The organism is Streptomyces nogalater (assembly GCF_039532885.1).
Lineage (GTDB): Bacteria > Actinomycetota > Actinomycetes > Streptomycetales > Streptomycetaceae > Streptomyces > Streptomyces nogalater.
Map to the genome: position 1 here is coordinate 171,089 of NZ_BAAASM010000032.1, position 55,258 is coordinate 226,346.

At 72.1% G+C, this 55,258-nt stretch carries 58 protein-coding genes, 2 pseudogenes and 1 riboswitch (2 of these 61 cut by a window edge); of the genes and pseudogenes, 34 read left to right on the forward strand and 26 right to left on the reverse strand.

The genetic code is table 11. From position 1 onward, the window contains the following. A protein-coding gene (locus tag ABD350_RS22205) for a malate dehydrogenase (protein WP_344349982.1) crosses the window boundary here: on the forward strand, positions 1-729 show its 3' portion. 261 nt of this gene lie to the left of the window's left edge; 729 of the gene's 990 nt are visible here — the last part of the coding sequence; its start codon lies beyond the left edge, outside the window; it ends in the stop codon at positions 727-729. Between the two features lie 236 nt (positions 730-965). Here the strand turns inward: ABD350_RS22205 and ABD350_RS22210 are convergent, their stop codons facing one another. Next, positions 966-1,787, reverse strand: a complete 822-nt coding sequence (locus ABD350_RS22210) for a serine hydrolase domain-containing protein (RefSeq protein WP_344349983.1) — start codon at positions 1,785-1,787, stop codon at positions 966-968. 162 nt (positions 1,788-1,949) lie between these two features. Continuing rightward, positions 1,950-2,150: pseudogene (locus ABD350_RS22215) on the reverse strand (MFS transporter); the annotation flags it as partial. Positions 2,151-2,167: 17 nt separating this feature from the next. Between ABD350_RS22215 and ABD350_RS22220 the strand changes: the two are divergent. The 6 genes and pseudogenes from ABD350_RS22220 to ABD350_RS22245 all read left to right on the forward strand — a co-directional run. Beyond that, positions 2,168-2,566: pseudogene (locus ABD350_RS22220) on the forward strand (LysR substrate-binding domain-containing protein); the annotation flags it as partial. A gap of 175 nt (positions 2,567-2,741) precedes the next feature. Further along, positions 2,742-4,262, forward strand: a complete 1,521-nt coding sequence (locus tag ABD350_RS22225) for an aldehyde dehydrogenase family protein (RefSeq protein WP_344349984.1) — start codon at positions 2,742-2,744, stop codon at positions 4,260-4,262. Between the two features lie 155 nt (positions 4,263-4,417). After that, positions 4,418-5,953, forward strand: coding sequence for a GMC family oxidoreductase (locus ABD350_RS22230; RefSeq protein WP_344349985.1), 1,536 nt, complete (start codon positions 4,418-4,420; stop codon positions 5,951-5,953). Next, complete coding sequence (locus ABD350_RS22235; RefSeq protein ID WP_344349986.1) at positions 5,950-7,302, forward strand: quaternary amine ABC transporter ATP-binding protein; 1,353 nt, start codon at positions 5,950-5,952, stop codon at positions 7,300-7,302. The genes ABD350_RS22230 and ABD350_RS22235 overlap by 4 nt, the downstream gene beginning before the upstream one ends. Continuing rightward, positions 7,302-9,272 (forward strand): ABC transporter permease, encoded by a 1,971-nt coding sequence (locus ABD350_RS22240; protein WP_344349988.1) that lies wholly within the window; start codon positions 7,302-7,304, stop codon positions 9,270-9,272. The genes ABD350_RS22235 and ABD350_RS22240 overlap by 1 nt, the downstream gene beginning before the upstream one ends. A gap of 1 nt (position 9,273) precedes the next feature. Continuing rightward, entirely contained in the window at positions 9,274-10,224 is a 951-nt protein-coding gene (locus ABD350_RS22245) for an ABC transporter substrate-binding protein (RefSeq protein ID WP_344349990.1), read from the forward strand. Between the two features lie 105 nt (positions 10,225-10,329). Here the strand turns inward: ABD350_RS22245 and ABD350_RS22250 are convergent, their stop codons facing one another. From ABD350_RS22250 to ABD350_RS22260, 3 genes are read right to left on the reverse strand one after another with little or no spacing between them, the layout of a single operon-like run. Next, positions 10,330-11,052, reverse strand: a complete 723-nt coding sequence (locus ABD350_RS22250) for an isocitrate lyase/PEP mutase family protein (RefSeq protein ID WP_344349991.1) — start codon at positions 11,050-11,052, stop codon at positions 10,330-10,332. After that, positions 11,049-11,492 carry a carboxymuconolactone decarboxylase family protein gene (locus ABD350_RS22255; RefSeq protein WP_344349992.1) on the reverse strand — a complete coding sequence of 148 codons (444 nt, stop codon included), beginning with the start codon at positions 11,490-11,492 and terminating at the stop codon, positions 11,049-11,051. The genes ABD350_RS22250 and ABD350_RS22255 overlap by 4 nt, the downstream gene beginning before the upstream one ends. Further along, positions 11,489-11,989 carry a carboxymuconolactone decarboxylase family protein gene (locus ABD350_RS22260; RefSeq protein ID WP_344349993.1) on the reverse strand — a complete coding sequence of 167 codons (501 nt, stop codon included), beginning with the start codon at positions 11,987-11,989 and terminating at the stop codon, positions 11,489-11,491. Before ABD350_RS22260 ends, ABD350_RS22255 begins: the two co-directional genes overlap by 4 nt. 47 nt (positions 11,990-12,036) lie before the next feature. Between ABD350_RS22260 and pdxR the strand changes: the two genes are divergently transcribed. The 3 genes from pdxR (at position 12,037) to ABD350_RS22275 (ending at position 15,145) form a co-directional block, all read left to right on the forward strand. Continuing rightward, the gene (gene pdxR, locus ABD350_RS22265) at positions 12,037-13,428 is read left to right on the forward strand and encodes a MocR-like pyridoxine biosynthesis transcription factor PdxR (protein WP_344349994.1); all 1,392 of its coding nucleotides are present in this window, start codon (positions 12,037-12,039) and stop codon (positions 13,426-13,428) included. A gap of 96 nt (positions 13,429-13,524) precedes the next feature. Then, positions 13,525-13,947, forward strand: coding sequence for a hypothetical protein (locus ABD350_RS22270; RefSeq protein ID WP_344349995.1), 423 nt, complete (start codon positions 13,525-13,527; stop codon positions 13,945-13,947). Between the two features lie 13 nt (positions 13,948-13,960). After that, positions 13,961-15,145: a glutathionylspermidine synthase family protein gene (locus ABD350_RS22275; protein WP_344349996.1), complete on the forward strand. Its 1,185-nt coding sequence runs from the start codon at positions 13,961-13,963 to the stop codon at positions 15,143-15,145. Here ABD350_RS22275 and ABD350_RS22280 read toward each other — a convergent pair. Then, complete coding sequence (locus ABD350_RS22280) at positions 15,142-15,714, reverse strand: TetR/AcrR family transcriptional regulator (protein ID WP_344349997.1); 573 nt, start codon at positions 15,712-15,714, stop codon at positions 15,142-15,144. The genes ABD350_RS22275 and ABD350_RS22280 overlap by 4 nt on opposite strands. A 96-nt stretch (positions 15,715-15,810) precedes the next feature. Between ABD350_RS22280 and ABD350_RS22285 the strand changes: the two genes are divergently transcribed. Further along, complete coding sequence (locus tag ABD350_RS22285; protein WP_344349998.1) at positions 15,811-16,272, forward strand: nuclear transport factor 2 family protein; 462 nt, start codon at positions 15,811-15,813, stop codon at positions 16,270-16,272. Here the strand turns inward: ABD350_RS22285 and rocD are convergent, their stop codons facing one another. Continuing rightward, entirely contained in the window at positions 16,273-17,484 is a 1,212-nt protein-coding gene (rocD, locus tag ABD350_RS22290) for an ornithine--oxo-acid transaminase (RefSeq protein WP_344349999.1), read from the reverse strand. It lies immediately after the preceding gene. 102 nt (positions 17,485-17,586) lie between these two features. Further along, a riboswitch (ZMP/ZTP riboswitch) is annotated at positions 17,587-17,675 on the forward strand. A 33-nt stretch (positions 17,676-17,708) separates the two neighbouring features. Here rocD and ABD350_RS22295 point away from each other — a divergent pair. The 3 genes from ABD350_RS22295 to ABD350_RS22305 all read left to right on the forward strand — a co-directional run bounded on the left by ABD350_RS22295 (position 17,709) and on the right by ABD350_RS22305 (position 21,030). Then, positions 17,709-19,163, forward strand: a complete 1,455-nt coding sequence (locus tag ABD350_RS22295; protein ID WP_344350000.1) for a glycine hydroxymethyltransferase — start codon at positions 17,709-17,711, stop codon at positions 19,161-19,163. 117 nt (positions 19,164-19,280) lie between these two features. Further along, a complete protein-coding gene (gene trpS / locus ABD350_RS22300; RefSeq protein ID WP_382466899.1) occupies positions 19,281-20,300 on the forward strand; it encodes a tryptophan--tRNA ligase in 1,020 nt (339 codons plus the stop codon). Positions 20,301-20,448: 148 nt separating this feature from the next. Continuing rightward, the gene (locus tag ABD350_RS22305) at positions 20,449-21,030 is read left to right on the forward strand and encodes a 2'-5' RNA ligase family protein (protein ID WP_344350003.1); all 582 of its coding nucleotides are present in this window, start codon (positions 20,449-20,451) and stop codon (positions 21,028-21,030) included. A 13-nt stretch (positions 21,031-21,043) separates the two neighbouring features. On the opposite strand, the gene dprE2 is transcribed toward ABD350_RS22305, so the two are convergent. Then, positions 21,044-21,799, reverse strand: coding sequence for a decaprenylphospho-beta-D-erythro-pentofuranosid-2-ulose 2-reductase (dprE2, locus tag ABD350_RS22310; RefSeq protein WP_344350004.1), 756 nt, complete (start codon positions 21,797-21,799; stop codon positions 21,044-21,046). 85 nt (positions 21,800-21,884) lie between these two features. Here dprE2 and ABD350_RS22315 point away from each other — a divergent pair, with 85 nt between their 5' ends. Then, positions 21,885-22,811: a YihY/virulence factor BrkB family protein gene (locus ABD350_RS22315; RefSeq protein ID WP_344350005.1), complete on the forward strand. Its 927-nt coding sequence runs from the start codon at positions 21,885-21,887 to the stop codon at positions 22,809-22,811. Here the strand turns inward: ABD350_RS22315 and ABD350_RS22320 are convergent. Continuing rightward, positions 22,759-24,015, reverse strand: coding sequence for a D-alanyl-D-alanine carboxypeptidase family protein (locus tag ABD350_RS22320; protein WP_344350006.1), 1,257 nt, complete (start codon positions 24,013-24,015; stop codon positions 22,759-22,761). The genes ABD350_RS22315 and ABD350_RS22320 overlap by 53 nt on opposite strands. On the opposite strand from ABD350_RS22320, the gene ABD350_RS22325 reads away from it, so the two are divergent. Then, complete coding sequence (locus ABD350_RS22325; protein ID WP_344350007.1) at positions 24,014-24,253, forward strand: SCO4848 family membrane protein; 240 nt, start codon at positions 24,014-24,016, stop codon at positions 24,251-24,253. The genes ABD350_RS22320 and ABD350_RS22325 overlap by 2 nt on opposite strands. Positions 24,254-24,319: 66 nt before the next feature. On the opposite strand, the gene ABD350_RS22330 is transcribed toward ABD350_RS22325, so the two are convergent. The 10 genes from ABD350_RS22330 to ABD350_RS22375 form a co-directional block, all read right to left on the reverse strand. Then, positions 24,320-24,937 (reverse strand): Uma2 family endonuclease, encoded by a 618-nt coding sequence (locus tag ABD350_RS22330; protein WP_344350008.1) that lies wholly within the window; start codon positions 24,935-24,937, stop codon positions 24,320-24,322. Between the two features lie 90 nt (positions 24,938-25,027). Further along, positions 25,028-25,774, reverse strand: coding sequence for a TetR/AcrR family transcriptional regulator (locus ABD350_RS22335; RefSeq protein WP_344350009.1), 747 nt, complete (start codon positions 25,772-25,774; stop codon positions 25,028-25,030). Between the two features lie 9 nt (positions 25,775-25,783). Beyond that, positions 25,784-26,287 carry a thiol-disulfide oxidoreductase DCC family protein gene (locus ABD350_RS22340; RefSeq protein ID WP_382466898.1) on the reverse strand — a complete coding sequence of 168 codons (504 nt, stop codon included), beginning with the start codon at positions 26,285-26,287 and terminating at the stop codon, positions 25,784-25,786. Further along, positions 26,284-26,691, reverse strand: coding sequence for a hypothetical protein (locus ABD350_RS22345; protein WP_344350011.1), 408 nt, complete (start codon positions 26,689-26,691; stop codon positions 26,284-26,286). The genes ABD350_RS22340 and ABD350_RS22345 overlap by 4 nt, the downstream gene beginning before the upstream one ends. A gap of 86 nt (positions 26,692-26,777) precedes the next feature. Beyond that, positions 26,778-27,188, reverse strand: a complete 411-nt coding sequence (locus ABD350_RS22350) for a VOC family protein (RefSeq protein ID WP_344350012.1) — start codon at positions 27,186-27,188, stop codon at positions 26,778-26,780. A 148-nt stretch (positions 27,189-27,336) separates the two neighbouring features. Continuing rightward, complete coding sequence (locus ABD350_RS22355; RefSeq protein ID WP_344350013.1) at positions 27,337-28,116, reverse strand: succinate dehydrogenase iron-sulfur subunit; 780 nt, start codon at positions 28,114-28,116, stop codon at positions 27,337-27,339. Further along, positions 28,116-29,870 (reverse strand): succinate dehydrogenase flavoprotein subunit, encoded by a 1,755-nt coding sequence (sdhA, locus tag ABD350_RS22360; RefSeq protein WP_344350015.1) that lies wholly within the window; start codon positions 29,868-29,870, stop codon positions 28,116-28,118. The genes ABD350_RS22355 and sdhA overlap by 1 nt, the downstream gene beginning before the upstream one ends. Before the next feature lie 19 nt (positions 29,871-29,889). After that, positions 29,890-30,372: a succinate dehydrogenase hydrophobic membrane anchor subunit gene (locus ABD350_RS22365; RefSeq protein ID WP_344350016.1), complete on the reverse strand. Its 483-nt coding sequence runs from the start codon at positions 30,370-30,372 to the stop codon at positions 29,890-29,892. Between the two features lie 5 nt (positions 30,373-30,377). Further along, the gene (gene sdhC / locus ABD350_RS22370) at positions 30,378-30,758 is read right to left on the reverse strand and encodes a succinate dehydrogenase, cytochrome b556 subunit (protein WP_344350017.1); all 381 of its coding nucleotides are present in this window, start codon (positions 30,756-30,758) and stop codon (positions 30,378-30,380) included. Between the two features lie 180 nt (positions 30,759-30,938). After that, entirely contained in the window at positions 30,939-31,487 is a 549-nt protein-coding gene (locus tag ABD350_RS22375; protein WP_344350019.1) for a 2-oxo-4-hydroxy-4-carboxy-5-ureidoimidazoline decarboxylase, read from the reverse strand. Positions 31,488-31,708: 221 nt separating this feature from the next. Between ABD350_RS22375 and ABD350_RS22380 the strand changes: the two genes are divergently transcribed. The 3 genes from ABD350_RS22380 (at position 31,709) to ABD350_RS22390 (ending at position 34,713) form a co-directional block, all read left to right on the forward strand. Continuing rightward, a complete protein-coding gene (locus ABD350_RS22380) occupies positions 31,709-33,319 on the forward strand; it encodes a beta-N-acetylhexosaminidase (protein WP_344350020.1) in 1,611 nt (536 codons plus the stop codon). A gap of 177 nt (positions 33,320-33,496) precedes the next feature. After that, positions 33,497-33,940 (forward strand): hypothetical protein, encoded by a 444-nt coding sequence (locus tag ABD350_RS22385; RefSeq protein WP_344350022.1) that lies wholly within the window; start codon positions 33,497-33,499, stop codon positions 33,938-33,940. 149 nt (positions 33,941-34,089) lie between these two features. Further along, positions 34,090-34,713, forward strand: coding sequence for an RNA polymerase sigma factor (locus ABD350_RS22390; RefSeq protein ID WP_344350023.1), 624 nt, complete (start codon positions 34,090-34,092; stop codon positions 34,711-34,713). Positions 34,714-34,759: 46 nt separating this feature from the next. Here the strand turns inward: ABD350_RS22390 and ABD350_RS22395 are convergent, their stop codons facing one another. Genes ABD350_RS22395 through ABD350_RS22405 form a run of 3 tightly spaced genes read right to left on the reverse strand, consistent with a single transcriptional unit; the run spans position 34,760 to position 36,036 of the window. Continuing rightward, positions 34,760-34,960, reverse strand: a complete 201-nt coding sequence (locus ABD350_RS22395) for a DUF397 domain-containing protein (RefSeq protein WP_344350024.1) — start codon at positions 34,958-34,960, stop codon at positions 34,760-34,762. 42 nt (positions 34,961-35,002) lie between these two features. After that, complete coding sequence (locus ABD350_RS22400) at positions 35,003-35,203, reverse strand: DUF397 domain-containing protein (RefSeq protein WP_344350025.1); 201 nt, start codon at positions 35,201-35,203, stop codon at positions 35,003-35,005. Positions 35,204-35,214: 11 nt separating this feature from the next. Then, positions 35,215-36,036, reverse strand: a complete 822-nt coding sequence (locus tag ABD350_RS22405) for a helix-turn-helix domain-containing protein (protein WP_344350071.1) — start codon at positions 36,034-36,036, stop codon at positions 35,215-35,217. A gap of 107 nt (positions 36,037-36,143) precedes the next feature. Here ABD350_RS22405 and ABD350_RS22410 point away from each other — a divergent pair, with 107 nt between their 5' ends. From ABD350_RS22410 to ABD350_RS22430, 5 genes are all read left to right on the forward strand, one after another. Then, positions 36,144-36,476 (forward strand): hypothetical protein, encoded by a 333-nt coding sequence (locus ABD350_RS22410; protein ID WP_344350026.1) that lies wholly within the window; start codon positions 36,144-36,146, stop codon positions 36,474-36,476. Further along, complete coding sequence (locus ABD350_RS22415) at positions 36,451-36,645, forward strand: hypothetical protein (protein ID WP_344350027.1); 195 nt, start codon at positions 36,451-36,453, stop codon at positions 36,643-36,645. Before ABD350_RS22410 ends, ABD350_RS22415 begins: the two co-directional genes overlap by 26 nt. Then, entirely contained in the window at positions 36,642-37,058 is a 417-nt protein-coding gene (locus ABD350_RS22420) for a hypothetical protein (protein ID WP_344350028.1), read from the forward strand. The genes ABD350_RS22415 and ABD350_RS22420 overlap by 4 nt, the downstream gene beginning before the upstream one ends. A 273-nt stretch (positions 37,059-37,331) precedes the next feature. Further along, complete coding sequence (locus tag ABD350_RS22425; RefSeq protein WP_030789549.1) at positions 37,332-37,994, forward strand: RNA polymerase sigma factor; 663 nt, start codon at positions 37,332-37,334, stop codon at positions 37,992-37,994. Continuing rightward, complete coding sequence (locus tag ABD350_RS22430; protein WP_344350029.1) at positions 37,994-39,169, forward strand: hypothetical protein; 1,176 nt, start codon at positions 37,994-37,996, stop codon at positions 39,167-39,169. The genes ABD350_RS22425 and ABD350_RS22430 overlap by 1 nt, the downstream gene beginning before the upstream one ends. Positions 39,170-39,359: 190 nt before the next feature. Here the strand turns inward: ABD350_RS22430 and ABD350_RS22435 are convergent, their stop codons facing one another. Further along, positions 39,360-40,286 carry a L,D-transpeptidase family protein gene (locus tag ABD350_RS22435; RefSeq protein WP_344350030.1) on the reverse strand — a complete coding sequence of 309 codons (927 nt, stop codon included), beginning with the start codon at positions 40,284-40,286 and terminating at the stop codon, positions 39,360-39,362. Positions 40,287-40,446: 160 nt separating this feature from the next. On the opposite strand from ABD350_RS22435, the gene ABD350_RS22440 reads away from it, so the two are divergent. After that, complete coding sequence (locus ABD350_RS22440) at positions 40,447-42,027, forward strand: acyl-CoA mutase large subunit family protein (protein ID WP_344350031.1); 1,581 nt, start codon at positions 40,447-40,449, stop codon at positions 42,025-42,027. Between the two features lie 71 nt (positions 42,028-42,098). Next, positions 42,099-42,749 (forward strand): leucine efflux protein LeuE, encoded by a 651-nt coding sequence (leuE, locus tag ABD350_RS22445; RefSeq protein WP_344350032.1) that lies wholly within the window; start codon positions 42,099-42,101, stop codon positions 42,747-42,749. Positions 42,750-42,769: 20 nt separating this feature from the next. Here leuE and ABD350_RS22450 read toward each other — a convergent pair whose 3' ends face one another. The 3 genes from ABD350_RS22450 to ABD350_RS22460 all read right to left on the reverse strand — a co-directional run bounded on the left by ABD350_RS22450 (position 42,770) and on the right by ABD350_RS22460 (position 46,440). After that, complete coding sequence (locus tag ABD350_RS22450) at positions 42,770-43,942, reverse strand: acyltransferase family protein (RefSeq protein ID WP_344350033.1); 1,173 nt, start codon at positions 43,940-43,942, stop codon at positions 42,770-42,772. A gap of 189 nt (positions 43,943-44,131) precedes the next feature. After that, the gene (locus tag ABD350_RS22455; protein WP_344350034.1) at positions 44,132-45,466 is read right to left on the reverse strand and encodes a polysialyltransferase family glycosyltransferase; all 1,335 of its coding nucleotides are present in this window, start codon (positions 45,464-45,466) and stop codon (positions 44,132-44,134) included. Next, on the reverse strand, positions 45,463-46,440 hold the full coding sequence (locus tag ABD350_RS22460) for a glycosyltransferase family 2 protein (protein WP_344350035.1): 978 nt from the start codon (positions 46,438-46,440) through the stop codon (positions 45,463-45,465). The genes ABD350_RS22455 and ABD350_RS22460 overlap by 4 nt, the downstream gene beginning before the upstream one ends. 198 nt (positions 46,441-46,638) lie before the next feature. Here ABD350_RS22460 and ABD350_RS22465 point away from each other — a divergent pair, with 198 nt between their 5' ends. The 8 genes from ABD350_RS22465 to ABD350_RS22500 all read left to right on the forward strand — a co-directional run. After that, positions 46,639-47,967, forward strand: a complete 1,329-nt coding sequence (locus tag ABD350_RS22465) for a DUF6716 putative glycosyltransferase (RefSeq protein WP_344350037.1) — start codon at positions 46,639-46,641, stop codon at positions 47,965-47,967. A gap of 23 nt (positions 47,968-47,990) precedes the next feature. Next, entirely contained in the window at positions 47,991-49,220 is a 1,230-nt protein-coding gene (locus tag ABD350_RS22470) for a cytidylyltransferase domain-containing protein (protein ID WP_344350038.1), read from the forward strand. A gap of 12 nt (positions 49,221-49,232) precedes the next feature. After that, complete coding sequence (locus ABD350_RS22475; RefSeq protein WP_344350039.1) at positions 49,233-50,171, forward strand: N-acetylneuraminate synthase family protein; 939 nt, start codon at positions 49,233-49,235, stop codon at positions 50,169-50,171. A 350-nt stretch (positions 50,172-50,521) separates the two neighbouring features. Then, positions 50,522-51,625 (forward strand): hypothetical protein, encoded by a 1,104-nt coding sequence (locus ABD350_RS22480; protein WP_344350072.1) that lies wholly within the window; start codon positions 50,522-50,524, stop codon positions 51,623-51,625. A 180-nt stretch (positions 51,626-51,805) separates the two neighbouring features. Continuing rightward, complete coding sequence (locus tag ABD350_RS22485) at positions 51,806-52,189, forward strand: hypothetical protein (protein WP_344350040.1); 384 nt, start codon at positions 51,806-51,808, stop codon at positions 52,187-52,189. A 7-nt stretch (positions 52,190-52,196) separates the two neighbouring features. Beyond that, positions 52,197-54,032 (forward strand): alpha/beta hydrolase, encoded by a 1,836-nt coding sequence (locus tag ABD350_RS22490; RefSeq protein WP_344350041.1) that lies wholly within the window; start codon positions 52,197-52,199, stop codon positions 54,030-54,032. A 21-nt stretch (positions 54,033-54,053) separates the two neighbouring features. After that, the gene (locus ABD350_RS22495; RefSeq protein ID WP_344350042.1) at positions 54,054-54,587 is read left to right on the forward strand and encodes a hypothetical protein; all 534 of its coding nucleotides are present in this window, start codon (positions 54,054-54,056) and stop codon (positions 54,585-54,587) included. A gap of 370 nt (positions 54,588-54,957) precedes the next feature. Then, a protein-coding gene (locus tag ABD350_RS22500; RefSeq protein WP_344350043.1) for an amidohydrolase crosses the window boundary here: on the forward strand, positions 54,958-55,258 show its 5' end (the start). Its footprint extends 935 nt past the window's final position; only the first 301 of its 1,236 coding nucleotides appear in the window; it begins with the start codon at positions 54,958-54,960; its stop codon lies off the right edge, out of view.

Genomic DNA, 55,258 nt, shown 5'->3' on the forward strand with positions numbered 1-55,258 from the left:
GTGGGCGCCCGCCCGCGCACCAAGGGCATGGAGCGCGGTGACCTGCTGGAGGCCAACGGCGGCATCTTCAAGCCGCAGGGCAAGGCCATCAACGACCACGCCGCGGACGACATCAAGGTGCTCGTCGTCGGCAACCCGGCCAACACCAACGCGCTCATCGCGCAGGCTGCCGCGCCGGACGTCCCGGCCGAGCGCTTCACCGCGATGACCCGCCTGGACCACAACCGCGCGCTGACCCAGCTCGCGAAGAAGACGGGCAGCTCGGTCGCCGACATCAAGCGCCTGACCATCTGGGGCAACCACTCCGCCACCCAGTACCCGGACATCTTCCACGCCACCGTCGCCGGCAAGAACGCCGCCGAGGTCGTGAACGACGAGAAGTGGCTGGCCGAGGACTTCATCCCGACCGTCGCCAAGCGCGGTGCCGCGATCATCGAGGCCCGTGGCGCCTCGTCGGCCGCCTCCGCCGCCAACGCCGCCATCGACCACGTCCACACCTGGGTCAACGGCACCGCCGAGGGTGACTGGACCTCCATGGGCATCCCGTCGGACGGCTCCTACGGCGTCCCGGAGGGCCTGATCTCCTCCTTCCCGGTCACCTGCAAGGACGGCAAGTACGAGATCGTCCAGGGCCTGGACATCAACGAGTTCTCCCGCGCCCGCATCGACGCCTCCGTCAAGGAGCTGGCGGAGGAGCGCGAGGCGGTCCGCGGCCTCGGCCTCATCTGAGCGTCCGGAGGTGACTGCGGCGGCCGGCGTGGGCTATAGTTGATCACACACCGGCCGCCGGAACTCCCGGAAGCCGACTGTGCGTTGGTGGTCCAAGGAAAGACGCCCCGCTTCCTGCGGGGAGATGCAGGTGCAAGGCCTGCCCGGCGCTCCACACACGAGGTCCCCTCCCGCGACGGCGGAAGGGGACCTCGTCGTTTGCGGCGTTGACGTTCGCGGCGTTGACGTTTCCGGCGCTACGGCCGCCGCAGCAGCGCGACGCCGGCCCGGTCGGTGTCCTCCGCCCGTCCGTTCAGCCGGTGCACCACGGCCCACCGCCCGTCCGCCATCGCCCCGGCGAACACGGACGCGTCCCGGGTGGCGCCGTTGTGCCAGGTGAGCGGCCCCGCCGACTGCCACCCCACGGCCGGCTCGCCCAGCCGCCGTTCCACCAGCAGCGCCACGACGAGCGCGGCGACCGCGCGCGGTGTCGCCCACAGGCCGCCCGCCGGGAGGATCGCCCCGTCCATCGTCCAGGGCCTGCGCCGCGTCCCCGGCAGCAGACCGGGTGCCGTGAGCCGCCGTGCGGGAGCCGGGCGGACGGTCACCTCGGTGACGCCCGCCGGCCGCAGGACGTACGCCTGCAGCAGTTCCTCGTAGCCGGCCCCGCCCGCGGCGGCCAGGGCGGCGCCGAGGACGGCGTACCCGAGGTTGGAGTACTCCTCGTCCCCCGGCGGGCGCACGGCGACGGTGTCCAGGCCGCGGACCAGCCGCTCCAACTCCGCGTGGCCGAAAGTCGCGTACGGGTCCCGGGGGCCGAGGCCGGGCGGCAGCCGGGGGAGTCCCGAGGTGTGCCGGGCCAGGTGCAGCAGGGTGATCCCGGTGCCGGGCGGTGCCGGCAGCCACCGCTCGACCGGGTCGTCGGGCGCGGCCACGCCCGCCTCCGCCAGCCGGGCGAGCAACGTGCCGGTCAGCGCCTTGGTGAGGGAGCCGATCTGCACATAGCGGTCCACCGCGTGTCCGTTGCCCACCCGCGGCGGGGCCGCGTCGGTCAGCACACAGGTCGGGATACGGCGCACGGCGGTTCCTCTCGCTCGGGGCCCGCATTGTGCGCCGCCCCCCGAAACCAACCGAACGTTTCACGCCACCCGATCCTGTGTCGTGGGGGTTGTCGGAGTCGGCCGGGGTGGGTGGACGGAGGGGCGGTGGCCGAGGGGGACCAGGGGGGCCGCCAGGACCGTCAGGCCCACCAGCCCGATGGCCAGCGTCCAGGACGTCATCGCCTGGGCGCGGCGCTCGGGCCCGGCCGGGTGCACCAGGATCGACATCGTCGCCGGGGTGATCAGCGCGGCCCCGGCCCCGGACAGGCCCCGGCCCGCGATCAGCAGCGCCGGGCCGGGGGCCAGCGCACTGGCCGCGGCGCCCGCGGCGAACAGGGCTGCCGCTGCCCTCGCCGCCGGCGGCGGCCAGGGCCCGGTTGCGGCGGAAGGCCGAGGTGACGTCCGAGCGGTTCGCGGGGGCGGCGGGGCACCTCGTCGTCTCCCGGCGCGGCAGACAACGCGGGCCCGTCGACGACGCTCTCGCCGGGCTCGGTCTGGAGTGCCGGGTGGTGGGCGGCGTCGGCAGCTGTCCGGCCTCCCTGTTCGTGCTGCGCGACACCGACCTCATCGGGTTGATCACCGAGGGGGGCCGCCCGCCGGCCGACGCCCTCGGGCTGGTCCCCTTCGAGATCCCGCTGCCGCTGCCCACGATGGCGGTGGGGTTCGCCTGGCACCCGCGCCACGACGCCGATCCGGCCCACGCCTGGCTGCGCGACCGCGCACGGGAGCTGCTCACACCGGGACGGGCGACCGGCTAGTCAGGGCTCGCCTTCCGTTTTCGTCCGTTATCACCCCCGTTTTTCGTGACGCCGAGCACGTTCGGCCATCGATTCCGCATGCGGAGCCGGAGCCCTGGGCAGGCGGCGACGGTCCCCGAGCGTGACATGCGTGTGACACAGGGGCACGGAACAGGAACGGAAGGCAACACCGATCATGGCGGACAGAACGGAACGACAGCCCCAGGCGACCATCCACGCGGACGGCGCGTGGCTGGCAGCGGTCTCCGGCGCGACCCGGGAGATCCTCGACCCCGCGGACGCCCGGCCGTTCGCCGTGGTCGCCGAGGGGGACGAGAGGGACGCCGACCGCGCGGTGGCCGCCGCCCGGCACGCCTTCGACCGCGGCCCCTGGCCCCGCACCCCGGTCGCCGAACGCGCCGCGCTGCTGCGCCGCGTCGCCGCTCTCCTCGTGCGCGACCGCGAGGAACTCGGCCTGCTGGAGAGCCGGGACGCGGGCAAGACCGTCGAGGAGGGCCGGGTCGACATCGACTGTGTCGCCGACGCCTTCCGGTACTTCGCCGATCTGGTCGCCGCCGAGGCCCCCGGCCGGGTGGTCGACGCGGGCTCGCCCGACATCCACAGCGTGGTCGTCCACGAACCGGTCGGCGTCTGCGCGCTGATCACCCCCTGGAACTATCCGCTGCTCCAGGCCAGTTGGAAGATCGCCCCGGCGCTCGCGGCCGGCAACACCTTCGTGATCAAGCCCAGTGAGATCACCCCGATGACCACCATCGCGCTGATCGGGCTGCTCACCGAGGCCGGCCTGCCCGCCGGCGTGGCCAACCTCGTCACCGGCCCCGGCCACACCGTCGGCGCCCGGCTCGCCGAGCACCCCGGCGTCGACCTGGTCTCCTTCACCGGCGGTCTGGCCAGCGGGACCAAGGTCGCCCAGGCCGCCGCGCCCACCGTCAAGAAGGTCGCCCTCGAACTCGGCGGCAAGAACCCCAACGTGGTCTTCGCCGACGCCTGCGCCACCGAGGAGGGTTTCGACACCGCCGTGGACCAGGCCCTCAACGCGGCCTTCATCCACAGCGGCCAGGTCTGCTCGGCCGGCGCCCGGCTCATCGTCGAGGAGTCCGTCCGCGAGCGCTTCGTCGCCGAACTCGCCCGCCGCGCCCAGAAGATCAGGCTCGGCCGCGGCACGGCGGACGGCGTCGAGTGCGGCCCGCTCGTCTCCGAGCAGCAGCGCGCCAAGGTCGAGGCGTACGTCGCCTCCGCCCTCGAAGAGGGTGCCGTCCTGCGCTGCGGCGGCAAGCGGCCAGACCCCTCACCCGAGCGCCCCGCGACCGGCTGGTTCTACGAGCCCACCGTCCTCGACGCCTGCCACCGCGAGATGCGCGTCGTCCGCGAGGAGGTCTTCGGCCCGGTCCTCACCGTCGAGACCTTCCGCACCGAGGAGGAGGCCGTCCGCCTCGCCAACGACACCGAGTACGGCCTGGCCGGCGCGGTCTGGAGCGCGGACACCGCCAAGGCCCGCAGGGTGGCGTCCCGGCTGCGGCACGGCACCGTCTGGATCAACGACTTCCACCCCTATCTGCCGCAGGCGGAGTGGGGCGGCTTCGGCAGGAGCGGCACCGGCCGCGAACTGGGTCCCGCCGGGCTCGCCGAGTACCGCGAGACCAAGCACGTCTACGAGAACCTCGCGCCGAAGCCGGTGCGCTGGTTCGCCGGCTGACCCCTCCCGGCTCGCCGGCCGGCCTCCCGCGGCCCGCCGGCCGGCCCCTCGGTTCACGGGCCGCCCCCTCGGTTCGCGGGCCGCCCCCCTCGGCCCACCGGCCGGCGGTCCTCCCTCAGCTCCCCCCGTCCCGAGTCCCTGGAGTAGTACCCCCCATGTCCGACAGCACCCCCCACGTCTACGACTACGTCGTCATCGGCGGCGGCACGGCCGGCTCCGTCATCGCCTCCCGCCTCACCGAGAACCCGGATGTCACCGTCGCCGTCATCGAGGGCGGCCCGAGCGACGTCGGCCGCGACGACGTCCTCACCCTGCGCCGCTGGATGGGCCTGCTCGGCGGCGAACTCGACTACGACTACCCGACGGTGGAGCAGCCCCGCGGCAACTCCCACATCCGGCACAGCCGCGCCCGCGTCCTCGGCGGCTGCTCCTCGCACAACACCCTCATCTCGTTCAAGCCCCTGCCCTCCGACTGGGACGAGTGGGAGGCGGCCGGCGCCAAGGGCTGGGGCGCCGTCCCCATGGAGGCCTATTTCGCCCGCCTGAAGAACAACATCGTCTCCGTCGACGAGAAGGACCGGAACGCCATCGCCCGCGACTTCGTCGACGCCGCCCGGTCCGCGCTCGGGGTACCCCGCGTCGAGGGCTTCAACCGCGCGCCGTTCACCGAGGGCGTCGGCTTCTTCGACCTCGCCTACCACCCGGAGAACAACAAGCGCTCCTCCGCCTCCGTCGCCTACCTCCACCCGGTGATGGACGAGCGTCCCAACCTGACGATCCTGCTGGAGACCTGGGCGTACAAGCTGGAGCTGGACGGCACTCGCGCCGAGGGCGTGCACGTGCGCACCAAGGACGGTGAAGAGCTGCTCGTCCGGGCCCGCGAGGAAGTCGTACTGTGCGCGGGCGCCGTCGACTCCCCGCGCCTGCTGCTCCACTCCGGCATCGGTCCCCGGGCCGACCTCGAAGCGCTCGGCATCCCCGTCGTACACGACCTGCCGGGCGTCGGCGAGAACCTGCTCGACCATCCCGAGTCGGTCATCGTCTGGGAGACCCACGGCCCGATCCCGGAGAACTCGGCGATGGACTCCGACGCGGGCCTGTTCGTGCGCCGCGACCCGGAGCACGCCGGACCGGACCTGATGTTCCACTTCTACCAGATCCCGTTCACCGACAACCCGGAGCGCCTCGGCTACCAGCGGCCGGAGTTCGGCGTCTCGATGACCCCGAACATCCCCAAGCCGAAGAGCCGCGGCCGTCTGTACCTGACCAGCGCGGACCCCGCCGTCAAGCCGGCCCTCGACTTCCGCTACTTCACCGACGAGGACGACTACGACGCCCGGACCCTGGTCGACGGCATCCGCATCGCCCGCGAGATCGCCAAGACCGAGCCGCTGGCCGGCTGGCTCAAGCGCGAGGTGTGCCCCGGCCCGGAGATCACCGGCGACGCCGAGCTGAGCGAGTACGCCCGCAAGGCGGCCCACACCGTCTACCACCCGGCCGGCACTTGCAAGATGGGCGCCGCCGACGACGAACTCGCCGTAGTGGACCCCGAGTTGCGCATTCGTGGCCTCGACGGCATCCGTATCGCCGACGCGTCCGTCTTCCCGACCATGACCGCCGTCAACCCGATGATCGGGGTGCTCATGGTCGGGGAGAAGGCCGTCGACCTGATCGGAGGTGACCTGCGATGACCCTCACCGTCCCCACCCGCAAGCCGCCCACCACGGCCGAGCCCGTCTTCTCGGTGTCCGGCCTGTGGAAGGTCTTCGGCCCCAAGCCCGAGCGCGTCCCCGCCGACCCCGAGCTCAGCGCGCTCACCCCCGCCGAGCTGCGCTCCCGCACCGGCTGCACGGCCGCCGTCCGGGACGTCTCCTTCGACGTCCGCAAGGGCGAGGTCTTCGTCGTCATGGGGCTGTCCGGCTCCGGCAAGTCCACCCTGGTCCGCTGCCTGACCCGGCTGATCGAGCCGACGGCGGGCACCATCGCCATCGACGGCGAGGACGTCCGCGCGATGGACCGGGCCCGGCTGCGCGAACTGCGCCGGCACCGGGCCGCGATGGTCTTCCAGCACTTCGGTCTGCTCCCGCACCGCACGGTCCTCGACAACGTCGCCTACGGCCTGGAGATCCAGGGCGTCGGCCGGTCCGAACGCCGGGAACGCGCCGCCGAGTTCGTCGCCAAGGTCGGCCTGGCCGGCATGGAGAAGCGCCGCCCCGGCCAGCTCTCCGGCGGCCAGCGCCAGCGGGTGGGGCTGGCCCGGGCCCTGGCCGTGGACCCCGAGGTGCTCCTGTTCGACGAGCCCTTCAGCGCCCTGGACCCCCTCATCCGCCGGGACATGCAGGACGAGGTGACCCGGCTGCACCGGGAGGAGGGCCGCACGATGGTCTTCATCACCCACGATCTGAGCGAGGCCCTGAAGCTCGGCGACCGCATCGCGCTGATGCGCGACGGCCGCGTGGTGCAGCTCGGCACGCCCGAGGAGATCGTCGGCGCCCCGGCCGACGACTACGTCCGCGAGTTCGTCCGGGACGTGCCCCGCGAACAGGTGCTGACCTGCCGCACCGCCATGCGCCCGGCGTCCGCCGAGGACGCCGCGCACGGCCCGGCCCTGCGCCCCGAGGCCACCGTCGCCGAGGCCATCGAGGCGGTCGCCCGTGCGGGCACCCCGGCCCGGGTGATGGACGCGGGCCGCTGCGTGGGCGTGGTCGACCACGACCGGCTGCTGGGCGTCGTAGCAGGCGTCACCCCCGAAGCACCGACCACGACCACGACCACACAGCCCCCCGCACCACTGCCCGACGAAGCCCCCACAGCCACGAGCACGTCCGGCGCCGCAGCCGGGCGCGACGCGGCCGCCGCGGGCGCGACCGGTGCCGTATCCGGGGGTGCCGCCGTCACGGGTACGCCCGGTGCCGCAGCCGGAGGCGACCCTGCCGCCGCGGGCGCGACCGCCGTAGTCGAGGGTGACGCCTTCGCCCCGGGCGGTGAGCGCCGGCCGGCGTCCCAGGCCCCGGCGCGCGGTACCCGGGGGGCCGTCTGATGGCAACGCTCACCTTCCCGACCTCCCGGACCAAGGCCCCCCGCCTGCTCAAGAGCCGGGCCGCCGCCAAACTCCTCTTCCTCGCCCTCCTCACCGCCGTCCTCCTCCCCCTCCTGAACCGCTGGGGCAACGGCACCTGGCCCCACGCGCTCACGGTCAGCCTCGACAAGCCCCTCGCCTCCGCCAGCGACTGGGTCATCGACAACCGGGACAGCCACCCCCTGTTCCTGTACTTCCTCGGCCACCTCAGCAACGCGGTCGTCATCGCCGTACGCGCCGTCTACCTCACCCTCCTCGCGGCGGGCTGGGCCGGTGTCACGGCCTTCGGCGCCCTGCTCGCCTGGCGCCTGGCCGGTCTCCGCCTGGCCGCCGGGACGGCCCTCGCCTTCCTGGTCTGCGGAGCCCTCGGCATGTGGGTGCCGACCATGCAGACCCTCGCCCTGATGGTCGTGGCGGTCCTCGCCTCCGTCGTCGTCGGCGCGCTCCTCGGTCTCGCCGCCGGCCTCTCCGACCGGCTCGACCGCGCCCTGCGCCCGGTGCTGGACACCATGCAGGTGCTCCCGGCCTTCGCCTACCTCCTCCCCGTCGTCCTGGTCTTCGGCATCGGCGTCCCCGCGGCCGTCCTCGCCACCGTCGTCTACGCCGCCCCGCCGATGGCCCGGCTCACCGCGCTCGGCCTGCGCGGGGCCGACCCCGAAGTCCTGGAGGCCGTGGAGTCGCTCGGCGCCACCCGCCGCCAGCGGCTGCTGACCGCCCGGATCCCGCTGGCCCGGCAGGAGCTGCTGCTGGGCCTCAACCAGACGATCATGATGGCGCTGTCCATGGCCGTCATCGCCGCCGTCATCGGCGCCGGCGGCCTCGGCGACCGCGTCTACCAGGCGCTCGCCTCGGTCGACGTCGGCGCGGCCCTGGCCGCCGGCATCCCCCTCGTCCTGCTCGCCATCGTGCTGGACCGGCTCACCGGTGCGGCGGGCGACGCCACCGCCCGCCCGAAGACCGCCTCCCGCCCGGAGTCCGCCGGCCGGCCGAGGATCACCGGCTGGGCCCTCACCCTGGCCGGCACCGTCGCCGCCGCCCTCGCCGCCCGGCTGCTCGGCGCGACCGACTGGCCCGCCGGCTGGACCCTGGACATCGCCGGAGCGGTCAACCGGGCCGTCGACTGGATGACCGACCACCTCTACTCCGGTGTCCCGGTCGTCGGCGGCACCGCCGACTGGGCGGGTCACTTCACCACCTGGGTCCTCGACCCGGTCCGCGCCGGACTCCAGGGGATGCCCTGGTGGTCGGTGCTGCTCGTGGTCGCCGCCCTGGCCTGGCTCATCGGCACCTGGCGCACCGCGCTGACCGCCGTCCTCGCCATGGCCGCGATCGGTGTGCTCGGCGTGTGGGAGCCGTCGCTCGACACCCTCTCCCAGGTGCTGGCCGCCGTCGCCGTCACCCTCGTACTGGGCCTGGCCACCGGTGTCGCCGCGGCCCGCAGCGACCGCGTCGACCGCGCCCTGCGCCCGGTGCTGGACGTCTTCCAGACCATGCCGCAGTTCGTGTACCTGATCCCGGTCGTCGCCCTGTTCGGCGTCGGCCGCGCCCCCGCCGTCGCCGCGGCCGTCGTCTACGCCCTGCCGGCCGTCGTCCGGATCACCGCGCAGGGCCTGCGCCAGGTCGACCAGGCCGCGCTGGAGTCCGCGCGCTCGCTCGGCGCGACCGGACGGCAGCAGCTGTGGCAGGTGCAGCTCCCGCTCGCCCGGCGCGCGCTGCTGCTCGCCGTCAACCAGGGCGTGGTCCTGGTCCTCGCCGTCGTCATCATCGGCGGCCTGGTCGGCGGCGGCGCCCTCGGCTACGACGTCGCCTTCGGCCTCGCCCAGGGCGACCTCGCCACCGGCCTGGTGGCCGGCGCCGCCATCGTCTGCCTGGGCCTGATGCTCGACCGGGTGACCCAGCCGACCCGGCGCCGCGCGGGGAAGGGAGCCTGACATGCGCCGTACCGCGATCACGGCCGCCGTGGCCGCCTTGGCCCTGACCACCGGCTGCGGCGCCGCCGACATGACCAAGCAGGCCAGCCCGTTCGCCAACGCCCGGGGCGCGAAGACGGTCACGCTGTCCGTGCAGTCCTGGGTGGGCGCACAGGCCGACGCGGCCGTCGTCCAGTACATCCTGGAGCACAAGCTCGGCTACCGCGTCGACACCGTCCAGGTGGACGAGGTGCCGGCCTGGGACGCGCTCAGCCAGGGCCGGGTCGACGCGCTCCTGGAGGACTGGGGTCACCCGGAGCAGGAGAAGCGCTACGTCGAGGAGAAGGGGACGGTCGTGTCCGGCGGCGGCCTCGGGGTGACCGGCCACATCGGCTGGTTCGTGCCGACCTACCTCGCGAAGCGGCACCCGGACATCACCGACTGGCGGAACCTGGACAAGTACGCCTCGCTGTTCCGCACCGCCGAGAGCGGCGGCAAGGGCCAGCTGATGGACGGTTCCCCGTCCTACGTCACCCACGACAAGGCCCTGGTGAAGAACCTGAAACTGGACTACCAGGTCGTCTTCGCCGGCTCCGAGGCCGCGCAGATCACCCAGATCAAGCGGTTCGCCAAGGAGAAGAAGCCCTTCCTGACGTACTGGTACGCACCCCAGTGGTTGTTCGAGAAGGTGCCGATGACAGAGGTGAGGCTGCCGCCGTACAAGGAGGGCTGCGACGCGGACCCGGCGAAGGTGGCCTGCGGCTACCCGCACACCCCGCTGAAGAAGTACCTCAACGCGGGCTTCGCGAAGTCCGGCGGCAAGGCGGCGGCCTTCCTGAGGAAGTTCCGGTGGACCACCGAGGACCAGAACGAGGTGGCCCTGATGATCGCCGAACAGAAGCTGTCCCCGGCCGAGGCGGCGAAGAAGTGGGTGGACGGCCACCCGTCCGTCTGGAAGAAGTGGCTGACCTGACCCGCCGCCCCCGGCCGACGCCGCCGCCCCCGGCCGACGCCGCCGCCCCCGGCCGACGCCGCCGCCCCCGGCCGACGCCGGCGGATCCGGTAGTCCCGGTGGGCCCTACGGCAGCAGCCCGGCCGCGATCTCCCGCAGCACGGCCGTCGCCCGCCGCTGGAGGCCCGGTCCGAACGTGACCCGGGTGGCCCCGAGTTCGCCGAGCGCGGCGGGCGAGGGGCCGTCCCCGGCCGGCCGGCCCATCAGGTTCAGCGGGCCCTCGATCCCCGACCGCAGCAGCGGCACCACGTCCGCCGGGGCGAGGATCGGGTACACGCAGTCGGCGCCCGCCGCGCGGTACAGCGCGGCCCGCTCGATGGCCCGTTCCGGATCGCCGTCGCCGTGGACGAAGACGTCGACGCGGGCGTTGACGAACAGCCGGCCGGCGGCGGCCTCCCGCACCCCGGCGAGGAACTCGGCGTGCGCGTGCGGGTCCTTGAGGACACCCCCGTCGGAGTCCTCAAGGTTGCAGCCCACGACACCGGCTTCCAGCAGCCGTTCGACCAGCTCCGCGGGCGCGAGCCCGTAACCGCCCTCCACGTCCGCCGAGACCGGTACGTCCACCGCCCGCGCGATCCGGGCGACGGCCGCGAACATCTCGTCGGCCGGGGTGGCCCCGTCCTCGTACCCGAGGGAGGCGGCCACCCCCGCGCTCGGCGTGGCCAGCGCCGGGAACCCGGCCTCCGCGAAGACCCGCGCGGCGGCGGCGTCCCACGGTCCGGGCAGCACCAGCGGATCGCCCGGGGCGCGCCCCCGGTGCAGGGCGCGGAACTCCTCCGCCTTGCTCATGGCTGCCGCCCTCCCGGTGGAACCCGGCGGCTGACCATCAGGCGGTTCCAGCCGTTGATGACGGTGATCAGGGCGATGAGGTGGGAGAGTTCCGCCTCGTCGAAGTGTTTGGCGGCGGCCTCGTACACCTCGTCGGGAACGAAGCCCGCCGTGAGCACGGTGACCGCCTCGGTCAGCGCCAGCGCGGCCCGCTCCCGCTCGCTGTACAGGCCCTCGGTCTCCTCCCAGGCGTTCAGGAAGTGGATGCGGTCCTCCGACTCGCCGTGCCGCCGGGCCAGGCCCAGGTGCATGTCGAGGCAGAACGCGCAGTGGTTGATCTGCGAGGCGCGGATCATCACCAGTTCGGCCAGGCCGAGGTCGCCGAGCCCCTTCTTGGCCGCCGCGCTGACGGCGGCCATCGCCTGGAAGACCTTCGGGTCGAGCAGCTGGGTACGGTTCACTTGTGCTGCCCCGGGTGGTAGTGGCCCGGAGGCGTCCGGGTGGACACGCCGAACCGGTTCCAGGCGTTGATGACGGCGATGGCGGCGATCAGCTGGGAGAGTTCGGCCTCGTCGAAGTGCTTGGCGGCCCGCTCGTAGACCTCGTCCGGCACGAACCCGTCCGTCAGGACCGTGATCGCGTCGGTCAGCTCCAGCGCCGCCAGCTCCTTCTCGGTGTAGAAGTGCCGGGACTCCTCCCAGGCGCCGAGCTGGATGATCCGCTCCACGCTCTCGCCGGCCGCGAGGGCGTCCTTGGAGTGCATGTCGAGGCAGCGCGCGCAGTGGTTGACCTGGGAGGCGCGGATCTTGACCAGCTCGCGCAGCCGGGGGTCCAGGCCCTGGTTGGCGACGGCGTCCAGCTGGATCATCGCCTTGTAGACCTCGGGCGCGTGCTGGGCCCAGCGCAGCCGCGCCGGCTCCTCGGGGGCGTAGGTGACGGGTTGTTCGTGAGTGCTCATGTCTTCGACCCTAGAAGCGAGGCAGCCCAGAGGTATGGTCCATTCCCATGGCGGAATCATGGGCCACTTTGGGCGTCGACCTGCATCTCGAACCGGCCCTCGCGGGCGGTGTGCGCCGGGGCCTGACCGACGCCCTGCGGGACGCGGTGCGCACCGGCCGGCTCGCCCCCGGCACCCGGCTGCCGTCCTCCCGGACCCTCGCCGCCGACCTCGGCATCGCCCGCAACACCGTCGCCGAGGCCTACGCCGACCTGGTAGCGGAGGGCTGGCTCACCGCCCGGCAGGGCTCCGGCACCCGGGTGGCGGACCGGGTGGTGGCCCCGCCGCCCGCCCCGTCCGGGCCGGGCCGCCGGGAGCCCGGCCGCCCCGCCCACAGCCTGGTCCCCGGCACTCCCGACCTCGCCGCCTTCCCGCGCGCCGAGTGGCTGAAAGCCGCCCGCCGGGCGCTGGCCACGGCCCCCTTCGACGCGCTCGGCTACGGCGACCCGCGCGGCCGGCGCGAGCTGCGCACCGCCCTCGCCGGCTACCTCGCCCGGGTCCGGGGCGTGCGCGCCACCCCGGACACCGTCGTGATCACCGCCGGCACCTCGCACGCGCTGCGCGTCCTCGGCGCGATGCTGCGGGCGCGCGGGGCGGACACGGTCGCGGTGGAGTCCTACGGCCTCGACGTCCACTGGCGGCTGCTGCGCGCGGCGGGCCTGGCCACCCCCGCGCTGCCCTACGACGCGCTCGGCACCGACCCGCGCGCGGCGGACGGTGCCGCGGCGGTCCTGCTCACCCCGGCCCACCAGTTCCCGACGGGCACCCCGCTGCACCCCGACCGGCGGGCCGCCGTCGTGGACTGGGCGCGGCGCACCGGCGCCCTGGTGCTGGAGGACGACTACGACGGCGAGTTCCGCTACGACCGCCAGTCGGTCGGCGCCCTCCAGGGCCTGGACCCCGACCGGGTGGTCTATCTGGGCACCGCCAGCAAGTCCCTCGCGCCCGGGCTGCGGCTGGGCTGGATGGTGCTGCCGCCGGCCCTGGCGGAGGAGGCGGTGGCGGCCAAGGGCCACGTCGACACCTGCGGGGCGCTGGACCAGCTGACGCTGGCCGAGTTCCTCACGTCCGGTGCCTACGACCGGCACGTCCGCTCCGCCCGCCTGCGCTACCGGCGCCGCCGGGACGCCCTCGCCGCGGCCGTGGCCCACCGGGCGCCGGCGGTGCGGGTCACGGGCATCGCGGCCGGGCTGCACGCGGTGCTGCGGCTCCCGCCGGGCCTGGAACAGCCGGTGGTCCAGGCGGCCGGCCTCCAGGGCCTGGCCCTGCACGGCCTGTCCTACTACCGCCACCCCGACGCGCCGGCCGACCCCTCGGACGCCCTGGTGGTCGGCTACGGCACCCCTCCACAGAGCGCGTGGGCGGGCGCGCTGGAGGCACTGTGCCGGGTGCTGCCGTAGCGGCGCGGGCGCGCCCGCGGGCCACCCCGGTTGGGTGTACGCGCGCCCCGTCTCTAGGCTGGCCGCCGAACACTCGTCCGACGGGGGAGACACATCATGGCGCACACCGCACGGCAACTGCGCTCCGGAACGGTCGTCCTGGGCGGCATGGGCCTGTTGGCCGCCGCCCTCACCGCCTGCTCGTCCGACCCGGACAAGCGCTGTGTGGACCGCGACAGTTACGACGTCTCCAAGGGCTACAAGGTCGTCTCCGACAAGGACTGCAAGACGTCGGGCGGGAGCGGCGGCTCCTCCTCGGGCAGGAAGAAGCCCGTCAGGAAGGGCGCCGAGCGACCGGTCAACGCCGCCTGGTACTACGAGGGCAAGGAGAAGAACGGCTGGGTCGACGGCGGTTCCTTCTACAAGTCCGGCGGGTCGGGCGGAGGTTCGGGAAGCGGCGGCTCGGGTGGTTCGTCGTACGACAACGGCGGGGTGAGCCGCGGCGGCTTCGGCGGCGGCCACGGCTCCTCCGGCGGCTGACCGGAGGACGCGCATGGAACGCCGTACCACGACCCCCCGCCCCGGCTGGCAGCAGACCGTCGAGGCCCAGGGCCTCGTCTATCCCCTCACCCGGTACCCCGACGACTCGCTGCGGCCGTACTGGGACGAGAGCGCCTACTACGTCTTCTCCCTCAAGGAGGTCGAGGCGCTGGAGGAGACCGTCGCGGAACTGCACCGCATGTGCCTCGCGGCGGCGGCGCACATCGTGGCCGAGGACCGGCTGGCCGACCTTGGCATCACCGACGGGCGGGTGGCCGCCGCGGTCACCGATTCCTGGCACCGCCGCGCCGAACTGCCGTCCGTCTACGGCCGGTTCGACCTGCGCTACGACGGCACCGGCCCGGCGAAGCTGCTGGAGTACAACGCGGACACGCCCACCTCGCTGGTGGAGGCGGCCTCCCCGCAGTGGTTCTGGATGGAGGAGCGTTTTCCCGGCGCCGACCAGTGGAACTCCCTGCACGAACGCCTGGTGGAAGCCTGGCGCGCCCAGGCCGCGCTGCTGCCGCCCGGCGCCCTGCTGCACTTCGCGCACTCCGCCGCCGACGAACTCGGCGAGGACCTGATGACGGTCGCCTATCTGAAGGAGACGGCGGAGCAGGCCGGCCTGGCCACCGACTGGCTCGCCATGGAGGAGATCGGCTGGGACTCCCTCTCCGGCCGCTTCGTCGACAACCGGCTCCGCTTCATCCGGGGCATCTTCAAGCTCTACCCCTGGGAGTGGCTCACCACCGACGCCTTCGGCGGCCACGTCCTGGACACCCTGGACAACGGCGGCGGCACCGGCAGCACCCTGTGGATCGAGCCGGCCTGGAAGATGCTGCTGAGCAACAAGGCCCTGCTGGCGATCCTGTGGGAGCTGTACCCCGGCCATCCCCATCTCCTCCCCGCCTACCTCGACGGCCCCCGCGACCTGGCCACCACCACCGGCTACGTGGCGAAGCCCCTGCTGGGCCGCGAGGGCGAGGGCATCACGGTCCACGAGCCGAACACCCCGCCACCCCTGCGCGAGGACCCCTGCTGCTACCAGCAGCTGTCCCCCCTCCCCGCCTTCGACGGCAACCACGTCGTCCTGGGCACCTGGATCGTCGCCGGCGAACCGGCGGGCCTCGGCATCCGCGAATCCACGGGCCTGATCACCGACGAGTACGCCCGCTTCCTGCCCCACGTGATCCTCTAGGCCGCCGCGCCCCCGAACAGCGCCTCCACCGCCCCCCGCGCGTGTCCCGCCGCCGACGGGTCGCCTGTGATGCCCGCTGTGACCATGGCGCCCTCGGCGAGTAGGTGGACGGGTTCGGTGAGCGGGAGGCCCGTGGCGTTGACCCAGGAGGCGAGCTGGGCGTGGAAGGCGCGTTTGTGGGAGCGGACCTCGGTCAGGACCGCCTCCGAGGTGGCGCCCAGCTCCCCGTGGGCGTTGATCCAGGCGCAGCCGCGGAAGCCGGGCTCGGCGAACCACGCGGCGAGCCAGTCGAAGACCGCCAGGACCCGTTCGCGGGGGTCGGTGACGCGCTCCACGTGGGCGGCCAGGCTCTCCCGCCAGCGCCGGTCGCGGCGCCGGAGCATGGCGACGACCAGGTCCTCCTTGGTCGGGAAGAGCCGGTAGATCCGTTTCAGGGGCAGTCCGGACGTCTCCCGGACCCGGTCCATGCCGACCGTCTGGAAGCCGTGCGCGTAGAAGAGCGTCTCGGCGGTGTCCAGCAGTGTCTCGCGGTCCAGGTGGTCCTGTTCCTCGGTGGCGGGGGCGGGCATCCGGGCTCCTCGGTGTCTCCTTGACGTTGAGAACGGTCGTTCTCTACCTTAGCCGCAGCGATGGAGAACGACCGTTCTCGACCATAGGAGGCCGCCGTGCCCGAAGGACGCCCGCCCTACCCGCCGTTCACCCTGGAAACCGCCCGGCAGAAGGTCCAGGCGGCCGAGGACGCCTGGAACACCCGCGACCCCCACCGGGTGGCCCTCGCCTACACCGAGGACTCCGTCTGGCGCAACCGCGACCGGTTCCTCACCGGCCGGGAGGAGATCGTCGCCTTCCTCACCGCCAAATGGCGCCGGGAACTCGACTACGCGCTGCGCAAGAGCCTGTGGAGCTTCCACGAGGACCGCATCGCCGTCCGCTTCCAGTACGAGTGCCGCGACACCGACGGGCAGTGGTGGCGCTCCTACGGCAACGAACTGTGGGAGTTCGACGCCCACGGCCTGATGCGCCGCCGCGAGGCGAGCATCAACGACGTGGCCATCGAGGAATCCGACCGGCGTATCTTCGGGCCCCGGCCCGCGGACGAGCGCGGCACCGACCTCCCCCTGCGCTGATCAGGCGCCGAGCAGCACCGCCCGCAGCTGTTCCACGCCCCAGTCCAGATCGTCCTCGCCGATCACCAGCGGCGGCGCGATCCGGATCGTCGCCCCGTGGGTCTCCTTGACCAGGACCCCACGGGCCAGCAGCCGCTCGGCGATCTCCCGCCCGGTGCCCACCGCGGGGGAGACGTCCACCCCGGCCCACAGCCCCCGCCCGCGCACCGCCGTCACCCGGCCCGTCCCGGCCAGCTCGCCCAGCAGCCGGTGCAGCCGCTCGCCCAGCCGGGCCGCCCGCTCCTGGTACTCCCCGGTCCGCAGCATCGCGATCACCTCCAGCGCCACCGCGCAGGCCAGCGGATTCCCGCCGAACGTCGACCCGTGCTCACCCGGCCGGAACACCCCGAGCACCGCCGCGCTCGACACCACCGCCGACACCGGCACGATCCCGCCGCCCAGCGCCTTGCCCAGGACGTACACATCCGGCACGACCCCCTCGTTCTCGCACGCGAAGGTCCGCCCGGTCCGGCCCAGCCCGGACTGGACCTCGTCGGCGACGAAGAGCACGTTCCGCTCGCGGGTCAGCTCCCGCACCCCCGCCAGATAACCGGCCGGCGGCACGATCACCCCCGACTCGCCCTGCACCGGTTCCAGCAGCACCGCCACCGTGTTCTCCGTCAGCGCCCCCCGCATCGCCGTCAGGTCGCCGTACGGCACGATCTCGAACCCCGGCGTGTACGGCCCGAAGTCCGCCCGCGCCGCGGGATCCGTGGAGAAGCTGATGACGGTCGTCGTACGGCCGTGGAAGTTGCCGCCCGCCACGACGATCTTCGCCATCTCCGCAGGCACCCCCTTCACCCGGTAGCCCCACTTCCGGGCCGTCTTGACCGCGCTCTCCACCGCCTCCGCGCCCGTGTTCGCCGGCAGCACCATCTCCATCCCGCACAGCTCGGCCAGCTCCGCGCAGAACGCCGCGAACCGGTCGTGGTGGAAGGCGCGGGAGGTCAGCGTCAGCCGCTGAAGCTGCCGCCGGGCCGCCTCGACCAGCCGCGGATGGCCGTGCCCGAAGTTCAGCGCCGAGTAACCGGCCAGCAGGTCCAGATACCGCCGCCCGGCCACATCCGTCAGCCACGCCCCCTCGCCCGTGGCGATCACCACCGGCAGCGGATCGTAGGTGGGCGCGCAGTGCGCGTCGGCGAGGGCGATGAGGTCTTCTTCGGCAGCGGTCACGGACTCTCCCGGATCGGCCCGGATACGACGATGACCTCCTTCTTAACCCCGCTCGCATGGTGGACGCGGGATCTTCCCCGCCCGGCGCGCCCGGTAGGCTGACACCCGGGCCGTGACTGGCGCGCTGGGATGGGACAGACCATCAGGGAGCGGCCCGAGCGGTAAGAGTGCCGTGCGCCTGGGCCGAACGTGAACGCTGTACGCACACCGTCCGGAGGTCCCCGATGCCCGAGAACGCCGCCCCCCTCTCCACCGAGTCCACCGCCTTCCGCGCCGCCCTCGACGTGATCCGCGCCGTGGAGCCGCGCGTCGCCGACGCCATCGGCCAGGAGGTCGCCGACCAGCGCGGGATGCTCAAGCTGATCGCGTCCGAGAACTACGCCTCCCCGGCCACCCTGCTCGCGATGGGCAACTGGTTCAGCGACAAGTACGCCGAGGGCACCGTCGGCCGCCGCTTCTACGCCGGCTGCCGCAACGTCGACACCGTCGAGGCCCTCGCCGCCGAACACGCCCGCGAGCTCTTCGGCGCCCGCCACGCCTACGTCCAGCCGCACTCCGGCATCGACGCCAACCTCGTCGCCTTCTGGGCCGTCCTCGCCGACCGCGTCGAGGTGCCCTTCCTGGAGAAGGCCGGCGCCCGCCAGATCAACGACCTCACCGACGCCGACTGGGCCGAGCTGCGCCAGGCCTTCGGCAACCAGCGCATGCTCGGCATGTCCCTGGACGCCGGCGGCCACCTCACCCACGGCTTCCGCCCGAACATCTCCGGCAAGATGTTCGACCAGCGCTCCTACGGCACCGACCCCGCCACCGGCCTGATCGACTACGACGCCCTGCGCGCCCAGGCCCGCGAGTTCAAGCCGCTGATCATCGTCGCGGGCTACTCCGCCTACCCGAGGCTGGTGAACTTCCGGATCATGCGGGAGATCGCCGACGAGGTCGGGGCCACCCTCATGGTCGACATGGCCCACTTCGCCGGCCTGGTCGCGGGCAAGGTCCTCACCGGCGACTTCGACCCGGTCCCGCACGCCCAGATCGTCACCACCACCACCCACAAGTCGCTGCGCGGCCCGCGCGGCGGCATGGTGCTGTGCGACGACTCCCTCAAGGACCAGGTGGACCGCGGCTGCCCGATGGTCCTCGGCGGCCCGCTCCCGCACGTCATGGCCGCCAAGGCCGTCGCCCTCGCCGAGGCCCGGCAGCCCGCCTTCCGGGACTACGCCCAGCGCATCGTCGACAACTCCCGCGCCCTCGCCGAGGGCCTGACGCGCCGCGGCGCCACCCTCGTCACCGGCGGCACGGACAACCACCTCAACCTGATCGACGTCGCCACCTCCTACGGCCTCACCGGCCGTCAGGCCGAGGCGGCCCTGCTCGACTCGGGCATCGTCACCAACCGCAACGCCATCCCGGCCGACCCGAACGGCGCCTGGTACACCTCCGGCATCCGCGTCGGCACCCCCGCGCTGACCACCCGCGGCCTCGGCACGGCGGAGATGGACGAGGTCGCGGCCCTGATCGACCGCGTCCTGACCACCACCGAGCCGGGCACCACCAAGTCCGGCGCCCCGTCCAAGGCGAGCCACGTCCTGGACGAGAAGGTCGCCGACGAGATCGCCCACCGCGCCACGGACCTGGTGGCGGGCTTCCCGCTCTACCCGCAGGTCGACCTCGGCTGAAGAGCCCCGTAAGGGGCGCGGGGCCGCATGCGACATGCGGCCCCGCCGCGCGGGCGCGAGCAGCCACAGGCGGCCCGCAGTTCCCCACGCACCGAACCCTTCACACTCTCTGCGACAATGAAAAACATGGCTGACCGACCTCGCGTGCTCTCCGGCATCCAGCCCACGGCTGGCTCGTTCCACCTCGGCAACTACCTCGGTGCCGTCCGCCAGTGGGTGGCCCTGCAGGAGTCCCACGACGCCTTCTACATGGTGGTCGACCTGCACGCGATCACGGTCCCGCAGGACCCGAAGGAGCTGCGCGCCAACACCCGCCTGGCCGCGGCCCAGCTGCTGGCCGCCGGTCTGGACCCCGACCGCTGCACCCTCTTCGTGCAGAGCCACGTCCCCGAGCACGCCCAGCTGGCCTGGGTCATGAACTGCCTCACCGGCTTCGGCGAGGCGTCCCGCATGACCCAGTTCAAGGACAAGTCCGCCAAGCAGGGCGCCGACCGGGCCTCCGTCGGCCTGTTCACCTACCCGATCCTCCAGGTGGCGGACATCCTGCTGTACCAGGCCCACGAGGTGCCGGTCGGCGAGGACCAGCGCCAGCACATCGAGCTGACCCGGGACCTGGCCGAGCGCTTCAACGGCCGCTTCGGCGACACCTTCACGATCCCGAAGCCGTACATCCTCAAGGAGACGGCGAAGATCTACGACCTCCAGGACCCGACGGTCAAGATGAGCAAGTCGGCGTCCACGCCGAAGGGCCTGATCAACCTCCTGGACGAGCCGAAGACCACGGCCAAGAAGGTCAAGAGCGCGGTCACCGACACCGACACGGTGATCCGCTACGACGCCGAGAACAAGCCGGGCGTCTCCAACCTCCTGACCATCTACTCCACGCTCACCGGCAAGACCGTCGCCGAGCTGGAGCAGGAGTACGAGGGCAAGATGTACGGCGCGCTCAAGACCGACCTCGCCGAGGTCATGGTCGACTTCGTCACCCCGTTCCGCGAGCGCACCCACCAGTACCTGGACGACGCCGAGACGCTGGACGCGATCCTCGCCAAGGGCGCCGAGAAGGCGCGCGCCGTCGCCGCCGAGACCCTCGCGCAGGCGTACGACCGCGTGGGTTTCCTCCCGGCCAAGCACTGAGGCGTACGACCGCACGGGCCCGCGCGGGCAGAGCGCTGCACATCACTTCCGCCGCGCCTGCCCACAAGACACCCGTGGCCGTACAGTCGATGCCAACGGCCGGGTCCAGCCGGCCGAGACGACGACAGACGCGACGACAGGAGACGACGTGGGGACCGTAACGATCGGCGTGTCGATCGCGGTCCCGGAGCCTCACGGCAGCCTGCTCCAGGAGCGGCGCGCGGGCTTCGGCGACGCCGCGGCTCATGGCATCCCCACCCACGTCACGCTGTTGCCGCCGACCGAGGTGGACGAGGCCGACCTGCCCGCGATCGACGCGCACCTGACGGAGGTCGCCGCGGCGGGCCGGCCGTTCCCGATGCGGCTGTCCGGCACCGGCACCTTCCGGCCGCTGTCGCCGGTGGTCTACGTCCGCGTCGTGGCGGGCGCCGAGGAGTGCACCCGGCTCCAGCAGCGGATCCGGGAGGCGTCCGGGCCGTTGGCGCGGGACCTGCTCTTCCCGTACCACCCGCACGTCACCGTCGCGCACGGCATCGAGGAGGCGGCGATGGACCGCGCCTTCGAGGAGCTGGCGGACTACGCGGCCGAGTGGCCGTGCACCGGCTTCGCGCTGTACGAACAGGGCGCCGACAGCGTCTGGCGCAAGCTGCGCGAGTACACGTTCGGGGGGCTGGTCGTACCGACCCAGCCGGGGCACGCGCAGGTGCTCGCCCCGCGCGTCGCGCCGTGACCCGCCCGTAGCGCTACAGCGGAAGCCGCCGGAACAGCGCCCGGGGCGCGTGCCGCAGCGCCGTCGTCAGCAGGCGGAGGGAGCCCGGCACCCACACCGTCTCCGCGTCCCGCCGCAGGCCCAGTTCGACGGCCGTGGCCACCGCCTCCGGGGTGGTGGCGAGCGGGGCGCGCGGACGGCCCGCCGTGGCGCGGGTGCGGACGAACCCGGGGCGTACGACCATGACCCGCACGCCCGTCCCGTACAGGGCGTCCCCGAGCCCTTGGGCGAACGCGTCGAGGCCCGCCTTGCTGGAGCCGTAGATGAAGTCGGCGCGGCGGGCGCGTTCGGCGGCGGCGGAGGACAGCACGACGAGCCACCCCTGGCCCTGGGCCTGGAGGGCGCGGCCGGCGACCAGGCCCGCCGAGACGGCCCCGGTGTAGTTGGTCTGGGCGACCCGGACCGCGCGGACCGGGTCACGCTCGTCGTACGCCTGGTCGCCGAGGATGCCGAAGGCGAGCAGCACCATGTCGACCGGCCCCTCGGCGAAGACCTTGCCGAGGACGCCCTCGTGGGACTCGGGAGCGAGCGCGTCGAAGGCGACGGTGTGGACGTCCGCGCCGAGCGCCCGCAGGCTCCCGGCCGCGTTCTCCAGCGCGAGGGAGGGGCGCCCCGCCAGCCACACCGTGCGGGTGCGGCGGGCGATCAGCCGGCGCGCGGTGGCCAGCGCGATCTCGGACGTGCCGCCGAGGACGAGCAGGGACCGGGGCAGTTCGGTGGCATCCTTCATGACAGCCGACCGTATCGCCCCCATATGACCGTTCCGGCGGCGAAACGCGGTGTTGGCATTCCCGCGCAGCGGGCAGAGTCGGATCATGGACTGGCTGAAGAGGCTGCCCGGCATCGGGCCGATCGTCACCCGCCTGACGATCACCCACGCGTGGCGGTGTTACGAACGGCTGGACCGGGTGAAATGGGCCCGGCTGGCCGCCGCCATGACGTTCGTCAGCTTCGTGGCGCTGTTCCCGCTGCTGACCGTGGCCGCCGCGGTCACCGCCGCCGCCCTCAGCCCGGCCCGCCAGAAGGCCGTGGAGCAGCAGATCGCCGACCAGTTCCCCGGCCTGGCCGACGAGTTGGACCTGACCTCCCTGGTGCACAACGCGGGCACCGTCGGGGTCATCGCGGGCGCGGTGCTGCTGTTCACCGGCATCGGCTGGGTCGGCCAGGTGCGGGACTGCCTGCGCGCGGTGTGGGAGCTGCCGGACCAGGGGGAGAACCCGGTCATGGCCAAGGTGAAGGACACCGTGATCCTGCTCGGTCTCGGCGGCGCCCTGCTGATCACGCTCGCCGCGTCCACCCTCGCCTCGGCCGCCGTCGGCCTGCTCTCCCGGCAGTTCGGTCTGGACGAGCACGGCTGGGGCACCGTGCTGCTGCAACTCGCCGCGTTCGCCGTCGCCGTGCTCGCCGACTTCCTGGTCCTGCTCTACGTCCTGACCCTGCTGCCCGGGGTCGAGCCGCCGCGCCGCCGCCTGCTGGTCGCCGCACTGCTCGGCGCGGTCGGCTTCGAACTGCTGAAACTGCTGCTCAGCGGCTATGTCCAGGGGATTGCCGCGAAGAGCGTGTACGGCGCGTTCGGGGTTCCCGTGGCCCTGCTGCTGTGGATCAACTTCACCGCGAAACTCGTGCTGTTCTGCGCCTCCTGGACGGCGACGGGCAGCAAGGAGACCGAGGTCGCCGAGGTCACCGAGGTCAGGGACGGGTCCGGCGGCGCATCAGGTCCGGCAGCGGCCACCGGCGGTTGACCAGGAACACCCCGCCGCCGAGCAGCAACAGCAGCCCGCCCGCGATGGCCAGGGCGGTCCCGACGCCGCTGGAGCCGGAACCGGCGGGGGCGCTCGCCGCCGCCTTCGCCCCCGGCGCGCCGCCCGTGCCGGGCGACTGCTCCGGGCTCGCCCCGGCGGCGGCGCCGGCCGGCGCGGCGCTCCTGGGTGGCACCAGCTCGCCGACCGGGTTCACCTTGCCGACCGCCTGGAAGCCCCAGTCGAACAGCTTCGCGGTCTCCTTGTAGACCTCGTTGTGCTCGTGCTTCTCCGGGTTCATCACCGTGACCAGCAGTACCTTGCCGCCGCGTTCGGCCACCCCGGTGAAGGTGGCGCCCGCGTGGGTGGTGTTGCCGTTCTTCACGCCCGCGATGCCCTGGTAGACCGGCACGTCGCTGTCGCCGCTCAGCAGCCGGTTGGTGTTGCGGATCTCGGCCGAGCCGATCCTGGCGCTGACCGTCGAGCAGTAGTCGCGGAAGTCCTTCTTCTGCAGGCCCGAGCGGGCGAACAGCGTCAGGTCGTAGGCCGAGGAGACCTGGCCCGGCGCGTCGTAGCCGTCGGGCGAGACCACCCGGGTGTCCAGCGCCTGGAGCTCCTCGGCGTGCTTCTGCATGTCGTCGACGGTCTGCCGCACCCCGCCGTTCATCGCGGACAGCACGTGCACCGCGTCGTTGCCGGACTTCAGGAACACCCCGAGCCACAGATCGCGGACGGAGTAGGTGTCGCCCTCCTTGATCCCGGCCAGGCTGGAGCCGTCGCCCACGCCCTTGAGTTCGGCCGGTGCCACCTTGTGCCGGGTGTCCTTGGGGAACCGGGGCAGCACGGTGTCCGCGAACAGCATCTTCAGCGTGCTGGCCGGGGGCAGCGCCCAGTGCGCGTTGTGCGCGGCCAGGACCTGGCCGGACTCGGCGTCGGAGACGATCCAGGAGCGGGCGGTCAGGCCCTTGGGCAGCACCGGGACCCCGGGGGCGAGGTTGACCTGTGTGCCGGGCATCCCGAGCCGGGCGCCCCCGAGGGTGGACATCTGTGCCGGGGGCGTGGCCGTGGGGGTCGTCGTGGGGGCCGGGGCGGCCAGGGCGGCGGGCGCGGTGACGGCCAGGGAGCACAGCGTGGCGGAGACGACCGGCAGGGACCGCCGTGCACCCCCGGCGCGGACCCGGGCCCCGGACGGCGATACTGGACTCATGAAGCTCAGCCGCCCTGTCTCCTGGTTCCTGCTCGCCTTCGGGGTGTGGAGCTGGGTCATCTGGGTCACTTTCGTCAAGAATCTCGTCAAGGACAGCAGCGGGATGGCCTTCGACGACGGTCACCCGACCGCGTACTTCTGGGTGCATCTGCTGCTGGCGGTCGTTTCCTTCGTATTGGGGACGGTCATCGGCGTCATCGGGTTGCGCGGACTGCGCGCACTGCGCCGTAACTCATAGGCGGACACACGGAAACCCCCGTGCCCGAGGGAGGGCGCGGGGGTGTTCGGGCCGGGATGCGTCCGCTCAGTCGGACTTCTTCTGACCGGCCCTGATGATCTGCTCCACGTCGAGGGCGACCTCGGCACCGACCGAGTCGGGCAGCGTGACCGTCTCGCCGGGGGCGTGCACGCGGTGGCTGGTGTACTCGCTCCCGTCGGGTTCGGTGAGCACGTGGAGTCGCTGGTGCTTGCGGTCGACCACCATGTACACGGGCACCTTGGCCTCGGCGTACGCACCGACCTTGGTCTTCAGGTCGTCCCGCCAGTTGCTGGAGGTGACCTCCAGGACGAGGCGGAAGCAGACCGGGTCGTAGGCGTTGTTCTCGATGAAGTGGTCGTCGATGCCGGCGTCCACGACCACGAGGTCGGGGATGCAGTAGTCCTCGGCGCCGGTGGGGAGCTTGATCGCGACGCTCTGGAGGACCTCGGTCTCACCATCATCGAGGCCCGCGGCAATGAAGGGGCGCATGAGCTTGGTCAGAGCGCGGGCGTGCGGGGCATCCGGTGAAGGGGTCACGAGGAGGTGGCCTCCGATGATCTCGACGCGGTAGCCCGGATGGCGCTCCATGATCTCGTCGGCGATGGCCGTGAGGGAGAACGGCTCGTCGGCGTCGAAGGGCTGCTCGACGGATGCAGCGGACATCGCGTGCCTCCTCGGGGCTCGTGTCGAGAGCATCATCGTAGGCAGTCCACGGGACACGTGTCCCCTTCCCGCCTCTTCACCCGAAAGTGATCACCCGTTCTCCCGGCCCCCGCGCCCCGGGTCCGGCAGGACCCTCGTCATTCCCGGCAGGAAGTCCGTGAACAGCTCGTGGACCTCCATGACGAGGGGCCGCAGTACCCGGAAGCGGGCCAGGGCCACCCCGCGCGCGGTCAGCCGGGCCCCGCGCCGGGCCAGCCGGTAGCTGCGCTCGCGGTTCTCCGTGCGGTCGAAGATCCAGTACAGCACCAGGCCCATCTGCGACAGCCACATCAACTCCGGCAGGACGTCCCGCAGTTCCGGGGCCACCTTGGCCTTGGAGCCGGCCAGTACCTCCCGGTGCACGCTGATGGCCTGCTCGCGGGCGTGCTCGCTCTCCGGGGAGAAGGGGCTGAGCGGGCTGTCGGGGTCGGCGGCGTTCTTGAAGAACTGCACCGCGAACTCGTGGTACGGCCGGGCGATGTCCAGCCACGCGGTCAGCACTCCCGCGAGCCGTGCCTCCAGGTCGGTCTCCCGCTCCAGCACCGACCGGACCGCCGCCTGGTGCTCGGCGGCGATCCGGTCGTAGAAGCCCTGGATCAGGTGTTCCTTGCCCTCGAAGTAGTAGTAGGCGTTGCCGACGGAGACCCCGGCCTCCTTGGCGATGGCCCGCATGGTCGTCTTGTCGTAGCCGCGCTCCTGGAACAACCGCATGGCGGTCTCCAGGATCAGCGCGCGGGTCTGCTCGGACTTGCTGCTCTGGGGGCCGGCCGCCTCGGGGCCGTCGTTCTTCGCGGGCACGGTAGGAGCCTAACGAGTGGCGGGGCCGGCTCCCGCCCTGGACGGCGGTGCGTGGGTCGGGCCCGTGACCGGGTGGCAGGCCCAGGCGTCGGCCCGCTGGTAGGCGCGCCCGCCCCACTGGGTGCCCCGCCAGTCCGCCGCGGTGAGCACCGCGCCGCGGGCCGCCTTCGCGCCCGCCGGGCCGGCGAGCCGGTGGGCGAGCCGGCGGTGCTCGCGCAGCGCCCACAGCACGGTGATCCAGGCGCGCGGGCCCCGGTAGACCTGCCCGGAGTCGCCGACCACGGTGATCTCGTCACGGGTGACGGAGAGGTCCAGCCCGGGGAAGCGGGCGCGGGCCTCGGCCGAGCCGGCCGGCAGCAGCTCCAGCGGGACCAGCCGGGGCCGGCGCGCCAGCCAGTCGCGCAGGTGGACGCCCACGGGGGTCCGGTCGTCGTAGAGGACGGTCAGGGCGCGGACCGGGACGCCGGCGGCGGCCCGGCCCGGTGCGGGGGTCGTGGGGGTCACGCCGGTCACGCCCCGACCCGCGGCGCGATCCACTCCTGCGGCTGGACCGGGGGCACCGGCTCCCGCTCCAGCATCCCGCGCCGGCGGATCCGGTTGAGGACGTACACGTTGCCCAGGTGCATCGCGCCGAGGACCAGGAGGACCACGCCCAGCTTGGTCGACAGGGCCTCGAAGACGCCGCGGGTGTCCGTGATCGTGTCGTCATCGCTCAGGTACAGCGCCACGAAGCCGAGGTTGACGAGGTAGAAGCCGACCACGAGGAGGTGGTTGACGGCGTCCGCGAGCCGGTCGTCGCCGCGCAGTACGTCGGCCAGGAAGATCCGTCCGTTGCGGCTGAGCGTGCGGGCCACCCAGACGGTCAGCGCGATGCTGACGACCAGGTAGATGACGTAGGCGATGACGGTGCGGTCCATGCCCCACCCCTTCTTGAACGCGTTCAAAACGCTGACGGGGATGACTGTAGACCCATTTTTGAACGCGTTCAACCGAAGGTGGGGGCTCAGCTCCTGCGGGCCAGGGCCGGCCGTTTGGAGTAGTCCGTGAAGCCCAGGATGTTGCCCCAGGGGTCGGCGAACTCCACGGTCCAGCCGGTGGCTCCCTGGCTGATCTCGTCCAGCGGCGGGATCCCGGCGGCGGCCAGCTCCCGTGCCGCCGAGCGCGCGTCGGGCACCTCCAGCCAGACCCGCGGCGAGGGCCAGTGCGGCGGCTGGTGGCAGAGCCCCTCCTCGGCGCGCAGCAGGATGCCGGGCGTCTCCGCGCCGACCTTCAGCAGCGCGATCCCGGCCTCGTCCAGCCGGAAGCCCACGGTGAACCCGGCCCGCTCGTAGAAGGCGACGGCCTCGCCGAGGTCGCCGACGGGGAGCAGCACGTTGTCGAAGCCGAGCAGTTCGTACGACTCTTCGTCTGACATGTCGTCACATTAGGTTCCCGGTGCCCGTGAATCGAGGAGCCCCACCGAAGCGGACTTCGGCGGGGCCCGGCGGGGGCGGGGCGCGCGGCACATGCGCGAGGGCCCCGCTCCTGGACGGAGCGGGGCCCTTAGCGGTGCCTCGGCAGGGTCAGTAGCGGCGCGTGATCAGGGCGCGCTTGACTTCCTGGATGGCCTTGGTGACCTCGATACCGCGCGGGCAGGCGTCCGTGCAGTTGAAGGTCGTACGGCAGCGCCACACGCCGTCGCGGTCGTTGAGGATCTCCAGGCGCTGCTCGCCCGCCTCGTCACGGCTGTCGAAGATGAAGCGGTGGGCGTTCACGATCGCGGCCGGGCCGAAGTACTGGCCGTCGTTCCAGAACACCGGGCAGGAGGAGGTGCAGGCCGCGCAGAGGATGCACTTCGTCGTGTCGTCGAAGCGCTCGCGGTCCTCCGGCGACTGGTAGCGCTCCCGGGTGGGCTCGTTCGTCTCCTTGACGACCAGGAACGGCATGACGTCCCGGTACGCCTGGAAGAACGGCTCCATGTCCACGACCAGGTCCTTCAGGACCGTCAGGCCCTTGATGGGCTCGATCGTGATCGGCTTCTCGGGGTTGATGTCCTTGATCAGCGTCTTGCAGGCGAGGCGGTTCTTGCCGTTGATCCGCATCGCGTCCGAGCCGCAGATGCCGTGCGCGCACGACCGGCGGAAGGTGAGGGAGCCGTCGATGTCCCACTTGATCTTGTGCAGACCGTCGAGGACCCGCTCCTTGGGGTCGATCTCCAGCTGGAAGTCTTCCCAGGTCGCCTCGGCCGAGACCTCCGGGTTGAACCGGCGGACGCGGAAGGTGACCGTGATGTAGGGGGAGTCGGCGAAGCCGGGCTCGGGCCGGCCGGCCGCGTCCGCCTTGTCCAGAACAGGGGTAGCCATCAGTACTTACGCTCCATCGGCTGGTAGCGGGTCTGGACGACCGGCTTGTAGTCGAGACGGACGGTTTCCGAGCCGTCGGCGCCGACCTCGCGGTACGCCATGGTGTGGCGCATGAAGTTGACGTCGTCGCGGTTCGGGTAGTCCTCGCGGTAGTGACCGCCGCGGGACTCCTTGCGGGCGAGGGCCGAGACGGCCATGACCTCGGCCAGGTCGAGCAGGTTGCCCAGCTCGATCGCCTCAAGGAGGTCCGTGTTGAAACGCTTGCCCTTGTCCTGGATCGCCACGTTCTTGTAGCGCTCCCTGAGCTCGGCGATCTTCTCGACGGCCGTCTTGATCGTCTGCTCGGTGCGGAACACCATGACGTTGGCGTCCATGGTCTCCTGCAGCTCGCGGCGCAGGGTCGCCACCCGCTCGTTGCCGGTGGAGGTGCGCAGCCGCTCGATCTGCTCGACGACGAAGGACTCCGGGGCCTCGGGCAGCTCGACGAAGTCGGCCTTGGCCGAGTACTCGGCGGCGGCGATGCCCGCGCGGCGGCCGAAGACGTTGATGTCCAGCAGCGAGTTGGTGCCGAGCCGGTTGGCGCCGTGCACGGAGACGCAGGCGACCTCGCCGGCCGCGTACAGACCCGGGACGACCGTGGTGTTGTCCGCCAGGACCTCACCCTCGACGTTCGTCGGGATGCCGCCCATCGCGTAGTGCGCGGTCGGCTGGATCGGGATCGGGTCGGTGTACGGCTCGATGCCCAGGTAGGTCCGCGCGAACTCGGTGATGTCCGGCAGCTTGGCGTCCAGCTGCTCCGGCGGCAGGTGGGTCAGGTCCAGGTACACGTGGTCGCCCTCGGGACCGCAGCCGCGGCCCTCGCGGATCTCCGTGTAGATGGAGCGGGACACGACGTCACGGGACGCCAGGTCCTTCATGACGGGAGCGTACTTCTCCATGAAGCGCTCGCCGTCCTTGTTGCGCAGGATGCCGCCCTCGCCGCGGGCACCCTCGGTGAGCAGGATGCCCATGCGCCAGATACCGGTCGGGTGGAACTGGAAGAACTCCATGTCCTCCAGCGGGATCCCGCGCCGGTAGACCGCCGCCTGCCCGTCACCGGTGAGGGTGTGGGCGTTCGACGTCACCTTGAAGAACTTGCCGCAGCCGCCGGAGGCGTAGATCACGGCCTTCGCCTGGAAGATGTGGATCTCGCCGGTCGCCAGCTCGTACGCGACGACACCGGCGGACTTCTTGACGCCGTCGACCTCGGTGATCAGCTGGTCCAGGACGTAGAACTCGTTGAAGAACTCCACGCCCTCCTTGACGCAGTTCTGGTACAGCGTCTGGAGGATCATGTGGCCGGTGCGGTCCGCGGCGTAGCAGGACCGGCGGACCGGGGCCTCGCCGTGGTTGCGGGAGTGGCCGCCGAAGCGGCGCTGGTCGATGGTGCCGTTCGGGGTGCGGTTGAACGGCAGGCCCATCTTCTCCAGGTCGAGGACGGCGTCGATGGCCTCCTTCGCCAGGATCTCGGCGGCGTCCTGGTCGACCAGGTAGTCACCGCCCTTGACCGTGTCGAAGGTGTGCCACTCCCAGTTGTCCTCCTCCACGTTGGCCAGCGCGGCGGCCATGCCGCCCTGCGCGGCGCCCGTGTGGGAGCGGGTGGGGTAGAGCTTGGTCAGGACCGCGGTGCGGCTGCGCTTCGTGGCCTCGATGGCGGCGCGCATGCCCGCGCCGCCGGCGCCGACGATGACGGTGTCGTACTTGTGGATCTTCATGATTCTCGCAGCCCCGTGCCTAGCGGATGTTCGGGTCGAAGGTGAAGATCACCAGCGTGCCCAGCAGGATGGTGAACACCGTGGCGGTGTAGAGCAGAGCCTTCAGCCACAGCCGGCTGTTCGGCCGCTCGGCGTAGTCGTTGATGACCGTGCGCAGGCCGTTGGCGCCGTGCAGCATCGCGAGCCACAGCATCACCAGGTCCCAGACCTGCCAGAACGGCGACGCCCAGCGGCCGGCCACGAAGGCGAAGCCGATCTTGGAGACGCCGCCGTCCAGCACCAGCTGGATCAGCAGGTGGCCGAGGACGAGAACGACCAGCACGATGCCGGACAGGCGCATGAACAGCCACGCCGCCAGCTCGAAGTTGCCCCGGGTCGACTTCGGGGTCTTCTTGGTGCGCTTGCGCGGGGCCTCGATCAGCGGGGCCGGGTGGTCGACGGTGTAGACGGGCGCGCCCTCCACGGGGCCGACTCCGGAAGCGGGGGTTTCAGTCGTGGACATCGGCGTCAGCTCCCAAAGAGTGCACGGTACGCGTGGCCGAGAACCGGGTAGATCGCCCCGATCATCAGGACGAACCAGGCGATCATCACGGTCCAGAACATCTGCTTCTGGTAGCGCGGGCCCTTCGACCAGAAGTCGACGGCGATGACACGCAGGCCGTTGAGCGCGTGGAAGAGGATGGCGGCGACGAGGCCGTACTCCAGCAGCGCGACGATCGGCGTCTTGTACGTCGCTACGACCTTGTCGTAGGCCTCGGGGGAGACACGCACGAGAGCGGTGTCCAGCACGTGAACGAACAGGAAGAAGAAAATGAGGACGCCGGTGACTCGATGAGCCACCCAGGACCACATTCCTTCCCGGCCGCGGTACAGCGTTCCAGCCGGCACGGAAGAACCCTCCGGGTGCGGGGACTAGGGCCGCGCCGGCTTCTCTGTCGGTCGGGCCCGGCCGGGTACGGTCCACCGGCCCCCAGCATCGTAGCGAGGCGCCGCGCCGTCGCTGACGGGGGGCCTACCGGTGTGATCAAAGTGGCACGCGGTTGGGCTAGCCCGGGGCGGTGTGTCCGGTTATCTCCCGGGGGCGGGCGCGTTGTGCCTGGTCGCGCGGTTTCTCGCGCCCCTCAGATATGCCGCGATTCTGCCTTTCGCGAGGCGCCGGAGCTGCTCCGTCGCCACCACGCGCTCGTCCTCCGGATCGTTCGCCAATCGTGACCGGATGGCCTGGAGGAGGTGGTCGATGATCTCGTCCTGGGGGATGTCGCCCAGGTAGATGATGAACGTGTGGCCGAAGCGGGCCTCGTAGGCGGCGTGGGCGGCGCCGAGGGCCGTGTGGGCCGCCGAGTACGTGTCCTCGGGCAGTTCGGGCAGGCGCTCGCCGGCCAGGGCCTCGCTGAGGTCGGCGGGGGAGAGGTCGTACGTCGCCTCGTCCGCCGCGGCCAGCAGGGAGTCCAGGTCGGGGTAGGGGCGGTGCGCGGCGATCCGGTCGGACCAGCGCGGGCTGCGCAGACAGCGCAGGAGAAGGGTGCGCGCCTCGTCCGCGGACGCGGTGTTGAAGGCGTCGAGCGGCTTGGGGAGATACGGCAGCTGGTGGGCGGGCAGCGTTGTTCCTCGCGTCACTTGTGGTGCGGCAGGGGATTGTGTGAAGGATGTGAGTGTCGTCAGGTTATCGAGAGTGGTCATACGGTGTCCGAGCGATAACCGAATTTCACTCGAACGGCAGAGTTTCGCGTCGTACGGCTGACCGCTGAACCGGGGAACGGTCGTACGTTGGCAGGGTGATCCAGCACAGGCACAGGCGCCGGACGCCGGCGCGGCAGGTGATACGGAAGCGAGCGGTGATGGCCGCCGCCTTCGCCGGGACGGTCGCGCTCGGCACGGGCGTCGGCCTGTGGGCCTCGGCGGACGGCGGCAGCGGACCGCCCGGGCAGGGCACGCGGCAGTCCGCGTCCGGCCGGGTGGCCGGCACCGGCACCGGCCCCACGGCACCGGGCACCCCGTCGGCGGCGCCGAGCCCGAGCCGGTCGTACCCGCTGTCGAAGGCGCCGCGCACGATACCCGCGGTCCGCTCGCACACCCCGGAGCGCGGCCCCGGCTGGCGGCCCCGGCCCGGTGCGCGGGTGGTGGTGACCGATCCGGCGCTGGCCGACGAGGGGCGGCTGACAGCCGGGGAGCTGGGGCTGGTGTACGCCGGGCAGAAGAACGACGTGCGGGCCGGCGACGTACGGCTCGCGCTCGGCGGCGGGGGCGGGAACCGGGAGTCGTACACGCTGACCGTCCGGGACGGGCGGGTCGACATCAGCGGGCCCGGCGAGGCGGGGGTCTTCTACGGCACCCGCACCCTGAAGCAGGAGATCCGCGGCGGCGGCACGGCACCGGAGGGCGTCGTGCGCGACCAGCCGGCCAAGCCGGTGCGCGGGTTCATGCTGGACATCGCGCGCAAACCGTTCTCCGCGGCCTGGATCGAGGACCGGATACGCGAGCTGGGGGACCTGAAGTTCAACGAGCTGGGCCTGCACTTCTCCGACGACCAGGCCTTCCGGATCGAGTCCGACAGCCACCCCGAGATCGTCTCCCCGGACCATCTGACCAAGGCGCAGGTCAAGGAGATCGTGGCGCTGGCGGAGAGCCGGCACATCACGGTCGTCCCCGAGATCGACTCCCCGGGACACCTGGGCGCGGCCCTCGCCGCCCACCCCGACCTGCGGCTGCGCAAGGCGAACGGGGTGGTGACCCGCGGTGCCGTCGACATCTCCAAGGACGCCTCGGCGAAGCTCGTGGACGACCTGCTGAACGAGTACGCCGGCCTGTTCACCGGCGGCCAGTGGCACCTGGGCGGGGACGAGTACCAGGCGCTGATGGCACGCGACCCGCAGACGTCGTACCCGCAGCTGGCCGCCGCCGCGCGGCGCAAGTACGGCCCCGGCGGGACGGTCGCCGACCTCACCACCGGCTGGCTGGACGACCGCGCCGCCACCGTCCGCGCCCACGGCAGGACCGTGCGGGCCTGGAACGACGGCTTCTTCCGGGGCACCTCGGTACAGCCCGACCCCTCGCTCCAGGTCGCCTACTGGACCGGCAAGGAGATCGGCGCCCGGCCGCCGGCCGAGTATCTGAGCGCCGGCCGGAAGATGCTCAACTACAACGACGAGTTCCTCTACTACGTGCTCGGCCAGCCGCAGACCTTCGTCTACCCGACCGGGCAGCGGATCTACGAGCAGTGGACCCCGAGGGTGGTGCGCGGCACGACCGCCGTGCCCGCGCGCTACGACGGGCAGATCCTCGGCGGGTCGTTCGCCGTGTGGTGCGACTTCCCGCGCGCGCAGACGCAGGAGCAGGTCGCCGCCGGCATCCGGATGCCGCTGCGGGCCACCGTGCAGAAGCTGTGGAACCCGGGCACACCCGCCCTGCCCTGGGCGGACTTCCGGAAACTGGCGGACCGGCTGGGCTGAGGACGTACGGGGCCCGCCCGCGCGAGGCGCCTCGGCGCCGCGCGCGGGCGGGCCTGTGACCTTCGTGCGGTGGACGTGGGGCGGTCCTGCGGCGGTTGGCGAAACGTTTGGCGAAACAGGGCGGAACCCGGTGACGCGACCCCGCCCCGGGCCGCTCTTCCCTATGTGACAGCCCACATGACAGCCGAAGCGACAGCCCACACGACCACCCGGGCGACAGCCCATGCGACCCCCGAGGCGACCGGCCGCGCGACCAGGCCGGGCGCCGCGGCGAAACCCGCGCGCTGGGCGGCGGACGCGGTGGCGACGATGCGCGAGGGCGCCCGGGTACGGCTCGACTACTCGGCGCAGAGCCTGTGGCGGGTGGACCGGATGATCGAGGCGATACGCCGGGAGCGGCCACCATACGCGGCCGTCCGCACCGTCCTGCGCGGCTTCGGCGCCTACGCCGGCGAGGTCATCGTCCGCCGGACCGGCGCCGAGTGGTGGGCGACGGGCGGTGAGCACTGGGTGCGCACCCCCGACGGCCGGCTGTGGGACCCCATCGACGAGGCCCGCCGCTGCTACGGCGGCCACGGCTCGCTCCGGCTGCTGTGCCGGGACGCGACCGGGCCCGCCTGAGGCACCCGGCCCGGTTGCCGTCCGGCTGTGACACTTCCGTCGGGGCCGACGCTGATGATCGTGGAGGGCGACCGACACGGCCGGAGCGTGTCGCACCGTGAGGCAGGCGCCACGCAGTGGCCAGGAACTCGGCACGAACGAGGACGGTCTTGGGCCAGGGAGTCGGACCCCGCCGACCGCAGCCGCGGGACGGGGAGCTGGGCGCGGCCGTCGCGCGGGCCCAGGACGGCGACGAGACCGCCTTCGCGGTGGCCTACCGGATCGTGCACCCCGGACTGCTGGGCTATCTGCGGGGTTTGGTCGGCGAAGAGGCGGAGGACATCGCCGCCGAGGCCTGGCTGGAGATCGCCCGGGACCTCGGCCGGTTCCGGGGCGACGGCGCCGGCTTCCGCGGCTGGACCGCGACCATCGCCCGGCACCGCGCGCTGGACCATCTGCGCCGGCAGCGGTCCCGGCCCCGGCCCGCGCCGCTGGAACAGGACGCCCTGGAACTGCCCGGCCGGCACAGCACCCACGATCAGGCCCTGGAGTCGCTGTCCACCGAGCGGGCGCTGGAGCTGGTGCGTGCGCTGCCGCGGGACCAGGCCGAGGCGGTGCTGCTGCGGGTGGTCGTCGGCCTCGACGGCCCGGCCGCCGCCCGCGTCCTCGGTAAACGCCCCGGCGCTGTCCGCACGGCCGCCTACCGCGGCCTGCGCCGCCTGGCCCGCCGCCTCGCGGACACCGGTGCCGGGGGCGCCACGCCTGGTTCGACCCGTCCGGAAGACGGCCCCTGACCGGGTGTTTCATGGCCCGTGTCAGGGGCGCGTCCGGTGCGGGTCGTCAGACGCTCCGGCCGGCGGCGTACTCGATGAACGAGGACCAGGTACCGGCGGTGAAGTTCAGTACGGCGCCGTCGGTGTTCTTGGAGTCGCGGACGGGGACCGTGTCGTGGGTGGCGGCGAGGTTGGTGGCGACCTCGATGCAGTTGCCGCCGTTGTTGCTGTAGGAGGACTTGAACCAGCGGGGGGCTTCGGACGTCATGAGTGCCCTTCCCGAAAGGAGGAGGCGGTCGCGAGCGGGGTTTCAGACGCGCTGGGCGGCGGCGAACTCGATGAACGAGGACCAGGTGCCGGTGGTGAAGTTCAGTACGGCGCCGTCGGTGTTCTTGGAGTCGCGGACGGGGACCATGTCGTGGGTGGCGGCGAGGTTGGTGGCGACCTCGATGCACTGGCCGCCGTTGTTGCTGTAGGAGGACTTGAACCAGCGGGGGGACTCGGTCGTCACGGGGTGCCCTTTCATGCCTCTTTGATCATGGCCACCGATGCAGCCTGGGGCAGAGCATCTGCCTGCAACTGATGGTAGCCCGCCAACAGGGGGAGCACCGCTGCCGTTTCACGCTCCAGGTGGCCTCGCGTCTGGGATTCCGCATACGCGATCACGGACAGGTCCGGCATCGTCAGTAAGGTCATGGGCAGGTCGAACGGGCGACGCTCCCCCATGTCGAAGGGAGCGACCTGGAGCACGGTGTTCGGCAGCTCGGCGAACTGCATCAACCGGTCGAGCTGGGACCTCATGACCTTCGGTCCGCCGACCTGTCTGCGAATGCAGCTCTCATCCATCACCACCAGCATCGTGGGGAGGCGGGGATGCTCCAGGGCCGCCTGCCGTTGCGCCAGTAACGAGACTCGTTCCTCCGCCTGTTCGGGCGTGATGGACCCTCGGTGCACGGCGCTGTCCGCCAGGACACGCGCGTACTCCGGTGTCTGGAGCAGGCCGGGGATGATCCCGGTCTCGTACAGCCGGATTTCCGCCGCCCTGCCCTCGTGCTTGACGAACTCGGGGAAGCCTTCCAGCAGGTTGCCGTGCCGGATCTGCCGGTACTCGCGCTCGAACGAGTCCGCGCTGCCCGTGAGGCCGAATGCTCTGTCCGCGCTACGCGAAAAGCGAAGGGTCGGAGGTTTCCGACCAGTTTCCACGGCCGAAATATGCACGCTGGAATATTCCGTCAGCGCGGCCAGGTCTTCCTGGGTCCAGCCGCGTGCCTCCCGCAGGCTGCGCAGACGTGCTCCGTACGCCGCTTGCGGCGACGCGTCCGGGTTCAACTCCTTGCGATTCAACAGCCGTTCACCAACCTTCCGTTCCCTGCCAACACGTTGAACGATTCCCTGGCGCGGTCCCATGCTGAACCTGCCCGGTAGTCGCGGCGCTACGGAAAGGAACAATCGTGCCCGAAAGACTGAACGAAGCGGCGCAAGTTGACGGCGAGAAGGGCCCGGAGAGGCCCGGCGGCGGCATCCCCAGGATGGGCATCCGGCAGACGCTTGAGGTCGGGGAAATCACCTTCGCCCTGGACGCGGCCCTGGCGCAGGCCGGCATCAGGCTCCCGCAGTTCCACACCCGCCTGGCCCCCGCCGAGAACCGCCGCTGGGTGGTCCGCCTCGGCGACTGCAGCGTCGTCCAGGGCCGTGCTCTGCTCGACCTCGTGCTGGATGGGCTGACCCTGCGCGAGCGGCACCCGGAGGAGGCGATCAATGGAACACCCGCCAAGGACGGTTAAGGCGCGGGCCCACCTCGAACAGGCCATCATGCAGGCCGGAGCCATCGTGGACGTGGTGATCGACCCCGCGGGCGGCTTCCTGCTCGTCCAGTGCATCGGGATCGAGGCGGCCGAGGAACTGGCGCTCACCATCGAGGCCGGTGTGAAAGCGAGGGTGATCAGAGGATGACGACCCGGCACACCTTCCGGTGCACCGGCACCTGCGACATCGACGACAGCGCCCTGAAATGGGCCCGGCAATTGCCCTGCGCCGACCACGGGGACGTCGACTGGGCAATCCTGGACGACCTTCAGTGCCTGCTGAGCGAAGAAAGGCACGAGTTCCACGCCGCCTGGCTGCGCAGCGGCTCGGAGCTGGAGAAGGACGTGTACCTGTGCTGGTTCGACGACTCCGCGATGCAGTGGGTCATCGACGTAGAGGTCTGCCTGAAGACCAAAACGCGGATGGGATCGTCCTGCACGATCTACAAAGGCCATCCCGGGAAGTGTGAATGGGACTGCGTCGACACCGAAGCGGCCGCACCGGCAGCCGCCGTCGTCCGGCACCACGCGCACGGGACGCACGACGGCCCCGCACGGTAAGCCCGAGCCGGGAGACCGCGAGGCAACGGCCGGGGCCGCCACCCCCCACAGGAGAGGCCCCGGCCGTCGCGCGTACGGGTCGCGTGCGGCCCGTACTCTCCTCAGCGCCGTGCGTGCCGTTTCTGTCACACCCCGGGCACAGCGGGTCCTCACCGTGCGCACACCGGAACCCGGTCACGAGTTAGTTGCATCTTCTACGGACATGGACGCGCCGCCCTTTCACGCCGTAACGTGCCTTTCGCGCCGACCGAAGACAGGCGTAAAGGGAGTACGGTGCTGGGGGACGACGCGGAGCTGACCGCCGCGGTGCGCGCGGCACAGGGCGGGGACGAGACCGCGTTCCGCACCGTGTACCGCGCGGTGCACCCCCGGCTGCTGGGATACGTCCGCACCCTCGTCGGCGACCCGGACGCCGAGGACGTCGCCTCCGAGGCCTGGCTCCAGATCGCCCGTGACCTGGACCGCTTCAGCGGCGACGCCGACCGGTTCCGCGGCTGGGCCGCCCGGATAGCCCGCAACCGCGCCCTGGACCACATCCGCATGCGCGGCCGGCGCCCCGCCATAGGCGGCGACGAGACCGAGCTGACCGGCCGCCCCGCCGAGTCCGACACGGCCGGCGAGGCCATCGAGGCCCTGGCCACCGACAGCACCCTGTCCCTGATCGCCCGGCTCCCGCAGGACCAGGCCGAGGCCGTCGTCCTGCGCGTGGTCGTGGGCCTGGACGCCAAGACCGCCGCCGAGACGCTCGGCAAACGCGCGGGTGCCGTCCGCACCGCCGCGCACCGCGGTCTGAAACGGCTCGCGGAGCTGATCGGCGCCGATCCGGAATCGGCGGGCGGACTCGACGCCCTCCCGCCACAGCGAGAACCGCGCCGCCGCGCGGTGACGTCCGCGACTGTGACGCATACGCGTACGCGGACGCAGAAGGACATGTGATGGCCGACGAGCACGACAAGTGGCTGGACCGTGGGACGGCGGAACGTCTGCTGCGCGGGGAGTCGCTGGAAGCCGTCGACCCTGCCGTCCGTGACCAGGCCGAACGCCTCTCCAGGGCGCTCGGCGCGCTGTCCGCCGAGGCGGCCCCGGCCACCGGCGAACTCCCCGGCGAGCAGGCCGCGCTGGCCGCGTTCCGCGAGGCCCGCGAGGACGCCGAGGCGGAGCGCGCCGCCACCGCGCACGCCCCCTCCGCCGCCCGCGCGCCGGCGCCCGGCGCCGACGCGGACCTGATCCGCGTCGCCGCCCCGGCCCGTACCGGAATCCGGGCCCGGCGCCCCCGCCGGGTCCGCCCGGGGCGCCTGGCGCTTGCCGCCGCGCTGGCCGTCGGCACGCTCGGCGGGGTCGCCGTGGCCGCGGGCAGCGGAGCGCTCCCGACGCCGTTCGGCCACGACCACCCCCGCCCCGCCGCCACCGCCGGTACGGCCACCGGCCGGCCGCTCGCCTCCCCGCCCCCGCGGGCCGCGCCGAACGCCGGTAAGCCGAATGCCGGTAAGCCGGACGCGGGTAAAGAGACCGGCACCCCCGGTACGACCGGTACGCCGGGCGGCCGGGCGGAGAGGCGCCGCGGTACCGGTCCCGGCGGTTCCGGTGAGACCCGCGGACCGGACGACGGCACCGGGTGGCTCCGCGACGCCGACGCCTGCCGCGCCCTGAGGGACGGCGAGAAGCTGGACACCGGCCGGCGGCGCGCCCTGGAGCACCTGGCCGGCGGCGCGGCCCGCGTGACCCGGTACTGCGAGGTCCTGCTGTCCGCCGGCGACCACGCCACCGGCACCGGGCACGGGCAGGACGAGAACACCGGTCTGGACGCAGGAGGCCAGGGAGGCAACGGGGGCAAGCGGGGCGAGCGCGACCGGGGAGATAAGGAAGACAAGGGAGATAAAGGCGGCCAGGGTGGCCACGGTGAGCAGGGCGGCCAGGGCGGCCAGGGCGGCCAGGGCGGCCAGGGCGGCCAGGGCGGCCAGGGCGGCGGCAGGGGCCGGGGCCAGAGCGATGCCCGCCCCGGCCGCCCGGACCCCGGCCACGGCGGTGGGCACCGCGGCGGTGTCCTGCCCGCCCCTTCCCTCGCCGCCCCGCACCCTGCCGCCCCGCACCCCGCACACGCACCCGTGTGACCTGCGGTTTCACCGAGCGAGAAAATTCTTCCGCGTCAGGTGTGACGTTTTCGAGGCCCGTGACGCAGTACTTAGTGAGCCGACTGGTCATCGGCCGTCGCACGGAGCCGGGGTTCCCCCCGTACCCCAAGGCTCGTGCACCTGGCGCGGGCGGGACACGTTCCCCCGGTCCCGCCCGCGCCCCGCAGCCTCACCGGGAGACGACGACCTTGTCCCCGACCTTCACCTGGGCGAACAGCCGCGCGATCGCCGCCTCGTCCCGTACGTTCACGCAGCCGTGCGAACCGCCCGCGTACCCGCGCGCCGCGAAGTCGGCGGAGTAGTGCACGGCCTGGCCGCCGCTGAAGAACATCGCGTACGGCATCGGGGAGTGGTAGAGCGTCGACACGTGGTGCCGTGACTTCCAGTAGACCTTGAACACACCCTCCCGGGTGGGCGTGTACTGGGTGCCGAACCGGACGGACAGCGTGTCGAGGGTGCGCCCGTCGATCATCCAGCGCAGTGTCCGGCTGGTCTTGTCGATGCACAGGACCCGGCCGGTCAGACAGCGCGCGTCGGGCGCGGCGGCCGGCTGACCGCCCATCGGGTACAGCTCCCACTGGGCCGGCCGGTGGGTCATGGCGCGCAGCCGCTGCCAGGTGACGGTGTCCAGCCGGCCGGTGGGCGGCAGCCCGCGCTTGCCCTGGAACCCCCTGACGGCCCGCTCGGTCTGCGGGCCGTAGGTCCCCGTCGGCGCGGCGGACAGCCAGCCCACCTGGCGCAGCCGCGCCTGGAGTTCCCGTACGCCCGGCCCGCTGCTCCCGTGCGCCCACAGCACGCGGGGCGGGGGCGCGGGGGGTGCCGCGGGGGTGGTCGGGACGGCGCGGGTGACCGGCGCGGGGAGGGTGGCCCGCGGGGGCGGTGCGGGGGCGGTGGCCCGCGGGGGCGGTGTGGTCGGTGTGGTCCCCGCCATCCCGGTGGGCGCGGCAGCGGGGCTGGAGGGCAACCGGATGTGGACCGGCAGGCCGCGCTTGCCGTCGGAGCCCTGCGGCTCCACGGTGCAGCCGGCGAGGGCGGCGAGCGCGGTGAGCGCGGCGGCCGACGTGAGCAGGGCGGCGGGTCTCCCCGTAATCCTCATGCCGGGGATGTTTCCCCGCGTGGCCGCCGCCGAACTCCGTTGCCCGCGCGAGCGGCCGCGGGAGGCCGTTTCCGGCCTGACCGCTTGACCACCCCGGCGTGACCGTCGCCGGGCGAGGGGGCATGGTGGAGGGGGCACGCGTCGTACCGCGGAGGCAGCCATGGCACGTGAGACGGAATCGGGTCTGCCCATCGAGCCGGTCTACGGTCCGGACGCCCTCCAGGGCTGGGACCCGGCGGAGAAACTGGGCGAACCGGGCGCGTACCCGTACACCCGGGGCGTCTACCCCACCATGTACACCGGCCGTCCCTGGACCATGCGCCAGTACGCCGGTTTCGGCACGGCGGCCGAGTCCAACGCCCGCTACCGCCGGCTGATCGCCCACGGCACCACGGGCCTGTCCGTGGCCTTCGACCTGCCCACCCAGATGGGCCACGACTCCGACGCCCCCCTGGCGCGCGGCGAGGTCGGCAAGGTGGGCGTCGCCGTCGACTCGGTGGAGGACATGCGGGTGCTGTTCGACGGCATCCCGCTGGACCGGGTCTCCACCTCCATGACGATCAACGCCCCGGCCGCCCTGCTGCTGCTCCTGTACCAACTGGTCGCCGAGGAGCAGGGCGTCGGCGCGGACCGGCTCACCGGCACCATCCAGAACGACGTGCTGAAGGAGTACATCGCGCGCGGCACGTACATCTTCCCGCCCAAGCCGTCCCTGCGGCTGACGGCGGACATCTTCCGCTACTGCACCGCCGAGATCCCGAGGTGGAACACGATCTCGATCTCCGGTTACCACATGGCCGAGGCGGGCGCGTCCCCCGCGCAGGAGATCGCGTTCACCCTCGCCGACGGCATCGAGTACGTCCGTACGGTGCGGGCCGCCGGCATGGACGTGGACGACTTCGCGCCCCGCCTGTCCTTCTTCTTCGTGGCCCGTACGACCCTGCTGGAGGAGGTCGCCAAGTTCCGCGCGGCGCGGCGGATCTGGGCACGGGTGATGCGGGAGGAGTTCGGCGCGCGCGACCCCAGGTCGTGGATGCTGCGGTTCCACACCCAGACGGCCGGGGTCCAGCTGACGGCCCAGCAGCCGGAGGTGAACCTGGTCCGGGTCGCCGTCCAGGCCCTGGCGGCCGTGCTCGGCGGCACCCAGTCCCTGCACACCAACTCCTTCGACGAGGCGATCGCGCTGCCCACGGAGACGAGCGCGCGGCTGGCGCTGCGTACCCAGCAGGTGCTGGCCCACGAGACGGACGTACCGGCGACGGTGGACCCGTTCGCGGGCTCCTACGCGGTGGAGCGGATGACCAACGGCCTGGAGGAGGCCGCGCTGGACCTGATGCGGAGGGTCGCGGACCTGGGCGGGGCGGTCGCGGCGATCGAACGGGGCTTCCAGAAGACCGAGATCGAGCGGAACGCGTACCGGATCGCGCGGGAGACCGAGACCGGTGAACGGGTGGTCGTCGGCGTCAACCGGTTCCGGCTCGACGAGGAGGAGCCGTACGTGCCCCTGCGGGTGGACCCGGCGGTCGAGTCCCGGCAGTGCGAGCGCCTGGCCCGGCTGCGGGCCGGACGGGACCGGCGGGCGGTGCGGGCGGCGCTGGACGCGCTGCGGACGGCGGCCGAGGGGGAGGGCAACGTGCTGTACCCGATGAAGGAGGCGCTGCGGGTCCGGGCGACGGTGGGGGAGGTGTGCGGGGCGCTGCGGGAGGTCTGGGGGAGCCACGTCCCGTCGGACATGTTCTGAGCGGCCTACCCCGCGTACCGTCCATTGGACCGTTCGGGTCCGGTGTCGTACCCGCGTGCGACACTCCCCCCATGTTCGGTGTCGTCGACCTTCCCACGTACCTCGCGGGCCTGATCCTGATCGTGCTGCTGCCCGGCCCCAACTCCCTCTACGTCCTGTCCGTCGCCGCCCGCCGCGGCGTACGGGCGGGGTACACAGCGGCGGCGGGCGTGTGGTGCGGGGACACCGTGCTGATGACCCTGTCCGCCGCCGGGGTGGCCTCCCTGCTCCAGGCCAACGAGCTGCTGTTCGGCATCGTGAAGTACGCCGGCGCCGGCTATCTGACCTGGCTGGCGATCGGCATGCTGCGGGCGGCCTGGCAGCTGTGGCGGACCCGCAGCGCTCCGGCCGCCGAGGACGCGGCGCCCGCGCGGACCGCCGACGAGCGCCCCTTCCGCCGTGCCCTCGTCGTCAGCCTCTTCAACCCCAAGGCGATCCTGTTCTTCGTCGCCTTCTTCGTGCAGTTCGTGGACCCGGACTACGCCTACCCGGCCCTGTCCTTCGTCGTCCTCGGCACCTTCGCGCAGGTGGCCAGCTGCCTCTACCTCAGCGCCCTGATATTCGGCGGCACCCGCCTGTCCGCCGCCTTCCGCCGCCGCAAGCGCCTCACGGCGACGGCCACCTCGGCCGCGGGCGCACTGTTCCTGGGCTTCGCGGTGAAGCTGTCCCTGGCGAGCGCGTGACCCTGCGGCCACCGTTCTCCTCACGGTGAGCTGCGCGGAGAGTCCGGTGGACGCGGGGTCTTCAGGGCCCTCTTCAGCCGGGGGCCGAATGGTTTCTCCACAAAGCGGTACATCAGCCAGGCCAGGGCCAGCATGGCGGCGACCGTCGTCACCAGGGTCGGCCACGGGGGCAGGCCGAGGGGGTCGCGCAGGACGCGGATGACGAACCAGCCCAGGTGCTCGTGGACCAGGTAGAACGGGTACGTCAGGGCGCCCGCCGTGGCCATCCAGGCCCGGCCGGCCCGGCGGGTCCAGCCCAGGGCGACGGCGGTGACGGCGGCGAAGGCGAGGGTGACGATCAGCAGGACGACGTAGGGATCGCGCACCGGAGCGTCGCCGGCGGCCCGGTGCCACAGGCCGCGGGTCGCCGTGTACTGGCCGAGCACCCAGGAGGTGCCGACGATGCCCCACAGCAGCGGGTCGCCGCCGAAGCGGTGGACGAGGTACAGGGCGAGGCCGCCGATGAAGAACGGGGCGTAGTCGGGCATGACCAGCTGGTCGAGCAGGTCGTTGCCGGTGGTCCGGCACAGGGCCGCCGCCAGCGTCCATCCGGCGCAGAACAGCACCACCCGGCGGTAGGTCACCCCGCGTACGACGACCAGCAGGGCGAACAGCGCGTAGAAGCGGACCTCCGCCCAGAGGGTCCAGCACACGCCGAGCACGCGCGGTGCGCCCATCGGCTGCTGGAGCATCGTCAGATTGACCAGGAACTCGTCCGGCCGTACGGCGCGGACGACGTCCGGCAGGGCGAGGGAGGCGGCGGTGACCAGCACGAGGGCGACCCAGTAGGCGGGGTAGAGGCGGGCGACCCGGGAGCGGAAGAAGTCGCCGAGCGTGCGGCCCCACCCGCTCATGCAGATGACGAAACCGCTGATGACGAAGAAGAACTGCACGCCCAGACAGCCGTAGACGGCCACCTGGGACAGGTCCGGGAAGAGCCGGGAGGGCGCCTGGCGCCAGGACCCGGTGACCGTGCCGCCGCGTCCGGCGTAGTGATAGAGGCAGACCGTCAGCGCGGCCAGCAGCCGCAGTCCGTCCAGGGCGAGCAGCCGGTCACGGCGCCCGCCGGGGGCGGGACGGGCGGCGGGGGAGGGGGCGGTGGTTCTCTCCGGTGGGGGAACGGGAGAGGCGACAGTGGGCAGCGAAGCAGACATGGTGTCCGGCGCCTACCCGACCACGCGCCGGGCATCGGCGAATTATTGTGAATATCCCCGGTGGGAGCGATCGCCTGCCCGTCACTTGGACGAAAGACAGATGTAAAGGAGCGGGCCCGCGCACGGACCCGCTCCTTTCGATCAGAAACAGTCAGCTTGATCAGGGACGGTCAGCTTGATCAGAAACGGTCAGCGGCGTACGGCCCGGCGCAGATTGCGCGCCTTGCGGGCCACGCGGCGGACCGTGGCATTGCGCGGAATGAACGCCATCTGGACGGGCAGTCCGCCCGGCAGCCCCAGCGCGGTCAGCCGCCTGCGCTTGAAATAGCGCAGTATCCCGTCGTTCAGATGCGCGGTGAGATACGCCTCGGTCTCCTCGCGCAGCCTCGGCAGGATCTTCGGCTGCATCGCGAAGCCGACCGCGCGCACCAGCCCGCCCAGCGCCGTGACGTCCATCCCCTGGCGCTGCCCGGTGACCGCCGTACGGTCGGCCAGGTCGGGCACCAGCGCGTCGACGATGGTGACGGGGACCCGGTTGCTGTTCTCGAACGGCGTCAGCCGGTCCAGCAGCAGCTCCGTGCCGACCCGCGCGACGGGCAGGTGGTACAGCGCGGAGGCGGTCAGCAGCGCGGTGGAGAAGCAGCCGACCACCAGCGCCGGACGCATCCGCTGGTACAGCACCTCGGCCAGCACCGGCGTGTCGAGCACGGTCAGGTCGACACCGAGCTTCTCCGCCTCCTCCTCCAGGGAGCGGGTGAAGCGGGTTGGGGCGGAGGGGTGCGGCTTGAACACCACCCGCTTGTGGCCGAGCCGGGCCGCGCCCCGCACCATCCGCGCGTGCAGGTCCTCCTCCTCCTCGGCGCTGAGGATGTCCAGCGCGGACAGGTACTGGCCCAGCAGCAGCACCGGCTCCTCCACCCGCGGCAGGTCACCGCCGAAGGGCGCCAGTTCGGCGAGCGTCTTGAGGACGGCGGGCGTCGGGACCGTCTCGCCGGGCACGCCGAACTCGGTGAGCAGCAGCGGCTTCAGGCCCGGCACCAGATCGAGATGGAGCACACGGTCCACGCGGGTGCCGACCAAGGGGTCGATCTTGTTGCGGGTGGGGCCGTAGCTCATCAGACCGTCGGCGTACACCGTGACCGGGGCGCCGGTGAAGATCTGCGCGAGCGCGTGCGACGGGTTGACCTGGATGGACTCGACCGCCAACTGCACGTCGTCGTCGCCGAGCCGCCACTCGTGCCGCAGGAACCGCTCCCACAGCGGCATGTCGTCCACGCGGGGCGACCAGCCGCCCGGATGGAAGGGGAAGATGGTCTCGTTGTACGAGATCACGTCGTCGAAGCGGTCGCGCAGCCGCTCGAAGCCGGGCATCGCGTCCAGCGCGGGCGTCGTCTCGGGCGTGGCCGCGTTGTTGCAGACCAGCAGGATCCGCCGGTCGGCGGCGGCGAAGCAGCCGGAGTCCAGGGCGGCGGCGAGCGTGGCCGTGCCGTACAGCGTCGAGGCCTGGAAGATCTGGGTGGTCACGCGGCGGCTCCCGCGACGACGGAACGGCGGCGCAGCCGGCGCAGCTTGGTGGCGCGTTGCAGGTCCATCGAGTCCAGCGCCTCGTCCAGCACGGCCTGCGGCATGCGCCGCAGCGCGGCGGCGCTCATGGAGGTCAGCTTCTTCGCCACCGTCGGCTCGAACCTTTCGATGGATCCCAGGTGATGGGAGATGATCGCGCAGTACGTGCGCACGGCCTTCGGCAGCAGGGCGTCGGCGTCCCGGTCCGCGGCGGTCTCCGCGATCACCTGGTCGAACGCCCGGATGAAGTCCAGTTGCCGGACATCGCCGATCTGGGTGAGGGACGAGGCGACCCCGCGCCGGTAGAACACGCCGAGCAGGTTGACCACGGCGAAGGACTCCGCCTCGCGGTGCAGCCTCCAGATCCACGGCCGGTCCTCGGCCGTGCGCAGCCCGTCGGTGAAGTGCAGCAGCCCCCGGTCCAGCAGCCGCCGGTGATAGATGCCCGCCCACGCGAACGCGTAGTCGACGGAGGTCGAGCGGTCGGCGGGCAGGATCACCTGCCGCGGGTCCAGCACCACATTGCGCCGGCCCACCGGCACCCGGTGCACACTGCGCGCCCGCGCGGTGCACTGCACATGGTCGGTGCGCAGGAAGTCGCAGCCCAGGCCCTCGATGGCGGCCAGCAGCCGCTCGTAATAGCCGGGCGCGAGCCAGTCGTCGCCGTCCAGGAAGGTCACGTACTCGCCGCGCGCGCGGTCTATGCCGGTGTTACGGGCGGTGGCGAGCCCCCCGTTCCGCTCGTGCCGGACCAGGACCGCCCCGGGCAGGTCCCGCTCCGCGCGCGCGAGAATGTCGGGTGTCCCGTCGCGCGAGCAGTCGTCGACGAGAATGAATTCGAAGTCGTCGCGCGTGTTCGCACTGAGACTCCTCAGTGTGTCGGGCGCGAATTGCTGCACGTTGTAGAACGGCACGATGACGGAGAGCTTGACCACGACAGGGACGTTAGGGCGCGGCCCGTCATTCGTCTTGACGACTTCCTTGATATCAGGTGAACGAAGCGTGGCGAAGTCGTTAACCAGGCTTGTTCCGGGCCCGTTTGCGCCGCGATTCGCCTTACGGCGATGTGCTGTTAACCGTTTGTTGTAGTGAGGTTGGGCGGTTCCTCTCCCACGCTTCCTAGCGTCTTCGACGTGCCAGCAAGTGCTACGAAGTCCCTGCGGGTCGCCGTCCTCGCGGACTCCGACACCCGGTGGAAGTGGGGCGCGCTCACCGCGCACCGCCTCACTCCCGCCGCTGCCGAGGTCCGGCTCGACGGCTACCTTCTGCGCGGACGCGCCACACCGACCGCCCGTCAGCTACAGGAAGTCGGCGTCCGCGCCGACTCCCTGCGCGAGGTCACCGGCGTCGAATTCCTGCGCGAGATGGGCGAATCGGCGCCCGACGTCCTCGTCCTCGCCCTGGTCGGCGGCAGCGTCCAGGCGATGCTGCACGGGCTGCGCGCCGCCTGGGGCACCGGGAAGCGGCCCGTGGTCGTCACCGGCTATGTCGGCGTCGTCTACGAGAAGCTCACCGACGGACTGCTGCTGCGGCACGGCGCGGACCTCGTCCTCGCCAACTCCCGCCACGACGCGGACCGCTTCCGGGCCGTGTACGAAGGCGTGGGCGCCGACGCCTCATCGGTCACCGAGGTCGCGCTGCCCTTCCTCGGCGGGACGCCGTACACCGGCGAACACGACCCGTACACCGTGGTGTTCGCCGCCCAGCCGTCCGTGCCGGACAACCGCCGGGACCGCGCCTACCTGCTGGACCGCCTCATCGACCACGCCCGCCGCCACCCCGAGCGCGAAGTCCTGCTCAAGCTGCGCTCCAAGCCCGGCGAACACACCACCCACATCGAGGAACTGCCGTACCAGAAGCTGGCCCAGGGCAAGGACCTGCCCGCCAACTTCCGCCTCGTCTACGGCCACATGGGCGAGGTCCTCGACCGCACCGACCTGCTGGTCACGGTCAGCTCCACCGCCGCCCTGGAAGCCCTGCACCGCCGTATCCCCACCGCCGTCCTCACCGACCTCGGGGTGCGCGAGGTGCTCGGCAACCACCACTTCACCGGCTCCGGCTGCCTCGCCTCCTGGGAGCAACTGGACGCCGGGCACCGGCCGGTGCCCGACGAGGAGTGGGTGGCCCGGCAGGGCGTCGCCACTGTGGGTACCTCCTCCGGGGGAGGGTCGTACGCCACCGCCTTCGACACGGCCCGCGAACGCATCGCGAAGCTGCTCGGCCGGCCCGGCGGACTGCCGCCCCTCGCCCCCTACTACACCCCCGAGACCGCGCCCGGCTACCTGCCCGGCATCCTCGCCCGCCACCACCTCGGCCCCGACGGCGTCCCGCTGCCCGGCGTGCCCGCCGCCGACAGGTCGCCCGGCCCCGTCCGGCAGATCGTGCGCCGCGCCGCCCGCGGCGCCTACCGGCACGGCGTCCAGCGGGTCGCCCCCGTGATCCGGCGGATGGGCGAGCTGTGACCTCATCGCAAGGAGTAGAGCCCATGTCCCACTCGGAAGCGGACCCAGGCGCCCCGGTCCGCCGGGTGCTCGCCGTCATCCCCGCGCGCGGCGGCTCCAAGGGCGTGCCCGCGAAGAACCTCGCCCCCGTCGGCGGTGTCCCGCTGGTGGCCCGCGCGGTCCGCGAGTGCCGGGCCGCCCGGCTGGTGACCGACGTCGTCGTGTCCACCGACGACCAGGCCATCGCCGCCGCCGCCCGGGAGGCCGGCGCCGAGGTCGTGCTGCGGCCCGCCGCGATCGCCGGGGACACCGCCACCTCGGAGGCCGCCGTCCGGCACGCCATGGACACCCACGAGGCGCTGCACGGCTCGGCCGTCGACGCCGTCCTGCTCGTGCAGTGCACCAGCCCCTTCCTGCTCCGGGAGGACATCGACGCAGTGGCCGCCGCCGTCGTCGAGCACGGCGCCGACACCGCCGTCACCGTGGCCCCCTTCCACGGCTTCGTCTGGCGCGACGGCGACACCGGGGCCGAGGGCGGGGCGGGCGTCAACCACGACAAGTCCTACCGGCCCCGCCGCCAGGACCGCCCCCAGGACTTCCTGGAGACCGGCGCCGCCTATGCCATGGACGCGGCCGGCTTCCGCGCGCACGGCCACCGCTTCTTCGGCCGCACCGAGCTGGTCCGCACCGACCCCGCCCGGGTACTGGAGATCGACGACCCGCACGACCTCGCCCGGGCCCGGGCCCTCGCGCCGCTCTTCGACGCGGACCGCCCCGGCGCGCTGCCGACCGCCGCCGACGTCGACGCGGTCGTACTGGACTTCGACGGCACCCAGACCGACGACCGGGTGCTGATCGACTCCGAGGGACGGGAGTTCGTCGCCGTGCACCGCGGCGACGGCCTCGGCATCGCGGCCCTCCGCAGGAGCGGCCTGAAGCTGCTGATCCTGTCCACGGAACAGAACCCGGTCGTCGCCGCCCGCGCACGCAAGCTCGAGATCCCCGTGCTGCACGGCATCGACCGGAAAGACCTCGCGCTGAAGCAGTGGTGCGAGGAGCAGGGCATCGCGCCGGAGCGCGTGCTCTACGTCGGCAACGACGTCAACGACCTGCCCTGCTTCGCCCTCGTGGGCTGGCCCGTGGCGGTCGCGAGCGCTCACGACGTCGTACGCGGCGCCGCACGCGCGGTCACCACCGTCCCCGGCGGCGACGGCGCGATCCGGGAGATCGCCAGCTGGATCCTCGGCCCCTCTCTCGATTCCCTCCCCAAGTAAGGACACCCCCTGATGAGCACCCACTCCCGTCTGCGCGCCTTCGGTACGCGCGAGGTCGGCCCCGGCAAGCCCGTCTACATCTGCGGCGAGATCGGCATCAACCACAACGGTGAGCTGGAGAACGCCTTCAAGCTGATCGACGTGGCCGCCGAGGCCGGCTGCGACGCCGTGAAGTTCCAGAAGCGCACCCCCGAGATCTGCACCCCGCGTGACCAGTGGGACATCGAGCGCGACACCCCCTGGGGCCGGATGACCTACATCGACTACCGCCACCGGGTGGAGTTCGGCGAGGACGAGTACCGGCAGATCGACGCGTACTGCAAGGAGAAGGGGATCGACTGGTTCGCCTCCCCGTGGGACACCGAGGCCGTCGCCTTCCTGGAGAAGTTCGACCTGCCCGCCCACAAGGTGGCCTCCGCCTCCCTGACCGACGACGAACTGCTGCGCGCCCTGCGCGCCACCGGCCGTACGGTCATCCTCTCCACCGGCATGTCCACCCCGAAGCAGATCCGCCACGCGGTGGAGGTCCTGGGCAGCGACAACATCCTCCTCTGCCACGCCACCTCCACCTACCCGGCCAAGGCCGAGGAGCTGAACCTCCGCGTGATCAACACGCTGGAGAAGGAGTACCCGAACGTCCCGATCGGCTACTCCGGTCACGAGACCGGCCTGCAGACCACCCTCGCCGCGGTCGCGCTCGGGGCGACCTTCGTCGAGCGCCACATCACCCTGGACCGCGCCATGTGGGGCTCCGACCAGGCCGCCTCCGTGGAGCCGCAGGGCCTGACGCGTCTGGTCCGCGACATCCGCACCATCGAGGCCTCCCTCGGCGACGGCGTCAAGAAGGTCTACGACTCCGAGCTGGGCCCGATGAAGAAGCTGCGCCGGGTCCCCGGTGTCGTCGCGGACGCCGAGATCGCCGCGGCGGCCGGCGAGCCGGTCACGGTGTGAATCCAGTTCACTGACGACGGGACGGTCGTACGCCGATGAGCCCCCGCGCCGGTCAGGCCGGCCACCCCGCCCGCACGCTCGCCTTCGTGGAGAGCCCGGTGCAGCTGCTGAACGTACTGGAGTGGGCCCACCTGCACGCCGGCCGTCCCCCGGCCGGCGCGCCGGAACCGGAGGGAGAAGCGCAGCGAGCGAACGACACCGCCCCACCGGACCCCGGAGGCGCTAACCCGGCCACGGGGGTTACGGCGGCCGGGGCGGGTGGCGCGGATCCGGCTACGCCGTCCGGGGCGGGGGGTGCGGATCCGGCTACGGGGGCCTTCCCCGGTGGTGCCGACCCGGCCACGGTTCTGATGCCGGGGCGGGCCACCCCCGCGCCGGCCGTTCCCGCACCCGCCGCGCTCGGCGCCGTGCCCGCGCAGACCCGGCGGGCCGCGGTCCGGCGGGCCCTGGGCCGGCGGGCCACGGGGGACGGGGCGGCGCCGCAGGCCGACGCGGACCTCACCGTCGTCGTACTGGCCCCGACCGACCCCATGACCCGGGGCCAGCTGCGCCGCATGGCCGACCTGGCCCGGGAAGAGGGGCACCGGGTGCGCTGGGAGGAGGCGCGGGGCGGTACGACCGCGCCGTTCCACACCATCGGCGGGCTGGCGGGCATGCTGCGCCGGGCCGACCGCATCGTCATGGGCGACCCGTTCTCCCGCTATGTACAACTGCTGCTGACGATCACCCGGGCCAAGGACCTGGTCGTGGTCGACGACGGCACCGCGACGATGGAGTTCGTCGCCCAGCTGGCCCGCGGCGAACGCCTGGTCCGCTGGCACCGCAAGGGCGGCCGGCCCGGCGCCCGTGACCTGCTCTTCGCGCCGGTCTCCTCCTCCGCCCGGCGCCGCCTGACCCCGAGCGCCCGGCGGCGCGTCGAGGTGTTCTCCTCCATGCCGGTGTCCGAGGTCCCGGACGGCGTCACCGTCACCGCCAACGACTTCGCCTGGACCCGCGCCCGCTTCGGCCCGCCCGCCGTCACCGCCGGCGCCGACATGGTCGGCACCTCGCTGGTGGAGACCGGGGTGGTGGACGGCGAGCGCTATCTGGAAGCGGTCCGCGCCCTGGCCAGGGCACACGGCGCCACCCGCTACTTCGCCCACCGCCGCGAGCACCCCGACAAGCTGCGCCGGCTGGCCGCCGAGACGGGCCTGGAGATAGTGCGTCCGGAACTCCCGCTGGAACTGATCGCCCGGCGCGGCCCGGTCGGCCGGACGATCCTCAGCTTCCCCTCGACGGTCGTCCACACCCTCCCGCTGGCCCTGGCCGGCACGGGGGTGCGCGTGGCGGTCTGCGACATCGACCCGGCCTGGCTCACGGCCACCGCCTCCCCACGCGCCCAGGGCTTCCTGTCCGGCGTAACCGGAACGGCCCGCGACGTGCACCGACTGGCGGCGGTGACGAGCCCGGCGTAACACTCCCAACTCCCGATATTCGCTCACGAGTTGCATTTGATTCCCGCCCCGTCCTCAGGGAGCATGGCGTGCACCGGTGATCGTTGCCGGCGTAACGGGGTAACGGGGAGGGCGACATCTATGTCCTGGGACGAGTGGGAGCGGTTAAAGGCGGACGCCGCCGATCGCGGGTCCGCGCACATGCAGCTGAATCAGGCTCCGGACCCCATCGGGGTGGGCCACGAGCGGCTGAAGTCGAGTAAGAAGGCGTGGACGACGGCCGGCGAGGACACCAAGGGACTCCAAAGCGACATCGGCAAGGCGCTCGGCAAGCTGGAGGGCGGGCAGGCTGGGCTCGGCGACACGGCCCGCTGTCAGACCGCGGCAGCGCAGAAGGAGTTATACGACTCCTGGAAGGAGTACCTCGACAAGGTCAACAAGCGCTGTGGTGAACTCGGCTGGATCATGCAGTCGTCCGGGATCGACCTGGCGAAGTCGGACGGCGCCGTCAAGGCCGAGCTGGACAAGCTGAAGCCGGAGTACCAGGACACCGACCCGGTCGGTGGACAGGCGAAGGGTCGGTGACCGGCCCGTGGACATTGCGACGCTGAAGGCGCTCAAACCCTCCGAGTACGAAGAGGCCGCGGACGGGTACCGGGCCACGGGTGACATGGCGAGCACCGCCAAGGACACGGTCGAGAACCAGATATCCGCCGGCATCCGCAACCAGCTCAAGGGCGATGCGGCCGATGCGGCCCTGCGGGAGCTGAAGGAGCTGGGTAAGAACTTCCACTACATCCAGGCCGAGTGCGTGCTGGCCAGTACCGCGTTGAACGCCTTCGCCATGGAGATGGCCGCCGCCAAGCGGAGGCTGGAGGCGGCGCTGGAAGACGCCCAGGCGGCCGGGTGCACGGTCGGCGCGGACGGTTCGGTGTCGTTCCCGGCCGGCGGCAAGGAGGTCGACGGCAAGGTGCCCGAGGGCGGCACCGTGTCCGCATCCACCAGCTCGACCGACGCGACGGCGAACGCCATCGAGCAGCAGGCCATCCACCAGCACCCCAACCCGAACTTCGGCAAGGCCATCGGCTTCGCGAACCGGATCGGGGACGCGCTGAAGGAGGCCGCGGACGCGGACGCCAAGTGGGCGCCGAAGCTGCGCGCGCTGAAGGCCGACGACGACCTGAAGGTCTCCGGCAAGGACTGGTCCGACGTGAAGTCCGACCAGGACGGGGTGGCCCAGGCGGGCAAGACGTACCTCGACTCCCTGCCACAGCCGCCCCAGGACGGCGTCCCGAAGGAGAACGCGGCCTGGTGGAGCGGGCTCACCGATGAACAGAAGGCGGCGTACATCTCCCTGCGCCCCGACAGCGTAGGCAAGCTCGACGGCTTGCCGTCCGCGGTGCGCGACGAGGCCAACCGCATCGTCCTGGACGAGACCCGGGCGCGCTACCAGCTGGAACTCGACTCCATACCGAAGCCGCCGGCGAACGAGTGGACCTACATTCACGGCGGGGGCGGCTGGGCGTCGAAGGTGCACACCGACGAATGGATGGAGTGGCACAAGAAGTACGGCGAGCGCTACGAGCACCTCACCAAGTCGCTCCAGGGCATGAACAGCATCCAGGAGCGCTTCGACTCGACCGGCAAGGCCACCGACAAGGATCACAAGGGCCTGCCGGAGGCGTACCTGCTGGGATTCGACGCAGAGGGCAACGGCCGGGCGATCGTCGCCAACGGCAACCCGGACACGGCCCGGCACCAGGCCGTCTACGTGCCGGGTACGAAATCAAACCTCGGCAACATCGACGGTGACATCGGTCGGATGACCTCCACCTGGCGTGTGGCCACCGACGAGGCCGACGGTCAGCCCGTCTCCACGATCACCTGGCTCGGCTACGACGCCCCGCAGGACATCGTGAAGGACTCGCCGTTCCGGCACTACGCGGATGACGGCGCGCCGGCCTTCAACCGCTTCCTCGACGGACTGGAGGCCTCGCACACCGGCGAGACCCCGCCGCACCGTACCGTGATCGGACACTCGTACGGCACCACCCTCGTCGGCTCGGCCGCCGACCACGGCACTCTGAACGCGGACGACGTGATCACCGCGGGCAGCCCCGGCGTCACGGTGCCCAAGGCGGAGCATCTCGACGTGCCCAAGGGGCACGTATGGAACGAGGAGGCCGACGGGGACGTCGTACCCGACATCGGCCGCTTCGGCCACGGCGGCACCGACTGGGACGGCCCCTGGACCGTGCCGAGCGACGAGCGGTTCGGGGCCAAGCAGATGACCACGGACACCGAGGGGCACAGCGGCTACTGGGACGAGGGCTCCGACAGCCTTCTCAACCAGGCTCTCGTCGTCGCGGGCCACGGGGACGACGTCGAACTGAAGGAACCCACCCCGACCTGGAAGTACACCCGCTAGGCAGAGCGAGGCCCGACCATTGTGAAACGCTACCTGAGCGCCTCCGCGCTCCTCGTGTCCACCGTCCTCACCACTCTCACCGGATGCGGTATGACCTCCAGCACGGAATCCGGCGACGTCCCTTCCGCCGGCACCAGCACCTCCCAGGACGCCGCCGCCGAGGTGCAGAAGATGTCCAGTCGGCTGTACGACCTGATCGGCGTCAAGGGGAAGGCCTCCGAGGGCAGCCCCGGCGTCCAGGACTGCGGGGACAAGGACCGGGAGGCATACTTCCGGATCTTCCACAAATGGAGCTTCTATCCCGCGTCGGCGGACGACCTCGATGCCGCCATGCAGAACCTCAAGGAGGGGCTGCCCAAGCAGGGCTGGAAGATCGTCGAGTACGGCCCCGACAACAGCGCCAACGAGAACCTCACCCTGATCGCCGACAACGACGAGCAAAAGGCCGGGGTCCACATCACCCGGATGAAGAAGAGGAACCCGCCCAAGCTCAGCCTGATGCTCGTCTCCGGCTGCTACCAGGTCCCCGAGGGGCAGCAGGTCGAGCACTTCTAGTACGGCAACGGTGTTTGTGGTGGCTGAAGCCCAGGTCAGGGGCCGTGTCCGCGTCGGCGACCGCCCGAGGAATCAGGTGATGGGGCGAGTACTTCCAGCCGCCCGGCCCGGCGTCACCCCGGCGCACCGGGCCTTTCACCCCGCGCACGCCGCCGCGAGCCGGGCCCCCTGGGGTCCGGTTCACGGACATGGCGCGCGTGACTGCCGTGATGCGTGGTATCCGTGGAGGAGGAAAACAGAAGACTTACCCATCACAGTCCGCCGCCATGCGCCCGCCGGTCAGATTTTCGTCCCCTAACGGGCTGAACTTTCGTAGTTACGGGGGTAGTTGATCAGTGGGCGTCCTACCCTTCAGAGGGTGAAGCAATTGATGTCCCTAGAGTCCGAGTCCGGCCTTTCGGGGGATGTGCTCCCCGGCGTGCTGAGCGAGTCCCTGCACGCCGAACTCGTCGCCTTCCGGCGCGACTTGCACATGCACCCAGAACTGGGCAACCAGGAGTTCCGTACGACCGCCGCCATCAAGGAACGGCTGGAGCTGGCCGGGCTCAGGCCCCGGGTGCTCGGCAGTGGGACCGGACTCGTCTGTGACATCGGGCTCGCGGAGGGCGAGCGGCCCGGGGAGCAGCTGCTCGCGCTGCGCGCCGACATCGACGCGCTGCCCATCCCGGACA

Excerpts from the sequence above, each read along its gene's own strand:
- ABD350_RS22225 (WP_344349984.1), top strand. The coding sequence starts at position 2,742 with ATGGCGGACAGAACGGAACGACAGCCCCAGGCGACCATCCACGCGGAC.
- ABD350_RS22230 (WP_344349985.1), top strand. The coding sequence starts at position 4,418 with ATGTCCGACAGCACCCCCCACGTCTACGACTACGTCGTCATCGGCGGC.
- ABD350_RS22235 (WP_344349986.1), top strand. The coding sequence starts at position 5,950 with ATGACCCTCACCGTCCCCACCCGCAAGCCGCCCACCACGGCCGAGCCC.
- ABD350_RS22240 (WP_344349988.1), top strand. The coding sequence starts at position 7,302 with ATGGCAACGCTCACCTTCCCGACCTCCCGGACCAAGGCCCCCCGCCTG.
- ABD350_RS22245 (WP_344349990.1), top strand. The coding sequence starts at position 9,274 with ATGCGCCGTACCGCGATCACGGCCGCCGTGGCCGCCTTGGCCCTGACC.
- ABD350_RS22250 (WP_344349991.1), bottom strand. The coding sequence starts at position 11,052 with ATGAGCAAGGCGGAGGAGTTCCGCGCCCTGCACCGGGGGCGCGCCCCG.
- ABD350_RS22260 (WP_344349993.1), bottom strand. The coding sequence starts at position 11,989 with ATGAGCACTCACGAACAACCCGTCACCTACGCCCCCGAGGAGCCGGCG.
- pdxR (WP_344349994.1), top strand. The coding sequence starts at position 12,037 with ATGGCGGAATCATGGGCCACTTTGGGCGTCGACCTGCATCTCGAACCG.
- ABD350_RS22270 (WP_344349995.1), top strand. The coding sequence starts at position 13,525 with ATGGCGCACACCGCACGGCAACTGCGCTCCGGAACGGTCGTCCTGGGC.
- ABD350_RS22275 (WP_344349996.1), top strand. The coding sequence starts at position 13,961 with ATGGAACGCCGTACCACGACCCCCCGCCCCGGCTGGCAGCAGACCGTC.
- ABD350_RS22280 (WP_344349997.1), bottom strand. The coding sequence starts at position 15,714 with ATGCCCGCCCCCGCCACCGAGGAACAGGACCACCTGGACCGCGAGACA.
- ABD350_RS22295 (WP_344350000.1), top strand. The coding sequence starts at position 17,709 with ATGCCCGAGAACGCCGCCCCCCTCTCCACCGAGTCCACCGCCTTCCGC.
- trpS (WP_382466899.1), top strand. The coding sequence starts at position 19,281 with ATGAAAAACATGGCTGACCGACCTCGCGTGCTCTCCGGCATCCAGCCC.
- dprE2 (WP_344350004.1), bottom strand. The coding sequence starts at position 21,799 with ATGAAGGATGCCACCGAACTGCCCCGGTCCCTGCTCGTCCTCGGCGGC.
- ABD350_RS22315 (WP_344350005.1), top strand. The coding sequence starts at position 21,885 with ATGGACTGGCTGAAGAGGCTGCCCGGCATCGGGCCGATCGTCACCCGC.
- ABD350_RS22325 (WP_344350007.1), top strand. The coding sequence starts at position 24,014 with ATGAAGCTCAGCCGCCCTGTCTCCTGGTTCCTGCTCGCCTTCGGGGTG.
- ABD350_RS22320 (WP_344350006.1), bottom strand. The coding sequence starts at position 24,015 with ATGAGTCCAGTATCGCCGTCCGGGGCCCGGGTCCGCGCCGGGGGTGCA.
- ABD350_RS22330 (WP_344350008.1), bottom strand. The coding sequence starts at position 24,937 with ATGTCCGCTGCATCCGTCGAGCAGCCCTTCGACGCCGACGAGCCGTTC.
- ABD350_RS22345 (WP_344350011.1), bottom strand. The coding sequence starts at position 26,691 with ATGGACCGCACCGTCATCGCCTACGTCATCTACCTGGTCGTCAGCATC.
- ABD350_RS22350 (WP_344350012.1), bottom strand. The coding sequence starts at position 27,188 with ATGTCAGACGAAGAGTCGTACGAACTGCTCGGCTTCGACAACGTGCTG.
- ABD350_RS22355 (WP_344350013.1), bottom strand. The coding sequence starts at position 28,116 with ATGGCTACCCCTGTTCTGGACAAGGCGGACGCGGCCGGCCGGCCCGAG.
- sdhA (WP_344350015.1), bottom strand. The coding sequence starts at position 29,870 with ATGAAGATCCACAAGTACGACACCGTCATCGTCGGCGCCGGCGGCGCG.
- ABD350_RS22365 (WP_344350016.1), bottom strand. The coding sequence starts at position 30,372 with ATGTCCACGACTGAAACCCCCGCTTCCGGAGTCGGCCCCGTGGAGGGC.
- ABD350_RS22380 (WP_344350020.1), top strand. The coding sequence starts at position 31,709 with ATGGCCGCCGCCTTCGCCGGGACGGTCGCGCTCGGCACGGGCGTCGGC.
- ABD350_RS22385 (WP_344350022.1), top strand. The coding sequence starts at position 33,497 with ATGACAGCCGAAGCGACAGCCCACACGACCACCCGGGCGACAGCCCAT.
- ABD350_RS22395 (WP_344350024.1), bottom strand. The coding sequence starts at position 34,960 with ATGACGTCCGAAGCCCCCCGCTGGTTCAAGTCCTCCTACAGCAACAAC.
- ABD350_RS22415 (WP_344350027.1), top strand. The coding sequence starts at position 36,451 with ATGGAACACCCGCCAAGGACGGTTAAGGCGCGGGCCCACCTCGAACAG.
- ABD350_RS22420 (WP_344350028.1), top strand. The coding sequence starts at position 36,642 with ATGACGACCCGGCACACCTTCCGGTGCACCGGCACCTGCGACATCGAC.
- ABD350_RS22430 (WP_344350029.1), top strand. The coding sequence starts at position 37,994 with ATGGCCGACGAGCACGACAAGTGGCTGGACCGTGGGACGGCGGAACGT.
- ABD350_RS22435 (WP_344350030.1), bottom strand. The coding sequence starts at position 40,286 with ATGAGGATTACGGGGAGACCCGCCGCCCTGCTCACGTCGGCCGCCGCG.
- ABD350_RS22440 (WP_344350031.1), top strand. The coding sequence starts at position 40,447 with ATGGCACGTGAGACGGAATCGGGTCTGCCCATCGAGCCGGTCTACGGT.
- leuE (WP_344350032.1), top strand. The coding sequence starts at position 42,099 with ATGTTCGGTGTCGTCGACCTTCCCACGTACCTCGCGGGCCTGATCCTG.
- ABD350_RS22450 (WP_344350033.1), bottom strand. The coding sequence starts at position 43,942 with ATGTCTGCTTCGCTGCCCACTGTCGCCTCTCCCGTTCCCCCACCGGAG.
- ABD350_RS22470 (WP_344350038.1), top strand. The coding sequence starts at position 47,991 with ATGTCCCACTCGGAAGCGGACCCAGGCGCCCCGGTCCGCCGGGTGCTC.
- ABD350_RS22475 (WP_344350039.1), top strand. The coding sequence starts at position 49,233 with ATGAGCACCCACTCCCGTCTGCGCGCCTTCGGTACGCGCGAGGTCGGC.
- ABD350_RS22480 (WP_344350072.1), top strand. The coding sequence starts at position 50,522 with ATGCCGGGGCGGGCCACCCCCGCGCCGGCCGTTCCCGCACCCGCCGCG.
- ABD350_RS22485 (WP_344350040.1), top strand. The coding sequence starts at position 51,806 with ATGCAGCTGAATCAGGCTCCGGACCCCATCGGGGTGGGCCACGAGCGG.